The following is a 57,671-nucleotide window of genomic DNA, read 5'->3' as shown; positions in this document are numbered from 1 at the left end:
CCACTTGTCGGCGGCCACGTCCCAGTCGGCGCGGTAGGAGCTGCCGGTGGGGTCGCCGCCGGTGCCCATGTGGTCCATGCCGAGGATGTTGGCGATCTCCAGGTGCTTCTTGAAGGTGTCCTTGTCGGCCTCGGTCAGCGGCCAGGACGACGGGATGAAGCCGTGGTTGCCCTGGGCGCGCAGCCCGTACTCGTCGAGCCAGCGGCGCAGGAGCTTGGCGCCCTCGACCGACTCCAGGCCGGCGCCGCCGGGGGCGTTCGCGTGCTGGTTGTAACCGGCGAACTCGACCTGCCGGTAGCCGTGCCGGGCGAGCTGCTTGAACACCTCGCGGAAGCCGGACGGCAGGTCGCTGGCCAGCGGGTCGCGGGCGGTGGCGTCGCGGACGGTGTAGAGGATGATGCCGCGCTTGTGCGGCGGTACGAGCACCTGGCCGCGGCCGTGGTCATGGCCGTGGTCTCTGCCCCGGTCCTGGGCCAGGGCGGGGGCGGCGCCGAAGACCGGGGCGGCGACGGCGCCGGCGGCCACGGCGGTGCAGGTGCTGAGGAAGCGGCGGCGGCCCACGCCGAGGCTGCGGCGCAGCGCCTCGTCGGGGGTGGCGGTGAGGGGGACGGCTGGGGTGCTGGGGTCGTTGTACGGGGTCACGGGTGCCCTGCCTTCTCGGTCGTGGCCGGTCCCGATGGCGCCGGGACGGGCCGTTGTCAGTGCCGTGTGTTTCACTCTCGGTAGTCGGATCTCGGCGGCCGTGCGTCGTGCGGTGTCAGCCGAGTCCGGCGAGCCGGAGCAGGAGTTGCTTGACGTCGGTGGCCGCGACGCGGTCTCCGACAGCGCGGGGGGTGGAGCAGATGAGGAGCGGACCTTCGTCGTCGCTCGCGGGGAGGCGGCCGTGGCTGCCTCGAATAGGTGACGGATCCAGGGGCACGACCGCCATGCGGTAGCGCATGCCGAGTTTCTTGCGGGCGAGCGCTGTCGCGGCCTTGACCTTGACGTAGGGGTCGAGGGGATCCATGAAGAGTTCGACCGGGTCGTAGCCGGGTTTGCGGTGGATCTCGACGAGCTGCGCGAAGTCGGGCGCGCGGTCGTCGTCGAGCCAGTAGTAGTACGTGAACCAGGCGTCGGGCTCCGCGACGGCGACCAGTTCGCCCGCGCGGGGGTGGTCGAGATGGTGGGTCTTCTTGCCCTCGTCGTCGAGGAGCCGCTCGATGCCGGGCAGGTCCTTCAGGGCCTCCCTGGTCGCGTCGAGGTCCTCGGGCCGGTGGACGTAGACGTGCGCGATCTGGTGGTCGGCGACGGCGAAGGCGCGGGACGCCATCGGGTCCAGGTACTCCATGCCGTCCTGGGTGTGCACCTCGAGGAGTCCGGCGCGGCGCAGGGCCCGGTTGATGTCGACGGGCCGGTCGACGCGGGTGATGCCGTACTCGGAGAGGGCGACGACGGTACGGCCCTGCTCGCGGGCGTCGTCCAGGAGCGGGGCGAGGGCCGTGTCCAGGTCGGTGGCGGCCTGCAGGGAGCGCGGGTCGTCGGGGCCGAAGCGCTGCAGGTCGTAGTCGAGATGAGGGAGGTAGCACAGGGTCAGGTCGGTGTCGCGGGTCCGCATGATGTGCCGGGTGGCGTCGATGATCCAGCGGCTGGACACCAGGTCGGCGCCGGGTCCCCAGAAGTGGAACAGCGGGAAGGTGCCGAGTTTGTCGGTGAGTTCGTCGTGCAGGGCCGGGGGCCGGGTGTAACAGTCGGGTTCCTTGCGGCCGTCGGCGTAGTAGACGGGACGGGGGGTGACGGTGATGTCGGTGTCGGCGCCCATGGCGTACCACCAGCAGATGTTGGCGACCGTGTAGCCGGGGTGGGCGCGGCGGGCGGCGTCCCACAGCTTGTCGCCGGTGACCAGTCCGTTGTGCTGGCGCCACAGCAGGACGTCGCCGAGTTCGCGGAAGTACCAGCCGTTGCCGACGATGCCGTGCTCGGAGGGGTGGGTGCCGGTGAGGAAGGTGGACTGGGCGGCGCAGGTGACGGCGGGCAGGACGGTGCCGAGCGGCGCCTGGGAGCCGGACTGGGCGAGCTTCTTGAGGTGGGGCATGTGGTGCAGCAGACGGGGGGTGAGGCCGACGACGTCGAGGACGAGGAGGGGCGTGGGGCGGCCGGTGGCGCCGGAGGGGTCGCCGTGCCCGGGGGACGGGTCGGGTCGCTCGGTCATGGCAGCTCCTTCAGGCCGAGGTCGGTCAGCAGGTCGCGGGCGAGGGTGAGTTCGGCGGCGATGCCGTCGGCGAGCTGGTTGCGGGCGCGGGGCCGTAGCTCGGGCGGCAGGGCCTGCCAGGTGTAGGTCTCGACCTCGAGGTGGTGGGTGAGCGGCTTGGGTCCGCCGGCCAGCCGGGTCAGTACGGACTTGAGCACGGGGAGGGTGGAGGTGAGGGGCGCCGCGGGCTCGGCGTGCAGCGGTACGTGGAAGTGGGCGCGCCATGGCGCGGCGTCGGGCAGGGCGTCACCGGTGAGGGCCTCGCCGAGGTCGTCGGTGCCGCGCAGGCCGGCGGCGGTGCCGACGCGGGTCTGGTGCAGGAAGCGGGGTTCGTCGAAGGCGGCCAGGGCTTCGCGGACCTCGGGGAGGTGCGGGTGTTCGGCGTGCAGCGCGGCGGACAGCTGGGACTTGACGACGGGGACGCCGGCCGCGGTGAGGGCGTCCAGGGCGGTGTGCGGATCTTCGAAGGAGGTGGCGAGGTGGCAGGTGTCGACGCAGATCCCGATCCGGGGGTGGCCGATCGCGGCGAGCGGGGCGAGAGCGTCACCGGTGGTCTCGACGACACAGCCCGGTTCGGGTTCCAGGCCGACACGGATGTCCCGGCCGGTGAGTTCCTGGAGAGCGTCGAGGCGTTCGCCGAGGGTGGCCAGGGCGGTGCGGGCGGCTTCCGCGCGCCGGTCGTCGTAGGCGGTGCGCCAGGCCAGCGGCAGGGTGGAGATGGTGCCGCGGGTGACGTCGTCGGGCAGCAGGCCGGCGATGACCCGGGCCAGGGCGGTGGTGTGCTCCAGGCGCTCGGGGTCGGCCCAGTCCGGCTTGTAGACGCGGTACTTGACCTCCTCGGCGCCGAAGCCCTCATAGGGGAAGCCGTTGAGGGTGACGACCTCCAGGCCGCGCCGGTCGAGTTCGGTGCGCAGCCCGCGCAGCGCGGACGGGTCGGAGACCAGGGCCCGGGCGGCGTCCTTGGCGAGCCAGAGGCCGATGCCCAGGCGGTCGCGTCCGAGCCGGCGGCGGACGGGCTCGCAGTGGTCGCGCAGCTGGGCGAGGACGCCGTCGAGGGTCTCCGCCGGGTGCACGTTGGTGCAGTAGGCGAGGTGGACGGTGGAGCCGTCGGGGTGGCGGAAGCGCATGTGTCACGCCCCCGGGACGGCGGACGCCTCGGGCCGGCCGGCCGGTGTATCGGAATCCTCCGGTGCGCCGGGGTCCTTGAGTGCGCCGGGGTCCTTCGGTACTCCGCGGAGGATGGAGTTGCCCTCGTGGGTGGCGTCCGTCGTGGTCACGTCGAGGGTGAGGCGGCCGCTCAGCCCGTAGAAGGCGACGGGGTTGCGCCACAGCACCCGGTCCACGTCGTCCTCGTCGAAGCCCTCGGCGAGCATCAGATCGGCGACCTTGCGGGTCTTCAGCGGGTCGCTGCGGCCCCAGTCGGCCGCGGAGTTCACCAGGACCCGCTCGGGGCCGTAGGCGCGCAGGATGGCGACCATCCGTTCCTCGTCCATCTTGGTGTCGGGATAGACGGAGAAGCCGAGCCAGCAGCCGCTGTCCTTGGCCTCCTTGACGGTGGTCTCGTTCAGGTGGTCGATCAGCACATGGTCGACGGGCAGGGCGGACTCGCGGACGACGTCGAGGGTGCGGCGCAGGCCGGCGAGCTTGTCGCGGTGCGGGGTGTGGACCAGGGCGGGCAGTTCGTGGGCGGCGGCGAGTTCGAGCTGGGCGGCGAGAGCCGTGTCCTCGGCGGGGGTCATCGAGTCGTAGCCGATCTCGCCGACGGCGACGACCTGGTCCTTGACGAGATAGCGGGGAAGTTCGTCGAGGACCGGGACACAGCGGGGGTCGTTCGCCTCCTTGGGGTTGAGGGCGAGGGTGCAGTGGTGGGCGATGCCGTGCTGGGCGGCGCGGAAGGGCTCCCAGCCGAGGAGGGCGTCGAAGTAGTCGAGGAAGGAGGCGGGAGAGGTGCGGGGTTGGCCGAGCCAGAAGGAGGGTTCGACGACGGCACGGACACCGGCGGCGTACATGGCCTCGTAGTCGTCGGTGGTGCGCGACGTCATGTGGATGTGGGGGTCGAAGAGGCGCATCGGGACTCCTTGCCGTCGGTTGCGCTCAGCCGTGGTCGGCGGCGGGCGCGGAGGGGGTGGCCGGGGGGTCGGTCAAGGTCAGCACGCGGTGCAGGTCGGCGGGGACGGTACGGCCGGCGGCGGTGCGCTCGGCCGCGTAGTCCGTGAGCATGCGGGCGAGCTCGGTGTCGCCTTCGGCCCTGCGGTCCAGGTCGGCGACGGCGTCCACGGGCACGCCGGTGAACAGGCACTTCAGGACGGCGTGCCGCCACTGGTGGGCGTCGAGGTGCCGGGCGGCGTAGGAGCCCACGGCGGCGGTGAGGAGCCGGGTGTCGTTGGTGCGCAGGGCGTCCTCGACGAGCGGCAGCCCTTCGGGGCCGGGCACCAGATGCGGCAGGGCGTACAGGACGGCGCGGCGTTCGGCGCCGGTGCCCTGGTAGTAGACCCGGCTGAGGGCCTCGGCGTCGGCGCGGGCCGCGTGCAGGATGAGGACGCGGGCGGCGTCGGCGTGCTCGGGACCGCAGCGGCGGCCGGCCTCCGCGATGCGCAGCTCCCACACGGAGATGGGCCCGTGGGTGCCCGGGTGGGCGGCGGCCTCGTCGAGCGCGCGGCGCAGCCAGCCGCGTGCGGGGTCGTCGAGCCCGGCGGTGACGTGGTCGCGCAGCTCGGCGGGGGTGGCAGCGGCGAGGGTCGTGGTGCCGGGGGATGTGGTGCCGGGGGATGTGGTGCCGGGGGATGTGGTGCCGGGGGCCGGGTCGCTCGGGCCGGCCGCGGGTCTGGGTCCGGTGCCGGTGGCGTGGTCCGTGGAGGGGTTGGCGGCGGTGTCCGCGCCCGGGGTCGCCGGGCTGGTGCGGGGGTGGGTCATGAGGTGCTCCCTTCGGGGGTGGCGGAGGGATCGCCGTGAGAGGGGACGGGGACGGATGCGCCGAGGGCGGTGGCCTCGGCTCGGCGGAGGAACGGGAGGGAGAGTTCGGCGTAGTGAGGGCCTGCGTGGGAGTGGCGGGGCAGTTCGACGACCGTCAGGCCCTGGTAGCCGGTCGCGGCGAGGGCCGCGAGGACGGGCGGGAAGTCGATCTCCCCCTCCCCGAACGGGAGGTGCTCGTGGACGCCGCGTCGCATGTCCTCGATCTGCACATGGCGCAGCCAGGGCGCGGCGGCGCGTACGCAGTCGGCGGGAGAGTCGGCTTCCAGGCACTGGCAGTGGCCGATGTCGAGGGTGAGCCCGAGCGGTCCGGGGTCGCCCAGGGTGCGGCGCAGCCGGTGGAAGTCGTCGAGACGGGCCACGAGGTGGCCGGGTTCCGGTTCGACGGCGAGGGGGACGCCGGCGGCAGCGGCGGCGTCCAGGACCGGGGTGAGGTTGTCGGTCAGGCGCTTCCACGCCGTGTCCTCGTCGGTGCCGGGTGGGAGGACGCCGCTGAAGCAGTGCACGGCGTGGGCGCCGAGGTCGGCGGCGACGCGGACGGCCCGCAGCAGCAGGTCCACGCGGCGGGCGCGGTCGGCGGGCTCCGGGTCCAGCAGCGAGGGGCCGTGCTTGCGGCGGGCGTCGAGCACATAGCGGGCACCCGTCTCCACGGTGACGCTCAGGCCGAGTTCGGCCAGCCGGCGGGCGAGGCGGGCGGTGCGCGCGGTCAGGTCCGGGGCGTACGGGTCGAGATGCATGTGATCGAGCGTCAGCCCGAGCCCGTCGTACCCGAGGTCGGCGAGAAGCCCGAGCGCGTCGTCGAGCCGGAGATCGGCGAGCCCGTTGGTGCCGTAACCGAAGCGGAGCGGGCTGGGAGGGACGGTGGCGGCGGCTCGCGCAGGGGGCTGTGCCGGGTCCGGGCCGGCGGCTCCCCGGGCGGGCCGTACCCGGGCCGGGGACGGATCGGGCCAGGAGCTCATGTGATGCTCACCTTCTTCGCGTACCTCCGGCCGAGCGGGGCGAGCGCGGCGATGGCCAGGGCGGTGAGCCCGGCTCCGGCGCGGGCCGCGAGTGCCGCCTGGAGCGGGATGGTGGCCCGGATGCCACCGCCGACCGCCCGCTGGGTGAGGGGCGGTGAGGGGTTGAGCGCGGCGTGCGTGTACGGGCGCCCGGCGGTGACGGCGTAGGTGGCGGCCAGGGCGGTGCGCAGGGCCTGGGCGGGGGTGGGGCCGCCCCACAAGGAGTCCCGCTGGGAGTGACCACCCCGCAGAGAGGGACCACCGCGCGCGGCGGCCTCCTCGCGTCTCCCGCCCGCCGCCACCACTCGCGCCAGCACGGCCGTGGCCCCCAGGGCCGCCAGGGGTGGCAGGGACGTGCCGCCCTGCGTCTCGCGGCGGGAGACGGCCGTCACCGCGAGGGTGTGGGTGCCGAGCAGGGCCGCTGAGGGCAGGGCGGCGCGGGGGCGGCCGGTGGTGGCGGCCGCGCCGAGGAGGTGGTCGAGGCCGCGGGCGGCGGCCATGGCGACGGGCCCGGCGGGAGTGTGCTTCAGGCCGAGGTCGTACGCCCAGACGGTGGCGGCCAGTGGGGTCGCCACGGCCAGGGCGGGACGGCCCGCACCGGCGGCGAGGCCCAGACCGGCGGCGGTCAGGGCGCAGGCCGCCGTGAGGGCGGAGGATGGCGGGATGCGGCCGGAGGGCAGCGGGCGGTGGGGGCGTTCCACGGCGTCCTCGGCGCGGTCCGCCCAGTCGTTGAGGGCCATGCCGGCCTCGTAGAGGCAGAGGGAGGAGCCGATGGCGAGCAGGGTGCGGGGGCCGGGCCGGCCCCCGGAGGCGACGGCACCGCTCAGGGCGTCGCCGGGGACGGTGAACAGGGCCGGAAGGCGCAGCAGTTCGGCCCACGCACGGCGACGGCTCACGAACGCCCCTCCGCGACGGAGTCGGCGGACTCGGAGCCGGCAGAGTCGGAGCCCGCGGATTCGGAGTGCGCGGACTCGGACCCCGAACTGCCGGCGTCGGCCGAGGACAACCGCTCCCCCCACCCCACCAACACCGCAAACTGCTCCCCCAAGCTCGCCGGTCCGTCCCCCTGCGGGTCCTTGAAGTAGAAGCCGAGGGGGGCAAGGGGGCCGGAGAGGCCGGTTTCGTGGGCGCGGGCGGTGAGGCGGGCCAGGTCGAGGACGAGGGGGGCCGCGAGGGCCGAGTCGCAGCCCTGCCAGATGGTCTGCAGGACCATACGGGTGCCGAGGAAGCCGTCGAAGGCGATGTGGTCCCAGGCGGTCTTCCAGTCGCCGAGCGCCGGGACGTCGTCGATGTGGACCTCGCCCTCGGGAACGGTGCCGAGGGTGTCGGCGAGGACGCGTTCCTTGCCGGCGTTCTTCGCGGCGGCGGCGGCCGGGTCGGCGAGGGCGGCGCCGTCCCCGCCGCCGAGCAGGTTGGTGCCGGACCAGGCCCGGACGGTCAGGGCCCGCTGGGCGAACATCGGGCCCAGCACGGCCCGCAGCAGGGTCTGCCCGGTCTTGCCGTCCCGGCCGGCGTACGGCAGGCCGCTGCGTTCGGCCTCGCGGGCGGCGACGGGGTGGTGCATACCCTCGGAGGGGGTGAAGTTGACGTAGGGGCAGCCTGCGCGGAGGGCGGCGAGGGCGTAGAGGGTGCTGGCCGGGAGGGGGGCGTCCGCACGGCCCTCGGAGGCGGGTTCGGTGGAGGCGACGTTCACCACGACCGTCCGTTCCAGGCCGTGGCGGCGGGTGAAGTCGCGGATGTCGGCGGCGAACGTGTCGATCAGTTCGGCCTCGGTGCGGGTGTCCCCGCGGGTGGGGCCGCCGGGCCTGATCTCACGGTCGGCGGCGGCGAGTTCGGAGGCCACGGCGGTGGCGACGCCGGGCGGGAGGACTCCCCCGGCGGTCAGGGTCTCGGCGCGCTTGGGGAGCGGGCAGTCGAGGGTGTCGTGGCCGCCGAAGACGAGGTCGGACAGGGCGGGCAGGCCGCTGTCGGCGAAGGCGGGGGTCTCGGTCACCATGCCGGTCGGCGGGTGCAGTCCGGCGGCGATGGCGGCGCACCCCGTGACGACGGTGGTGGCGACGGAGCCGCGGGCTCCGATCAGCCACACCCCCGTACGCGGGCGGCGCTGGGGCGCGGAAGGGGACGCGGACGCGGACATGGGCAGCCTCCTGGTCGTGCGCGAACACCGGGGGGAGGGCGAGGGACGGCGGGCGGGGGTCCGGCGTCCCCCGCCCGCCGCCGTTCAGTCGCCCTGGACGGGCAGTTCCTTCAGCTGGATGTTGCGGAAGGAGACCTGGTCGTCGGCACCGTGGTTCTGCAGGCCGATGTAGCCGTCGGTCAGGCTCCGCTCGGGGTCCTTGTTGGTGAAGTCGTTGATCTTGACTCCGTTGAGGAACACCTGGAGGCGTTCGCCCTGGACCTTGATCTCGTAGGAGTTCCAATGGCCGGGCGGCCGCAGGACCTGGTCACGGGCCTTGATGTTGGCCGACTTGAACGAGTAGACGGAGCCCGTGGTGCGGTCGGGCGCGTCCGTGGCGTCGATCTGGATCTCGTAGCCCTTGTTCACCGCGGACCAGGGGTCGTCGGAGGCCGGGAAGCCCACGAAGACACCGGAGTTGTCGTCGCCGCTCATCTTCCAGTCGAGCTTGAGCGAGTACGACTTCAGCTCCTTGGCCTGGTACCAGAGCAGGCCCATGCCGCCCTCGGTGTCCATGACCCCGCCGTCCTTGACGACGAACCTGCCGGGGCCGGCCTGCTTCCAGCCGTCCAGGGTCTCGCCGTTGAAGATCTTCCGGTAGCCCTTGTCCGGCTTGCAGTCGGCCTTGACCTGGCCGGTGGCGTACTGGAGGCCGCCGAGCAGATGGGCGCGGAACGCCTCGTCCGCGTAGGACTCCTTGGTGTGGCCGCCGCCGGTGTAGAAGGAGCGTCCGCCGCCGTAGGTCTGGCACCAGGCGATCGGGTGGTCGCCCTTCATGGTGCCGCCCTGGTAGGTGGTCTCGTCCAGGGTGGCGAGGACCTTGGCCTTCTCCCGCGGGTTGGTGCGGTAGTTGTACCACTCGTCGGTGCGCTCCCAGGTGTCGTCCAGGTGCGCGGTGGCCGGGTGGTCGTGGTCCTCGACGCGGACGGTGGCCTTCTGGATGGCCGGGTGGGACTGGAAGTAGGCGCCGACGAGTCCGCCGTAGAACTCCCAGTCGTACTCGGTGTCGGCGGCGGCGTGGATGCCCATGTAGGCGCCACCGCCGGCCACGTAGTCCTCGAACGCCTTCTGCTGCTCGGCGTTGAGGACGTCACCCGTGGTGGAGAGGAACGCCACCGCGTCGTACTTGGCGAGGTTGGTGGTGGTGAACTGGCGGGCCTCCTCGGTCGCGTCGACCGTGATGCCGGCCGGGGCGCCGAGTTCCTTCAGGGCGGCGACGCCGGCCGGGATGGAGTCGTGCCGGAAGCCGGCGGTCTTCGAGAAGACGAGGACCTTCTTGCCGCCCTTGAACGGCTGGGTGGAGAACTCGAAGTCGTCCACGTCGTACAGGGCGCCCTCGCCGCCCTTGAAGACCAGGTAGATCTCGGTGGTCTTCTTCGGCAGGGCCCGCAGCGGCACGTCGACGTCCTGGAACGTGTCCCAGCTGCCGGTCGGCGGGATGTACGCGGAGCCGTGCAGCGGTCCGTCGGGCGAGCCGGTGCGCAGCTCGATGAAGCCGCCGGAGCCGCCGGAGGAGGCGCGTACGGTCATCTTCTTCTGCCCGGCGAAACGGTAGGGGCTGAAGGAGATCCAGTCGCCGTCGTCGATGTCCCCGACCGTCTTGCCTCCGTGGGCCGTCGCCTTGTCGAAGGTGTTGACGCCGGACTGGGCGGTGAAGTGCTCGGCCTGGCGGTGCAGCGGCTGGAGCACGGTGCGGGCGGTGCCGGTCAGGGCCTCCTGGCCGTTGGCCCCGCCGTCCGTGTAACTGGCGCCGACGACGCCGTAGATGTCGGCGTTGGGATCGTGCCCGCCGTCACCGGGGGGCGGGGTCAGGGTGCCCTCGCAGCCCATCTCGCTGGTGAGTTCATGGGCGTGGGAGTCGTGGCCGAGGCTGTAGACGACCTTGACCTTGGAGCAGTCGACGGTCTCCTCGGGGTCGGTGACCGTCACCTTGAACGGGACGGGCTTGCCGAACTCGGCGAGCGCCCCGTTGCCCGGGATGTCGATGCGCACCTTGGGTTCGGTGTTGCCGACGACGATTCGGACGCTGGCATTGCCCGTGTTGCCCTCGGGGTCCTTGGCGGTGAAGGTCGCGCTGTAGGTGCCGACCTTCTTGTACTGGTGGGTGGGGGTCAGGCCCTCGCCCTTGGTGCCGTCGCCGAAGTCCCAGCTGTAGGTGAGGTCGGTGGAGTCGGCGTCCTTCGCGGAGCCGGTGAACTTGACCTTGAGGCCGGCGGCGCCGGACGTCTTGTCGGCGCTGACCTCGGCGATCGGGGAGAAGCCGTCCTCGGCGTTCTCGATCCGGTAGAGCGCGGAGTGCTCGTCGCCCTGGAACCAGGAGACGCCGTAGTCGAGGACGTAGAGCGCGCCGTCGGGGCCGAACTCCATGTCCATGATCTGGGTGCCGGTCCACGGGAAGTCGTTGATCTTCGCGACCGAGCCGTCCTCGTTCTGCTCGATCCGCTTGATCCAGCGGCGGCCGAACTCGCCGGCGAAGAAGTCGCCGTCGTACTCCTCCGGGAACTTCACCTTGGAGTCGAGGTCGGGGTCGTAGCGGTAGACCGGGCCGCCCATCGGGGACTCGGAGCCGCTGCCGAACTCGGGCAGGGAGCCGCCGTCGTACGGGATCCAGGCGGGCTGCGCGGGCGGCAGCTCGGTCAGGCCCGTGTTGTGCGGCGAGGTGTTCTCCGGGGCGTCGCAGTCGAACGTCTCACCGGAGGCGCCGGTCCCGAAGTCGTAGTCGACGTACGGGTCGTTGTCGCCGGTGCAGAACGGCCAGCCGAAGTTGGCGGCCTTGGTGACCTTGGCGAACTCGACCTGGCCGCCCGGGCCGCGGGTGGGGCTGGCGGTGCCGGCGTCGGGGCCGTAGTCACCGACGTAGACGATGCCGGTCTTGTCGTCGACGCTCATCCGGAACGGGTTGCGGAAGCCCATCGCGTAGATCTCGGGGCGGGTCTTCTCGGTGCCCGGCGGGAAGAGGTTGCCCTCGGGGACGGTGTACGAGCCGTCCTCGGCGACCTTGATGCGCAGGATCTTGCCGCGCAGGTCGTTGGTGTTGCCGGAGCTGCGGCGCGCGTCGAAGGCCGGGTTGCGGTTGGCCCGGTCGTCGATGGGCGTGTAGCCGTCGGAGGCGAAGGGGTTGGTGTCGTCGCCGGTGGACAGGTAGAGGTTGCCCTCGGCGTCGAAGTCGATGTCGCCGCCGACGTGGCAGCAGATGCCGCGGGAGGCCGCGACGTCGATGACCTTCTTCTCGCTGGCCAGGTTGAGGGTGCCGTTGGCGTTCAGCGTGAAGCGGGAGAGGCGGTTGACGCCGTCGAACTTCTTGAAGTCGTCGGCGGTGCCGGTCTCGGGGGCGTCGCCGGCGGGGGTGTCCAGCGGCGGGGCGTAGTACAGGTAAATGGCCCGGTTGTTCTTGAAGTCCGGGTCGACGCCGACACCCTGGAGGCCCTCCTCGTCGTGGTTGTAGACGTCGAGGCGGCCGGCGATCTTGGTGACGCCGCCCTGGTCGGTCAGGCGCAGCGTGCCGTCGCGCGAGGTGTGCAGGACGCTGCGGTCGGGGAGCACGGCGAGCGACATCGGCTCGCCCATCTCGGGTTCGCCCTTGGCGAGCGGCACCTGCTGGAACTGGCCCTCGGCGGCGGCCGGTTCATCGTGCTCCGGGTGGCCGGGGTGGGCGCCGGCGACGGTGGCCGGGGTGCCGACGGCCAGGAGCAGGCCGGTGAACAGGGCGACGGTGGTGCGCAGTGTGCGACGCCTGGGGGTGCGGGTGTCTCTGAGTCCGGTTCTGTGCACGAAGTCCCTCCGGGAACGGAATGGGGCCGTACGGGTGGGTGCTGGAGACGTGCGGTGCGGGCGCCGGGGTGCGCCGTCACCCCGGAGATAGGTGTGTCCTGAACACCTCAAGGACGGTAACCGGGTCCGTGCGGGGCGAACACCCCTTGCACCCGATTCGGTTGAACTTTTTCCCATCCGAGGACAAAGCCGTATCCGCGCAGGTCGGAGGGGGGATCGGCGGTGTCGCCGATCCCCGTCCCCGACCTGCGGTCGGTTACTGGCTCAGCTGTTGAACGCGGCGTCGAAGGACGCGCTGGGCGGCTCGAAATCGAAGGCCTTGAGCCGGCTCAGGGCCTCCGGGGCGCCCTGCAGCCGGTCCATGCCGGCGTCCTCCCACTCCACGGAGATCGGCCCCTGGTAGTCGATGGACCGCAGCATCCGGAACACGTCCTCCCATGGGACGTCCCCGTGCCCGGCCGACACGAAGTCCCAGCCGCGGCGCGGATCGCCCCACGGCAGATGGGAGCCGAGCCGGCCGTTGCGCCCGTCGAGCCGCCGGCGGGCCTCCTTGCAGTCGACGTGGTAGATCCGGTCGCGGAAGTCCCACAGGAAGCCGACCGGGTCGAGGTCCTGCCACACGAAGTGCGACGGGTCGAAGTTCAGCCCGAACGCGGGCCGGTGGTCCACCGCCTCCAGGGTGCGTACGGTCGTCCAGTAGTCGTAGGCGATCTCGCTCGGGTGGACCTCGTGGGCGAAGCGCACGCCCTCGGCGTCGAAGACGTCCAGGATCGGGTTCCAGCGCTCGGCGAAGTCCTCGTAGCCCCGCTCGATCATCGACTCGGGGGCGGGCGGGAACATGGCGACCAGATGCCAGATGGCCGAGCCGGTGAACCCGATCACCGTGTCCACGCCGAAGGCCGCGGCGGCGCGCGCGGTGTCCTTGATCCGCTCCGCGGCCCGCCGGCGCACCCCCTCCGCCTCGCCGTCGCCCCAGACGTCGGCGGGCAGGATCGCCTGGTGACGCTCGTCGATGATGGCGTCGCAGACGGCCTGGCCCACCAGGTGGTTGGAGATGGCCCAGCACTTCAGGCCGTACTTGTCGAGGAGCTGGTGCCGGGACTCGACGTACCCGGGGTCGCTCAGCGCCTTGTCGACCTCGAAGTGGTCGCCCCAACAGGCGAGTTCGAGTCCGTCGTAGCCGAAGTCGCGGGCGAGCCGGCAGACCTCCTCCAGCGGCAGGTCGGCCCACTGGCCGGTGAACAGCGTGAACGTGCGCGGCATTCTCGTTGGCCTCCTCAGACGGCTATCGGGGTGAAGACGGAGTTCTTCTCGGCGCTCTCCTCGACCGCCGCGAGGACGCGCTGCACCTGGAGTCCGTCGGCGAACGTGGGCTGCGGCGAGCGGCCCTCGGCGACGGCGTGGACCAGGTCGCGGGCCTGGTGCACGAACGAGTGCTCGTAGCCCAGGCCGTGGCCCGGCGGCCACCAGGCGTCCAGGTAGGGGTGGTCGGGTTCGGTGACGAGGATGCGGCGGAACCCGGCGTGGGTGCCCGGCTCCCGGCCGTCGTGGTACGCGAGTTCGTTGAGCCGCTCCAGGTCGAAGGCGAGCGAGCCGTGCTCGCCGTTCAGCTCGATGCGCAGGGCGTTCTTGCGGCCGGTGGCGTAGCGGGTGGCCTCGAAGGAGGCGAGCGCGCCGGAGGCGAAGCGGCCCGTGAACAGGGCGGCGTCGTCCACGGTGACCGCGCCGGTGGCCTCGCCGGCCTCCACGGCGGACAGTCCGCTCGCCGCGCCGCCGGGCAGCGGGCGTTCCCGGACGAAGGTCTCCGTCATCGCGGACACCCCGGTCAGCCGCTCCCCCGCGAGGTGCTGGGCGAGGTCGACGATGTGCGCGCCGAGGTCGCCGAGCGAGCCGGAGCCGGCCGACTCCCTGCGCAGCCGCCAGGTCAGCGGGAACTGCGGGTCCACCAGCCAGTCCTGGAGGTAGGTGACCCGCACATGGCGGAGCCGGCCCAGCCGTCCCTCCGCGACCATGTCGCGGGCCAGCGCGGTGGCGGGCAGCCGGCGGTAGTTGAAGCCGACCATCGCGACCTGGCCGTCGGCCTGCGCCCGTGCGGCCGCCGCGGCCATCGCCTCGGCCTCCTCGACGGTGTTCGCCAGGGGCTTCTCGCACAGGACGTGCTTGCCGGCGGCCAGCGCCGCGAGCGCGATCTCGGCGTGGCTGTCGCCGGGGGTGCAGATGTCGACGAGGTCGATGTCGTCGCGGGCGATCAGGGTGCGCCAGTCGGTCTCCGCCGACGCCCACCCGTGCCGGTCGGCGGCGGCGCGTACGGCGCCGGCGTCCCGGCCGCAGATCGCGGCGAGCACCGGGGTGCGGGGCAGGTCGAAGACCCGGCCCGCGGTGCGCCAGCCCTGCGAGTGGGCCGCGCCCATGAAGGCGTACCCGACCATGCCGACGCGCAGGGGCGGTGCGCCCGACCCGGCGGCCCCTGCCTCCGCCTCGGCCTGGCCGGGCTGCTGCGGCTGTCCCATGCGATAGTCCTCCTCGTCGTCGTGCCGCGGTGGGGGGTGGGGGGCGTGCCGGGGCCCCGGTCGCCGCGCGTACGGGCCGGGACGCCGGCCCGTGTGCCGTCCGCCGCGCGCCGGCCGGCGGTGTGCCCGCCGGCCGGTGCCCGCCCCGGCCGCCCCCGGCCCTGCCCGACGGACTCCCCGTCCCCGTCGGGCAGGGGGCGCCTCACTTGAAGCCGGTGGACATGTACTGGTCGACGTTGTCCTTGTCGACGACGGCCGAGTAGAGCGTGATCGAGGCGGGGATCTCGAACTCGGCCATGCCGCCGACGCCCTTGCCCTGGCCCAGCGCACGGGCCAGGTCGATGGCGGACGCGGCCATGGTCGGCGGGTACAGCACCGTGGCCTTGAGGACGCCGTCGTCCTTCTTGATGGCCTGGAAGGCGGAGAGCGCTCCGGCGCCGCCGACCATCAGGAAGTCGTCGCGGCCGGCCTGCTCGATGGCGCGCAGGGCGCCGACACCCTGGTCGTCGTCGTGGTTCCACAGCGCGTCGAACTTCGACTGCGCCTGCAGCAGTTGGGCCATCTTGGACTGACCGGACTCGACGGTGAACTCGGCGGCCTGACGGGCCACCTTCTTGATGTTCGGGTAGTTCTTCAGGGCGTCGTCGAAGCCCTGGGTGCGCTGCTTGGTCAGTTCGAGGTTGTCCAGGCCGGCCAGCTCGATGACCTTGGCGTCGGACTTGCCCTTGAGCTTCTCGCCGATGTAGTGGCCGGCGTTGAGGCCCATGCCGTAGTTGTCGCCGCCGATCCAGCAGCGGTACGCCTGCGGGGTGTTGAAGATCCGGTCGAGGTTGATGACCGGGATGCCGGCGCGCATCGCCTTCAGACCGACCTGGGTGAGCGCCTTGCCGTCGGCGGGCAGGATCACCAGGACGTCGACCTTCTTGTTGATGAGGGTCTCGATCTGGCCGATCTGCTGGGCGGTGTCGTTCGAGCCCTCGGTGATCTCCAGCGTCACGTCGGAGTACTTCTTGGCGCGGCTCTTGGCGTTGTCGTTGATCGCGTTGAGCCAGCCGTGGTCGGCCTGGGGTCCGGCGAAGCCGATGGTGACCTGCTTGCCGGGCTTGTCGTCGGCGGCCGGCTGGTCGTTCGCGGCCGGCTCGTCCTTGGACTCGTTGCTCGTGCAGCCCGTGAGGAGGGCTCCGGCGCCCACGGCGGCGGTTCCGAACAGCAGCCCTCTGCGGCTGGTGAACTCTGGCATGGCGGTGAACCCTTTCCTCAGGTCGTGCTCGCGGTACGGCGCTGGACCAGCACGGCGGCGACGATGATCGCGCCCTTGGCGATCTGCTGGACGTCGCTCTGCAGGTTGTTCAGGGCGAAGATGTTGGTGATGGTGGTGAAGATCAGGACGCCGAGCACCGAGCCGACGATGGTGCCGCGGCCTCCGGTGAGCAGCGTGCCGCCGATGATCGCGGCCGCGATGGCGTCGAGTTCGTAGAGGTTGCCGTTGGTGTTCTGACCGGAGCCGGACAGGATGATCAGCAGGAACGCGGCGATGCCGCAGCACAGTCCGGACAGCAGATAGAGGTAGAGGCGCTGGCGGCGGACGTCGATGCCGGCGAGCCGGGCCGCCTCCGGGTTGCCGCCGACGGCGACCGTGCGCCGGCCGAAGGTGGTGCGGTTCAGCACCAGCCAGCCGATGATCGTCACGACCGCGAACACCATGACCAGCGGCGGGATGCCGAGGACGTAGGCGTCGCGCTCACCGAGGTCGAGGACCGAGGGGATGGTGACGATCTGCGTCTTGCCGTCGGTGATCTGCAGCGCCAGGCCGCGCGCGGAGGCCAGCATGGCGAGCGTCGCGATGAACGGCACCATCGCTCCGTAGGCGATCAGCACCCCGTTGACCAGCCCGCATCCCACTCCGACGATGACCGCCGTGAAGAGGATGCCGGCGAAGCCGTACTCCTGGGTGGCGACCGTGGTCGCCCACACCGAGGCCAGCGCGACGATCGCGCCGACGGACAGGTCGATGCCGCCGGAGATGATGACGAAGGTCATGCCGACGGTGACGACACCGATCACGGAGGCCTGGGTGAGTACCAGTTGGAGGTTGCGGGTGTCGAGGAACTCGTCCGGCTTGGTGATGCCGCCGATGAGGATCAGCGCGGCGAGAACGCCGAGCAGGGACAGGGTGCGCACGTCGGCGTGGGCCGTCAGGCCGCGCCAGGCGGGCGCCGCACCGGTCGGGGGCACCTTGTCGGTGCTGTCCCGCGGCGGGGAGGCGTGCTGCGTCATGACGCCGGGCTTCCTTCCATGACGAGGTCGAGTACGCGGTGTTCGTCGAGTTCGAGGGCGGGGGCCGTGTGGACGACACGGCCCTCGCGCAGCACCAGGACGCGGTCGGCGAGCCCCAGCACCTCGGGTACTTCGCTGGAGACCAGCAGCACGCCGAGCCCTTCGTCCGCCAGCCGCCGCACGACCGCGTACAGCTCGGCGCGGGCGCCGACGTCGACGCCCCGGGTGGGTTCGTCGAGCAGCAGGACACGGCAGCCGCGCAGCAGCCAGCGGGCCAGGACGGCCTTCTGCTGGTTGCCGCCGGACAGGGTGCGCACCGGCACCGACGGGTTGTCGGGGCGCAGGGACAGTTCGCGGGTGGCGGCGCGGGCCGCGCCGCGTTCGGCGGCCCGGTCGATCCAGCCGCCGCGTGCGAAGCGGGACATGGACGACACGGACACGTTGCGGGTGACGGACTCCAGCATCAGCAGGGCCTGCGCCTTGCGTTCCTCGGGGGCGAGCCCGAGTCCGGCGCGCACGGCGGCCCGTACGCTGCCGGGCCTGAGCGGGCGCCCGTCGACGAGGACCTGGCCTGCGGTGGGCCGCCGGGCGCCGTAGATCGTCTCCAGGATCTCGGAGCGTCCCGAGCCGACGAGTCCGGCGAGCCCGACGATCTCCCCGGGCCGCACGGTCAGGTCGAGGGCCTCGAACTCGCCGTCGCGGGCGAGCCCGCGGACCTCGAGGAGCGGGTCGCCGCCGGCCGCGTCCCGCACCGGCCGCTCGGGGAAGACGTACTCGACGTTGCGTCCCGTCATCATCGCCACGACGTCACGGGTCGGCGTGGACTTGGCGGGCAGTCCGCCGGCCACGGCCCGGCCGTCCTTGAGGACGGTCACCCGGTCGCCGATCCGGCGGATCTCCTCCAGCCGGTGCGAGATGTAGACGACGGCGACGCCCTCGGCGGTGAGGTCGCCGACGATCCGGAAGAGGTTGTCGACCTCGTCGGGGTCGAGGGCGGCGGACGGCTCGTCCATCACGATGAGCCGGACGTCGTGGGAGAGGGCGCGGGCCATGGAGACGATCTGCTGCTGCGCGGCCGACAGATCGCCGACCAGCCGTCCGGGATCGATCTCGGGGTGCCCGAGCCGCTTGAGGAGCTCGGCCGTCGAGGCCCGCGCCGCCCGGCCGCGCACGATGAAGCCGGCGGTGGTCGGCTCGTGCCCGAGGTGGACGTTCTCGGCGACCGACAGATGCTCCACCAGGTCGAGTTCCTGGTAGATGGTGGCGATGCCGAGGCGCATCGCGGCGATCGGCGAGCGGAGGGTGACCTCCTCGCCGCGCCAGCGGATGGTGCCGGTGTCGGGCTGGTGGGCGCCGGCCAGGACCTTGATGAGCGTGGACTTGCCGGCGCCGTTCTGGCCGAGCAGGCAGTGGACTTCACCGGCCTGGACGTCGAGGTCGACGCCGTCGAGGGCGCGGACTCCGGGGAACGACTTGGTGATGCCGTTCATGGTGAGCAGCGGTGGTTCTGGTGCCATGAGGTCCCCTTGGCGGGCATGCGGGCCGGATTCAGGGCAGGGCGGATCAGGGCAGGGCGGGGCTACGCGGGGTGGTACGGGGGTGGTGCGGCTCTGGTACGGCTCTGTGCGGCGCGGCGGTACGGGTGGTGCGGCTCTGTTACGGCTTCGGTGCGGCGAGGCGGTGCTTGGCGTGCGGGTGGAGCCGCCGCCCGGCGGGTGACCGGGCGGGTGGTGCCGGGGCCGGCCCGGGGGCCGGCGCGTGCCTACGCGGGTGAGAACAGGTGGTCGCTGATGAGGCGGGCCGCGCCGATGACTCCGGCGGTGGGGCCCAACTCCCCCAGGACGATGGGAAGGTTGCCGGTCGCCAGGGGCAGCGACTGGCGGTAGACCTGGGTGCGGATGGCGGCGAGCAGGGTGTGGCCGAGACCGGTCACCCCGCCGCCGATCACCACCAGGCCGGGGTTGAAGAAGCTGACGAGTCCGGCGATGACCTGCCCGACCCGGTTGCCGCCCTCGCGGATCAGGTCGAGCGCGGTGGCGTCACCGGCGGCGGCCGCCGCAGCGACGTCGACGGCGGTGAGGGTGCCGTTCGCCTCCAGACGTGAGGCGAGCTCCACCGACCGTCCCTGCTCGGCCGCCTCGACGGCGTCCCGGGCGAGGGCCGCCCCGCTGAAGTGCGCCTCCAGGCAGCCGCGGTTGCCGCAGGCGCACGGACGTCCGTCGGGCACGGCCTGGATGTGCCCGATGTCGCCCGCGCTGCCGGTGACACCGCGGTGGACGTCACCGCCCGCGACGATGCCGCAGCCGATACCGGTGCCGATCTTGACGCAGAGGAAGTCGCCGACGGAGCGTGCGACGCCCGCGTGCTGCTCCCCCATCGCCATGAGGTTCACGTCGTTGTCGACCATGACCGGGCAGCCGAGCTCCTGGCTGAGCGCCTCCCGTACGGGGAAGCCGTCCCAGCCCGGCATGATCGGCGGCGCCACGGGGACGCCCTCGGGGAAGCGGACGGGTCCGGGGACGCCGATGCCGGCGCCGTCGAACCCCTCGGCGAGCCCCGAGGCCTTGAGCTTGGCGGCCATGGAGAGGACCTGCTCGAAGACCGCGACCGGGCCCTCGCGGACGTCCATGGGCTGGTTGAGGTGACCGAGGATCTCCAGTTCGGCGTTGGTGACGGCGACGTCGACCGAGGTCGCGCCGATGTCGACGCCGAGGAAGCGCAGCCCGGGGTTGAGCCGGATGTTGTGGGAGCGCCGGCCGCCGCGCGAGGCGGCGAGTCCGTCGGCCACGACGAGGTCCGTCTCCAGCAGGCGGTCCACCTCGACGGCCAGCTTGGACCGGGAGAGGTCGATCTGATCGCCGAGCTGGGCCCGGGAGTTGGGCCCTCCGTCACGCAGCAGCTTGAGCAGCCGGGCCTGATGGGCGTTCGCGGGTCGCGCCGTCATGCGTCTCACGTGCCCCTCCCCGCCTCGATCGGCCTGAGTGCCGGAATCCGGCCACCGCGGTGGCCTTGCTTTCGAGGGGAACGTAGCAGTGGCCGCCGGGAGTGGGAAGAACTTGAGCAGAGATTGCCGTCAACTTTTTCCACTCACAGGACAAAGGCGCTCGTGGGAGAAGCCGCCACAGAACGACAGAGAGACCCCCGTGCCGGCCGCGAGGCCGTCACGGGTGTCCGTGAACGCGTGGAACTGTGGAACTCCGGTCGCCGGAGGCCGTCACCGGCCCCGCTGGTGGTACGACCGGCGGGTGTGCTCGGTGTGTTCGCGCATCAGCTGGGTCGCCCGGGCCTCGTCCCGCTCGGTGATGGCGGCGATCAACCCCCGGTGCTCGATCCAGGACTGGTGGCCACGCTGCCGGGCGATCGGGGTGTAGTACCAGCGCACCCGCCGGTCGACCTGGGCGGCGAGCTCGGCGAGGACCGTGTTCCCGGCGAGCTCCATGACTTTCGTGTGGAAGCGGGCGTTGAGCGCGACGGCGGTGTCCACCTCGTCGTCGGCGACGGCCTGCTCGCCCTGGGCGCACAGCTCCTCCAGCGCGGCGATACCGGCGCTGTCCGCGTGGGCGGCGGCGAGCCGGGCGGCCTCGGCCTCCAGGAGCGTACGGACCGTCAGGAGCTGGTCGGCCTCCTCCTCGGTCGGCTCGTGCACGAACGCGCCCTGCGCGGGGCGCAGATCGACCCAGCCCTCGGTGTTCAGCCGCTGCAGCGCCTCCCGCACCGGCTGCCGCGACACCCCGAGATGGCCCGCCAGTTCGCTCTCGACCAGATGCTGCCCTGGCTGGAGAGCGCGGGTGGTGATGAGTTCGAGCAGCGCCTCGTAGACGCGGTCGCGCAGCGGGCCGGGCCGTTCGAGCTTGGGCACCGCGCCCTGCGGCAGTCCTGTCGACAACATCGGTTCCCCTCCTGGGCGAACACCGGGCGACTGCGCCCCCGTGGCCGGCCGTCAGCGCGAGCCCGTATCGATTGTCTTTCGTCTACAGTCTACGGCGCACTCGAGTCCGGAAAACTGAGGAGTCGGCCACATCCGGCCGTCGTCACGGGCAGCGGACGACCTGTCCGCCGTAGGAGAGGTTGCCGCCGAAGCCGAAGAGCAGCACCGGGTCGCCGCTCGAGATCCGGCCCTGTTCCACGAGCTTGGAGAACGCGAGCGGGATGCTCGCCGCCGAGGTGTTGCCGGACTCGGTGACATCGCGCGCGACCACCGCGTTGACGGCGCCCAGCTTCTGCGCGAGGGGTTCGATGATGCGCAGGTTGGCCTGGTGCAGGACGACGGCGGCGAGGTCCTCGGGGGCGTATCCCGCGCGCTCGCAGGCACCGCGGGCGATGGCGGGCAGCTTGGTCGTCGCCCAGCGGTAGACGCTCTGGCCCTCCTGGGCGAACCGGGCGGGCTGGCCCTCGATGCGCACCGCGTGCCCCATCTCGGGCACCGAGCCCCACAGCACCGGGCCGATCCCCTGCTCGCCGGACGCCTCGACGACGGCGGCGCCCGCCCCGTCCCCGACCAGCACACAGGTCGTCCGGTCGGTCCAGTCGGTGACGTCGGACATCTTGTCGGCGCCGATGACCAGCGCGCGGGTGGCCCCGCCCGCCCGCACCGCGTGGTCGGCCGTGGCCAGCGCGTGGGTGAAGCCGGCGCAGACGACGTTGATGTCCATGGCGGCCGGCGAGGGGATGCCGAGCCGGGCCGCGACGCGCGCGGCCATATTGGGCGAGCGGTCGACGGCGGTGGAGGTCGCGACGAGCACGAGGTCGATGTCGGCGGGCGTGAGACCGGCCGCCGCGAGCGCCTTGGCGGCGGCGTGGGCGGCGAGTTCGTCGACCGGCTCGTCCGGTCCGGCGATGTGGCGCGTGCGGATGCCGACCCGCGAGGTGATCCACTCGTCACTGGTGTCGACCATGCCCGCCAGGTCCTCGTTGGTGAGGATGCGCGCGGGCTGATAGTGGCCGACGGCGACGATGCGCGAGCCGTTCATTTGATGGTGATCCCCTCGGACCTCGGGTAGCGGGACACACCAGTCTGATCAGTGACTCACCAGTACGACGGCACGTGATGCCACAGGAAACGGGCGCCCGCGTTGTCCGCTTCTTGCAGGACCACCGGGCGCCCGTCGAGCCTTGCGGGGCCTAGCCCGTGAACAGCTGTGTCGCCTTGCGGACGAGTTCGTAGAGCCCGTACGCGAGCGGTGCGCCCACCCACACCCAGGAGAAGGCGATCAGTCCGCGCCGGGCGGGCGGGGCGTCGTCAGCGGACATCGCTGGCCTCCTTCTCCTGCGGCCGCGCCACCGGTTCGTGGTGGCGGGGGTGGACGGGCCGGACGAGTTCGTTGGCGACGAACCCGACGGCGAGCAGCCCGATCATGATGAACAGGGACAGGGTGTAGAGGGACGAGCCGTCCTTGCCCGCCTCCTCCTGCCGGTCGGCGATCCAGTTGACGATCAGGGGTCCGAGGACGCCGGCCGTGGACCAGGCGGTGAGCAGCCGCCCGTGGATCGCGCCGACCTGGTAGGTGCCGAAGAGGTCCTTCAGATACGCGGGGACGGTGGCGAAGCCGCCGCCGTAGAAGGACAGGATGACCAGCGCGCACAGGATGAACAGCGGCTTGGAGGAGTCGCCGGCCAGCGCGATCAGGGCGTACATCAGGGCGCCGACGCCGAGGTAGACGCGGTAGATGTTCTTGCGCCCGATCAGGTCGGAGGTGGACGACCAGCCGATGCGGCCCGCCATGTTGGCGGCGGACAGCAGCGCGACGAAGCCGGCGGCGGCCGACACCGACACCGGGGTGGAGGTGTCCGCGAAGAAGTCCGTGATCATCGGCGCGGCCTTCTCCAGGATGCCGATGCCGGCGGTGACGTTCATGCAGAGCACGATCCACAGGCACCAGAACTGCGGGGTGCGCACGGCGCTGCGCGCGGACACCTGCGGCCCGTCGAGGACGGCGGGCCCGTCACCGTCCGTCTTCACGGGGCGCGGCACGCGGACCAGCAGGACGCCGAGCAGCATGAAGACCGCGTACGTCAGACCGTGCACCAGGAAGGCCAGGGCGATCCCGGAGCTGTCGGTGCCGAAGGACTCCAGCATCTGGGCCGACCACGGGGAGGCGATGAGGGCGCCGCCGCCGAAGCCCATGATGGCGATGCCGGTGGCCATGCCGGGCCTGTCGGGGAACCACTTGATCAGCGTCGACACCGGCGAGATGTAGCCGATGCCGAGGCCGATCCCGCCGACGAAGCCGTAGCCGAACACGATCAGCCAGTACTGCTCGACGGCCGCGCCCAGCGCGGCGAGCAGAAAGCCGGAGGAGAAGCAGACCAGGGCGACCGTCATCGCCCAGCGGGGCCCTTTGCGCTCCACCAGCGTGCCGCCGAACGCGGCCGACAGGCCGAGCATGACGATGCCGAGCTGGAAGGGCAGCGCGCTCTGGGTGCCGCTCAGGCCGAGGGCCGATTCCAGCGGTGGCTTGAACACGCTCCAGGCGTAGGCCTGGCCGATGGACAGATGGACCGAGAGTGCGGCGGGCGGAACCAGCCAGCGGCTCCATCCCGCGGGTGCCATGGGGGGACTCATGATCCCGCACGGTAGGCAGCACCGGGATGGTTGAGAAGGCAACGGGTCGACCGTATGCGGTGAACGGTATGCCGGGCGCGACGAACGGTCGCCAGCCGACCGCACGTTGGCACGCGAAGGTGTGCGCGGAGTCTTGCTGACCCCCTATCCATACTGTAGACAATATTCAGTCGACGAGCCTTTTTGCCTCGTCCCATCGCGCTTCTTCAGCACAGCCACCTCCGCGGTACTCCCTCGACCGAACGGAGCGTTCCGAAGTGAAAGTTGCAGTCCTCGGCGCCGGTGCCATCGGCGCCTACGTCGGAGCCGCGCTGCACCGCGCGGGCGCCGACGTGCATCTGATCGCCCGTGGACCGCACCTCGCGGCCATGAGGCAGCACGGGGTGCGGGTGCTCAGCCCGCGCGGCGACTTCACCGCCCGCGCCCACGCCACCGACGACCCGGCCGAGGTCGGCCCGGTCGACTTCGTCTTCCTGGGCCTGAAGGCCAACGCGTACGCGGCGTGCGGGCCGCTCATCGCGCCGCTGCTGCACGAGCGCACGGCGGTCGTGGCCGCCCAGAACGGCATCCCCTGGTGGTACTTCCACCGGCACGGCGGCCCCTACGACGGGCACCGTCTGGAGAGCGTGGACCCGGACGGCGCGGTCAGCGCGGTGCTCGCGCCCGAACGGGCCGTCGGCTGTGTCGTGTACGCCGCCACCGAACTCGAAGGGCCGGGCGTCGTACGGCACTTGGAGGGCACCCGATTCTCCGTCGGCGAGCCCGACCGCAGTGTGTCCCGGCGCTGTCTCGCGTTCAGCGAGGCCATGGTCGCCGGCGGGCTGAAGTGCCCGGTCGAACCCGATCTGCGCAACGACATCTGGCTCAAGCTGCTCGGCAACATCTCCTTCAACCCGATCAGCGCGCTCGCCCGCGCCACCATGCGGCAGATGTGCCTGCACGGCGGCACCCGCAAGGTCATAGAGATCATGATGACCGAGACGCTGGCGGTCGCCACGGCGCTGGGCTGCGAGGTCGGCGTCTCCATCGAGCGCCGGCTCGCGGGCGCCGAGAAGGTCGGCGACCACCGCACCTCCACGCTCCAGGACCTGGAGCGCGGCAAGCCGCTCGAACTCGACGTCCTCCTCGCGGCCGTCGTCGAGCTGGCGGAGATCACCGGCGTCCCGGTGCCCACCCTGCGCACCGTGCACGCCATCTCGGACCTGCTCGCGCTGAGGAGCGCCGCATGAACGAACGACGTGATGACGAACGACGCAATGACGAACGCCGTGGTGACGGCCGCCGTGGTGACGGCCGCCGTAAGAAGGACCGTGGCCGCAGGAACTACACCCGGCTGACCCACCCCCTGGTGCGCGACTCCCGCGACGAGCCGTTCCGCCGGGCCACCTGGGACGAGGCCCTGGACCGGGCCGCCCGGGGCATCGAACGCAACCGCGGCGCGTTCGGCATGTTCTCCTGCGCCCGCGCCACCAACGAGATGAACTACGTGGCGCAGAAGTTCGCCCGCGTCGTCATGGGCACCAACAACGTCGACTCCTGCAACCGCACCTGCCACGCGCCCAGCGTGGCGGGCCTGTCGGCGGCCTTCGGATCGGGCGGCGGCACCTCCTCCTACGAGGAGATCGAGCACACCGACGTCATCGTGATGTGGGGCTCCAACGCCCGCTTCGCGCACCCCATCTTCTTCCAGCACGTGCTGAAGGGCATCAGGAACGGCGCCCGGATGTACGCGCTCGACCCGCGCCGCACCTCCACCGCCGAGTGGGCGGAGAGCTGGCTCGGCCTCAACGTCGGCACCGACATCCCGATGGCCCACGCGATCGGCCGCGAGATCATCCACGCGGGCCTCGCCAACGAGGCGTTCATCGAGCGGGCGACGACCGGCTTCGAGGAGTACAAGGCGCTCGTCGAGCCGTGGACCCTCTCCCTCGCCGAGAAGGTGACGGGCGTCCCGGCCGCCGCCATCCGGCAGGTCGCGCACGCCTACGCCCGCGCCGAACGCGCCCAGCTGTGCTGGACCCTCGGCATCACCGAGCACCACAACGGCACCGACAACGTCCGCGCGCTGATCAATCTGTCGCTGCTCACGGGGCACGTCGGCCGGTACGGCAGCGGGTTGCAGCCGCTGCGCGGGCAGAACAACGTCCAGGGCGGCGGCGACATGGGCGCCATCCCCAACCGGCTGCCCGGCTTCCAGGACATCCTCGACCCGGACACCCGCGCCAAGTTCGAGTCCGCCTGGGACACCGTCATCCAGCCGCACTACGGCCTCACCCTCACCGACATGTTCGAGGCGATGGAGGACGGTGACCTGCGGGCCGTCTACTGCATCGGCGAGAACCCGGCGCAGTCCGAGGCCGACAGCGAGCAGGCCGTCCGGCGCCTCGGACAGCTCGACTTCCTCGTCGTCCAGGACATCTTCCTCACGAGGACCGCCGAACTGGCGGACGTCGTCCTGCCCGCCACCGCCGGCTGGGCCGAGACCGAGGGCACCACCACCAACAGCGAACGCCGGGTGCAGCGGGTGCGGCGGGCCGTCACCCCGCCCGGCGAGGCCCGCGAGGACATCGACATCATCTGCGACCTCGCGTCCCGGCTCGGCCACGACTGGAAGTACGCCGACGCCGAGGCCGTGTGGAACGAGCTGAGGTCGGTGTCGCCGGACCACCACGGGATGACGTACGGGCGGCTGGAGGAGCACCAGGGCATCCAGTGGCCCTGCCCCAGCACCGACGCACTCGAACCGCCCTATCTGCACGGCAGGTTGTGGGAGAACGACCCGGACCGGCGCGGCACTCCGGCGCCGTTCGGGATCGTCCAGCACGATCCGCCGGTCGACCTCACCGACGAGCGGTACCCGATCCGGCTCACCACCGGACGGCGGCTCGACTCGTACAACACGGGGGTGCAGAGCGGGAGTTTCGCCTCCCCGCTGCGGCGCGGCGAGTTCGTCGAGATCAGCCCGGAGGACGCCGAGCGGTACGGGGTCGTCGTCGGCGAGAAGGTCCAGGTGACCTCGCGGCGCGGCAGCGTCGTCGCACCGGTGTGGGTGGACCCGGCACTGCGGCCCGGCCTGGCCTTCATGACCATGCACTTTCCCGACGAGGTGGACACCAACCAGCTGACGATCGAGGCGAACTGCCCGATCGCGGGGACCGCGGAGTTCAAGGCGTCGGCGATCCGGATCGAGAAGCTCCCCGTCGCGACCATCGTGAGGTGACGCAAGTGGACCTGCACTTCGGCGACAGCAAACCCACGGACGACGAACGGGCGGCCGTGGACGCCCTCCTCGGCCCTCCGGAGTCCTCGTGGGAGGGCGCCGACCGTTCCGACGCCGACCTGAGGTGGGCGCGTGGCGGCCGGGCCGCCCGTGACCGCCGCGACCTGCTGCTGCCGGGGCTGCACGCCCTCAACGACCGGATCGGCTGGATCAGCGAGGGTGCCCTCGACTATCTGTGCCGGCGGCTGACGGTGCCGCCGGCGGAGGCGTACGGGGTCGCCACCTTCTACGCCCTGTTCTCGGTGCGGCCGCGCCCCGCCACCGTGCTCCACGTGTGCACGGACCTGGCGTGCGCGGCGGCCGGCGCGAGCGAGCTGTGCGCCGGGATCGAGGGGCGCCTCGGCCCGGGCAGCGGGGTGAGCGTGCAGCGCAGCCCCTGCCTGGGCCTGTGCGAACGGGCCCCCGCGACCCTGGCGGTGAAGGCAGGCGACCCGGTGCGTACGGCGGTGTCGGCGCCGGCCACCGTGGAGCGGGCCGTGCTCGCCGCGAGCGCGCCCGACTCGGCGCCCGAGGAGCCGTCCGCGGTGATGGCGGTGCCGCAGGCCGGTGACCCCTCGCTGACGCTGCTGCGGCGCGTCGGCGTCGTCGACCCGGCCTCGCTGGACGACTACCGGGCCCACGGCGGCTACACCGCGCTGCGCCGGGCGTTCGAGCTCGGGCCCGCCGGGGTGATCCGCGAGGTCACCGACTCGGGCCTGGTCGGGCGGGGCGGCGCCGCCTTCCCCACCGGCCGCAAATGGCAGGCCACGGCGTCGCAGCCCGACCATCCGCACTACGTCGTCTGCAACGCCGACGAGTCGGAGCCCGGCACCTTCAAGGACCGGGTGCTCATGGAGGGCGACCCGTACGCGCTGGTCGAGGCGATGACGATCGCCGGGTACGCGACGGGCGCCCACCGGGGCTATCTGTATCTGCGCGGCGAGTACCCGCGCGCCCTGCGCCGCCTGGAGCACGCGATCGCGCAGGCCCGGGCGCGCGGTTTCCTCGGCGACGACGTCCTCGGCCAGGGGTACGCCTTCGACATCGAGATCCGGCGGGGCGCGGGCGCCTACATCTGCGGCGAGGAGACCGCGCTGTTCAACTCCATCGAGGGCTACCGGGGCGAGCCGCGCTCCAAGCCGCCGTTCCCGGTGGAGAAGGGGCTGTTCGGCAAGCCGACGGTGGAGAACAACGTCGAGACGCTGGTCAACGTCCTGCCGATCCTCACCATGGGCGCACCGGCGTACGCGGCCGTCGGCACGGCCGGGTCGACCGGGCCCAAGCTGTACTGCGTGTCCGGCAGCGTGGACCGGCCCGGCGTGTACGAACTCCCCTTCGGGGCGACCCTCGGTGAGCTGCTGGCGCTGGCGGGGGTCCGCGACGGGCTGCGGGCGGTGCTGCTGGGCGGCGCGGCGGGCGGCTTCGTACGGGCCGACGAGATGGACATCCCGCTCACCTTCGAGGGCACCCGCGCGGCCGGCACCACGCTCGGCTCGGGGGTGGTCCTGGCCTTCGACGGCACGGTGCCGCTGCCCCGGCTGCTGCTGCGCATCGCCGAGTTCTTCCGCGACGAGTCGTGCGGGCAGTGCGTGCCCTGCCGGGTCGGGACGGTCCGGCAGGAGGAGGCGCTGCACCGGATCGCCGAGCGCACGGGCGCGGCGGCCGCCGACGACATCGCCCTGCTCCGGGAGGTCGGCCGCGCCATGCGGGACGCCTCCATCTGCGGTCTGGGGCAGACCGCGTGGAACGCCGTGGAATCCGCGATCGACCGACTGGGGGCCTACGCATGACCGCGATACCGCTGGGAGTGCCGCGCCGGCTGGTGGAGTTCACCCTCGACGGGCAGGAGGCACGGGTGCCGGAGGGCTCCACGATCCTCGACGCCTGCCGGGCCGCCGGGAAGGACATCCCCACCCTGTGCGAGGGCGACACGCTGCGGCCCAAGAACGCCTGCCGGGTGTGCGTCGTGGAGGTCGAGGGATCCAGGACCCTGGTGCCGGCCTGCTCCCGCAAGGCCGAGCCGGGCATGGAGGTCAGCACCGGCACCGAACGCGCCCGGCACAGCCGCAAGGTCGTCCTGGAGCTGCTCGCCTCGTCCGTGGACCTGTCGACGACGCCGCGCGTCGCCGGATGGCTCAAGGAGTACGAGGCGAAACCGGACCGCTTCGGGCCGGACGCCGCCCGGCTGAACGAGGAGCCGAAGGTCGACAACGAGCTCTATGTCCGCGACTACGACAAATGCATCCTCTGCTACAAGTGCGTGGACGCCTGCGGCGACCAGTGGCAGAACACCTTCGCGATCTCCGTCGCCGGACGGGGCTTCGACGCGCGGATCGCCGTCGAGCACGACGCCCCGCTGACCGACTCGGCGTGCGTGTACTGCGGCAACTGCATCGAGGTGTGCCCGACGGGAGCCCTGTCGTTCAAGTCGGAGTTCGACATGCGCGCGGCGGGTACCTGGGACGAGTCGGCTCAGACCGAGACGACCACCGTGTGCGCGTACTGCGGTGTGGGCTGCAACCTCACGCTCCATGTGCAGGACAATGAGATCGTGAAGGTCACCTCGCCGCACGACAACCCGGTGACCCACGGCAACCTGTGCATCAAGGGCCGCTTCGGCTACCAGCACGTCCAGAACCGGGACTGACGGGACTGATCGAGACATGGGACGAGTCACGGAACGACGCAAGGTGATCCGGATCCGGGACGGAGCGGTCTCCACCCGGCCGGACACCCTCGTCGCGGAGGAACCCCTGGAGATCCGGCTCAACGGCAAGCCGCTCGCCATCACCATGCGCACCCCGGGCGACGACTTCGCGCTCGCCGCCGGGTTCCTGGTGAGCGAGGGCGTCCTCGCCGAGCAGGCGGACCTGCAGAACATCGTCTACTGCGCGGGCGCGACCGCCGACGGGTCCAACACGTACAACGTGGTGGACGTGAAGACCGCGCCGGGCGTGACCGTCCCCGACATCACCCTCGAACGCAACGTCTACACCACCTCGTCCTGCGGGCTGTGCGGCAAGGCCAGCCTGGACGCGGTCCGGACGACGGCCCGCTGGCCGATCGCCGACACTCCCCCGGTCCGGGTCGACCCCGATCTGCTCGCGAGCCTCCCCGACCGGCTCCGAGCGGCCCAGCGGGTCTTCGACCGGACCGGGGGCCTGCACGCGGCGGCCCTGTTCTCCGAGGACGGCGAACTGCTCGACATCCGCGAGGACGTGGGCCGGCACAACGCGGTCGACAAACTCGTCGGCCGGGCCCTGCAGAACGGCGACCTGCCGCTGTCCCGGGCGATCCTGCTGGTCTCCGGGCGGGCCAGCTTCGAGCTGGCGCAGAAGGCCGTGATGGCGGGCATCCCCGTCCTCGCGGCGGTCTCCGCGCCGTCGTCGCTCGCGGTCGACCTGGCCGCGGAGACCGGGCTGACCCTGGTGGGCTTCCTGCGGGGCAACTCCATGAACGTGTACGCGGGAGACCACCGGCTCGCCCTGCGGGCCGCGGCCGCCCAAGGGTGACCGGCCCCCGCGACACGGCGGAGGGGCCCCGGCCGGCGGGGAGCGCCCCCTGCGCCGTTCCCGGGGCCCCACTGTTCGCTCCTTTTGTCCCCATGGACCCGGGCCGCCCCCGGCCACTACCGTCACGGGGGTGCCCGACGACATCCGAGCACGGCGGCGCGCGGGGACCGGACTCGGTGTCCTGCTGGCCCTGGTCCTCGGGGCCGTGCTGCTCACCGCCCTCCCGGACGACGGCGAACGGGAGGGCGGTGCCGCGTGCGGGCCGCGCACGGTCGGGTCCTGGTCGGCCGAGCGGGGCCTGACGGCCGAGTTCGCCCGCTACGGCGACGACCCCTCACGCGCCGACGACTGGACCGGCGGCGACGGCACCCATTCGGTGCGGCTCCCGGACGGACGGCTGCTGTGGCTGTTCTCGGACACCTATCTCGGGCAGGTGCATCCGCCGCCCAATCCGTTCGGCGAGTCCTCCACCTGGCGCGAGGGCGCCGCCCCGCTGGTCCGCAACTCCGCCGTCGTCATGCGCGACGGACGGCTGGAGAGCACGCTGCCCGCCCCGCTCTTCCCCGACCCGGCGCCGGGCCAGTGGCGCTGGCCGGTCGCCGCCCACGTCGAACCCCGCTCCTCCGGCGCGCCGGAGCGGGTGCTGCGGGTGCTGCTGTGGGTGCGCGCGGCCGGCCCGTCGCCCTGGATCTACGGGGTGCCGGTCGCCACCGAGGTCGCCACGCTCTCCCTGCCGGACCTGCGGGTCGAGTCCGTCGTACGGGTCGCCGACCAGCAGGGCGTGCCGGACCCGTCCCGGCGGGTCCTGTACGGGACGACGCTGGTCGAGGAGGACGGCTGGACGTACGTCTTCGGGGGCGACGACCGCCGGGCCGCCTCCCGCCCGGTCTCACGGGCGTATCTCGCGCGGGTGCCGCGGGGCCGGCTGGGCGAGCCGGACGCCTGGCGGTACTGGGACGGCTCGGGGTGGGGCGGGCCGGGCGGGCGGCCCCGGCCGGTGCTGGGGGACGGCCGGCGCACCGGGGTGGGCAGCGCGTTCTCGGTGGCGCGGGCGGACGGGACGTACGTGCTGTTCACGATGGCGGCGGGGACGGCGGGGCTGACGACGGTGACGTCGTACTGGGCGTGCTCCCCGGCCGGCCCCTGGCACGGGCCCGGCCGGTCCTTCACCCCGGCGCTGCCGCCGGGGGGCGGCCTCGCCGCCTACAACCCGCAGACGCATCCCGGGCTGAGCGGCGAGGGCCGTCTGGTGCTGAGCTACGACGTCAACTGGCTGGAGCCCGCCGACGCCGCAGCCCAGCTCAGCCGCGACGTGTCGCGGTACCGACCGCGGTTCGTGTCGCTGCGGCTGACTCCCGCCCGCTGACCGGGCCGGTGCCGTCGGAGCCGTCCTCGGCCTCCGGGTCGAGGGAGCGTCGTTTGGCGATGACCGCGCACACCATCAGCTGCATCTGGTGGAAGAGCATCAGCGGCAGCACGGCCAGCGAGGCGTGCGCGCCGAACAGGACGCTCGCCATGGGCAGCCCGGCGGCCAGCGACTTCTTGGAGCCGGCGAACTGGATGGCGATACGGTCCGCGCGGCCGAACCGCAGCGCCTTGGCGCCGTACCAGGTCAGGGCGAGCATCACGGCGAGCAGTACGGCCTCGACGGCGAGCAGCCCGGCGAGCCGGACGGGCTGGACCTGGTGCCAGATGCCCTGGACCATGCCCGCGCTGAACGCGGTGTAGACGACGAGCAGGATCGAGCCGCGGTCGACGAGCCCGAGGACCTTGCGGTGCCGGGTGACGAAGCCGCCGATCCAGCGGCGCAGCAGCTGCCCGGCGACGAAGGGCACCAGCAGCTGCAGCACGATCTTCACCACGGAGTCGGCGGAGAAGCCGGCGCTGCCGCCGAGCACGGCCGCCGCGAGCAGCGGGGTGACGACGATGCCGACGAGCGAGGAGAAGGAGCCCGCGCAGATCGCCGCCGGGACGTTGCCGCGGGCCATCGAGGTGAACGCGATCGACGACTGGATGGTCGAGGGGACCAGGGTGAGGAAGAGCAGGCCCTGGTAGAGCGGGTCCGTCAGGATCACCGGGACGAGCCCGCGGGCCGCGAGACCGAGCAGCGGGAAGACGACGAACGTGCAGGCGAGGACGGTGACATGGAGCCGCCAGTGCCGGAGCCCGTCGAGCGCCTCACGGGTGGACAGCCGGGCGCCGTAGAGGAAGAACAGGAAGGCGATGGCGGCCGTGGAGGCGCCCGAGGCCACGTCCGCGGCCGTCCCGCGCGCCGGGAGCAGGGCGGCGATGCCGACCGTCCCGAGCAGCAGCAGGATGTACGGGTCGATCGGCATCCACCGCGGCCAGTGCAGGCGTTTCACTGTGCTCCACTACTTCGCTCGTCGCTTCGCCGTACGTCGTGTACGTCGGGTTCCCGGCACGGACGTGCCCTCTCCATCGTCCTCCGGCGCGCTGCGATCGGGAATCCGGTATACCACTCTGACTGTCATCACGTTTCGCGATGACAGCCCTTAGGCTCGATCCATGTACGACCCCTCCCAGCTGCGTACTTTTCTCGCGGTGGCGCAGACGTTGAGTTTCACGCGGGCGGCCCGCCGGCTGGGCCTGCGCCAGTCGACCGTCAGCCAGCATGTGCGGCGGCTGGAGGACGCGACCGGGCGGCCGCTGTTCGCGCGGGACACGCACTCGGTGGAGCTGACCGAGGACGGCGAGGCGATGCTCGGCTTCGCGCGCCGCATCCTCGCGGTCCACGAGCAGGCGACGGCGTTCTTCACCGGGACCCGGCTGCGCGGGCGGCTGCGCTTCGGCGCCTCCGAGGACTTCGTCCTGACCCGGCTGCCGGAGATCCTGGAGGGCTTCCGCTACGAGCATCCCGAGGTCGATCTGGAGCTGACGGTCGAGCTGTCCGGCACCCTGCACGAGCAGCTGGCCGCCGGGAAGCTGGATCTGGTGCTGGCCAAACGGCGGCCCGAGGACCCTCGGGGCGAGCCGGTCTGGCACGACCGGCTGGTGTGGATCGGCGCGGAGCGGCTGCGCCTCGAACCGGACCGGCCGGTGCCGCTGATCGTGTATCCGCCGCCCGGGATCAGCCGGGCGATGGCGCTGGAGGCCCTGGAGCGGCAGGGCCGGCAGTGGCGGATCGTCTGCACGAGCGGCAGCCTCAACGGCCTGATCGCGGCGGCCCGGGCGGGGCTCGGTGTGATGGCGCACTCACGGGGCCTGATCCCGCCCGGTCTGGTGCGGGTGCCGGAGCGGGCCGGGCTGCCCGCGCTGGGCGGGGTCGACTTCGTGCTGATGCACGGGCCGCGGCGCACGGCGGCCCAGTCGGCGGCCGACGCCCTGGCGGGCGCGATCCTGGCGGGCGGGGACCGGCTGCACCGGCGCTGAGCCGCGCCGCCGGGGGTGACACGTCAGGGCCCCTGTGCGCTGGAGGAGGAGAGGGCGGTCCGGCCGGGCGCCGTCCCAAGATCGACCGGGCCTCCGTCCGGTAAGTGAGTCGGTCGGATTTGGTGGAGATTACGGGCCCGGAACTTACTCAACCGTCAGTTTTGTGTCCGACGCTGTCCGATGTGAGCGCATTTTCCTTCGCTGACCTGTGCAAACCTGAGGACCCGTCGATTTTCGGCCCCCTCCCGCCCGCATGACGGGTGGGGTAGCTTTCACGCCCTGTACTGAGCGTCAGCCGATGCATTCGGAGCGGGGAGCGGGGTTTGCGCGAGTTCACCAACCCTCCGTTGGCGTTGGCACCGCCCGTGGGCGGCCTGGCCGACGTCGTCTTCGAGCATGCCCAGGAGGATCCCCACTACGTGGTCCTCGGCCGCAAGGACGAGAACGACCAGTGGCAGGACGTCACCGCCGCCGAGTTCCGCGACGAGGTGCTGGCCCTCGCCAAGGGCATGCTCACCCGGGGCATCCGCTTCGGCGACCGGGTCGCGATCATGGCCCGCACCCGCTACGAGTGGACCCTGTTCGACTTCGCCCTGTGGACCATCGGCGCCCAGGTCGTCCCGATCTACCCGACGTCCTCGGCCGAGCAGTGCTTCTGGATGCTGTACGACGCCGAGTGCACGGCGGCGATCGTCGAGCACGAGGACCACGCGATGACGATCGCCACCGTCATCGACCGGCTCCCCCGGCTGCACGAGATGTGGCAGCTGGACGCGGGCGCCGTGCAGGAGCTGTACGACGCGGGCGCCCACCTGGACGACGAGGTCGTCCACCGGCACCGGCAGGCGGTCACCCCCGAGTCGATCGCCACGGTGATCTACACGTCCGGCACGACCGGCCGCCCCAAGGGCTGTGTCATCTCGCACGGCAACCTGATGTACGAGGCGGACACCGTCATCGAGCGCTGGGAGCCGGTGTTCCACTCGAAGAAGGGCGACGAGGCGGCGACCCTGCTGTTCCTGCCGCTCGCGCATGTCTTCGGGCGGATGGTGGAGGTCGCCGCGATCCGCGGCCGGGTGCGCTTCGGCCATCAGCCGCAGATGCACGCGGCGGCGCTGCTCCCGGACCTCGCCGCGTTCCGGCCCACGTTCTTCCTCGCCGTGCCGTACATCTTCGAGAAGGTCTTCAACGCCGCCCGCCGCAAGGCCGAGAAGGAGGGCCGGGCCGGCGCCTTCGAGAAGGCCGTCGACGTGGCCGTGAAGTACGCCGACGCCGTCGAGGCCAAAGCGTGGGGCATCGGGCCCGGCCCCTCGGCGGGCCTGCGCATGCAGCACCAGCTCTTCGACAAGCTCGTGTACTCCAAGCTGCGCGCCGCCATGGGCGGCAGGATCCGGCACGCGATGTCGGGCGGCTCGGCCATGGACCGGCGGCTCGGGCTGTTCTTCGCGGGCGCGGGCGTGCAGATCTACGAGGGCTACGGCCTCACCGAGTCCACAGCGGCCGCCACGGCCAACCCGCCCGGCCGCACCCGGTACGGCACGGTCGGCCAGCCCATCCCGGGTGTCACCGTCCACATCGCCGACGACGGGGAGATCTGGCTGCACGGCGGCAACGTCTTCATGGGCTATCTGAACAACCAGAAGGCCACCGACCAGACGCTGCACGACGGCTGGCTCGCCACCGGCGACCTGGGCTCCCTCGACGAGGACGGCTTCCTCACCATCACGGGCCGCAAGAAGGAGATCCTGGTGACCTCCGGCGGCAAGAGCGTCTCGCCGGGCGTCCTGGAGGAGCGCGTGCGCGACCACCCGCTGGTCGCCCAGTGCATCGTCGTCGGCAACGACCGCCCGTACATCGCCGCCCTGGTCACCCTTGACCAGGAGGCCGTCGAGCACTGGCTGACGATGCGCGGCAAGCGCCCGATGACTCCGGCGGACCTCGTGCGCGACCCGGATCTGGAGACCGAGGTGCGGCGCGCGGTCGTCGCCGCGAACACGCTGGTGTCGCAGGCCGAGTCCATCCGCACGTTCCGGATACTGGCCCAGCCGTTCACCGAGGAGCACGGGCTGCTCACCCCGTCGCTGAAGCTGAAGCGCAAGGCGATCGAGGGCGCGTACGCCAACGAGGTCGAGGCCCTGTACCGGGCCTGAGCCCCGCTTTTTTGCCGGTCAGGAATGCGTGACGGCCCGTGATCGTTGACGATGGGAGTCCAACCTGTCGGCAACCGTAAGGATCAAGAGCTCGTGAGCAGCAAGGTCCCCCCGATCATCCTCAACAACGGCGTCGAGATGCCCCAGCTGGGCTTCGGCGTCTGGCAGGTGCCGGACGACGAGGCCGAGCGTGCGGTCGCGACCGCCCTGGAGGCCGGGTACCGCAGCATCGACACAGCGGCGATCTACGGCAACGAAACGGGCACCGGCAAGGCCGTCGCCGCGTCCGGCGTCCCCCGCGAGGACGTCTTCGTCACCACCAAGGTCTGGAACAGCGACCACGGCTACGACTCCACCCTGCGCGCCTTCGACACCTCGGTGGAGAAGCTGGGCCTGGAGTACGTCGACCTCTACCTCATCCACTGGCCCACGCCGGCGCGCGGGACCTATGTGGACACCTACAAGGCGCTCGAGAAGCTACTCGCCGACGGGCGGGTCCGCGCCATCGGCGTGTCCAACTTCCTGCCGGAGCACCTGGAGCGGCTGATCGAGGAGACCTCGGTCGTACCGGCGGTCAACCAGATCGAGCTGCACCCGCACCTCCAGCAGCACGCCTCGCGCGACTTCCACGCCGCGCACGGCATCGCGACCGAGGCGTGGTCGCCGCTCGGCTCGGGCAAGGGCCTGCTGGAGGTCCCGGCGATCGTCGCGATCGCCCAGAAGCACGGCCGGACCCCGGCCCAGGTCGTGCTGCGCTGGCATCTGCAGATCGGCAACGTCGTCATCCCGAAGTCCGTGACCCCGTCGCGGATCAAGGAGAACATCGACGTGTTCGACTTCAGCCTCGACGACGAGGACCTCGCCGCGATCAGCGCGCTGAACGAGGACCGCCGACTCGGCCCGGACCCGGCGGAGTTCAACGGCTGACACGTTCCCGCACCAGAACGGCCCGGCCGCCACTCGCACGAGGCGAGCGGCGGCCGGGCCGCTTTCTGCTTCCTGACGTGGTCAGTTGGGCTGCCCGATCGGCCGTACGACGACGGTGTTGACGTCCACCCCGGCGGGCTGCCGTACGGCCCACACCACCGAGTCCGCGATCTGGTCGGCGGTCAGCAGGTGTCCCTCGGGCAGGCCGCCGAGGCCGTCCCAGAACGGCGTCTCGACCCGGCCCGGCGCGACGAGCGTGACGCCGACCCCCCACTCGGTGACCTCGCGCCGGGTGTTCTCGGCGAGCCCGGTCACCGCCCACTTCGTGGCGCCGTAGAGGTTGCCGGGCGTCGGCACGAAGCCGGCGACGCTCCCGACCAGCACGATCCGGCCGCGGCTCTCCTTGAGGGCGTCGATCGAGGCGCGGATCAGCAGGGCGGGGCCGAGGACGTTGGTCAGCACCATCTCGGGCCAGCCGGCCGGGTCGCCCTGGGCGACGGAGTCGTGCGTGGCGAACCCGGCGTTGGCGACGACCGTGTCCAGCCGGCCGAACGCCTTGAGCGTGGCGTCCACCGCGGCCTGGACGTCCTCGTACCGGGCGGCGTCGCCCGCGAGGGTCAGCAGCCCTTCGGGACGCCCGAGTTCGTCGGCGAACCGCCGCAGGCGCTCCTCGCCCCGGCCGGTGACGGCGACACGGTGTCCGGCGTCCAGCAGGCGCCGTGCGACGGCGGCGCCGATACCGCTGCCGCCGCCGGTGATCAGTGCGGCCGGAGAGTCGGTCATGGTGGTCCCCCTGTGTCTCGTTGCGAACGACGGGGAGTCCATCACTTGAAGCGCTCTCGAAGTCAAGTAGCCGCGTTCTATGGGGCCTTCACCGTGCGCGAACGGCCGTGAACACGGTCTGCGCGGCCAGCACGAACACGTCCGGGCGGTGGTGGACGCTCGCCTCGTCGCCGGGGTCGAGGAGCCGGTCGAGGGTGGCCCGGTCGTCGGCGTCCAGCCGGTCGCCGAGGACCTCGCGGGTGCGGGCGAGGGTGGCGGCGACGTGGGCGCGGGCGCGGTCCGTGGTCGGGGCGGGCAGGTCCAGGAGGAAGGTGCGGGTGCCGCTGGGACGCAGGCCCGCCGCGGCGAGCAGCGCGGGCCAGTCCTCGGTCTCGGCGACGGAGCCGGGCAGCTCGGCCCGCATCCGCGCGAACCACTCCGCCTCCACCACGTCGAGCCGCGCCTGGAGCCCCGGCCGCCCGAACCCGATGTCGCGCGGCAGGAACCGCGACGGCAGACCGCCCTCCTGGAGGGCGAGGGTGCCACCGAAGGAGAGCCGCTCGGCGAAGGCGGCCAGCGCCGCCCGCTGGTCCCCCAGATGGTGCAGGCTGCGCCCGGCCCACAGCAGGTCGGCCGGGTAGTCCAGGTCGCCCAGGACGCCGGGCAGTTCACCGGTCAGCGTGTCGAACCGGTCGGCGACCCCGAGCCGCTCGGCCCGCGTCCGGGCCCGGTCCAGCAGCGGCCCCGAGGCGTCGACGGCGACGATCCGGGCGCCCGGGAAGGTGTCGGCCAGCAGACAGGTCACGACACCCGGCCCACTGCCCGCGTCGACGACCAGCCCCGGCTCGGTCTGCCGCTTGGCGAGCCACGCCAGCGCGTGCTCGTACAACGGCGTGAACAACTCGGCCTGCGCCTCGAGCCGCGGCCCCATCTCGTCCCAGTCGACATCGGTGTGATCGTGGTGATGATGCGCCATACCCCTCAGCCTCCCTTGCGAAATGCCACCAGCGTGAAGACCGGGTCCGGGCGGGGGCGGTCCTGGTCGGGGAGGATTGACAGGCGGGCGGCGAACTCCTCGGAGAGGGGGGCGCCGGGGGGCAGGGTGCCGAACCAGCCGCGGCGCAGGTCGGCCACCGTGCGCCGGGGGCTGCGGCCCTGGCCGTGCCCGGTGAAACGGGTGCGGCCGACGGGCAGGAGGCCGTGGTCGTGGGCGTAGGACCGTACCCGCGCGGCCTCGTCCATGGCGGGGCTGCGGGGGCGGGCCGCGAGGACGGCGTCGATGTCGGAGCCGACGTTGTGCGCGGCGGCCTTGTCGACGGTGGTGACGTACACCCCGCCGGGCCGCAGCACGCGGGCGCACTCGCCGACGAGTGTGCGCACGCCCTCGGGGGTCGCCGCCAGGTGGAGCAGCCACACACTGCTGACGGCGTCGAAGCAGCCGTCCCGGAACGGGAGTCTGCGGGCGTCGCCGAGGAGTATCGAGCCGGGCAGCCGGGCCGCGGCCCGCCGGGCCATGGCGAGCGTCAGGTCGACGCCGGTCACCGAGAGCCCGTCCGCGGCCGCGAGCCGCCGGGTCACGATGCCGGTGCCGCAGGCCACGTCGAGCAGCCGCCGGGTGCCCGGGGGCAGGAAGCCCAGCACGGCCTCGGCCGCTGCCGCCGCCCTGGCCTCGCCGCCGCGCGAGGCGTCGTAGCGCTCCGCTTCCTTGTCGTAGTCCAGCACGGGCGTCACTGCGCGCCGTGGACGGGGGCCAGGGCCTCGATCCGCCGGGCGAGCGCGAAGTCCTTCTCGGTCACCCCGCCCACGGTGTGGGTGTGCACGGTGAGCGACACCGTGTTGTAGCCGAGGGTGAGGTCGGAGTGGTGGTCGAGCTCCTCCTGGACCTGGGCGATGTGCACGACCATCGCGGTGGCCGCGAAGTGCGAGGCCAGCCGGTAGGACCGGGCGATGCGGTCGCCGTCCGGGGACCAGCCGGGCAGCTCGGAGAGGCGGTCCTCGATCTCCTTCTGCGACAGCGGTTCGACAGCCATGGGCCTCGCTCCTTCCAGCACACGGGAGGGTTCGTCCTCAGCCTGCCACAGGCCTGGTCCCATGGTCCTGATCGGTGAGGCGCACGGCGGGGCCGTCTCCTCGGCTACGGTCGCTTCCATGACCAGCCATCCGTCCGGCACGGCCGCACCCGCGCACCGGGGCGTGGGCCCTCTGCTGCGGGCCTGGCGCGAGCAGCGCCGGGTCAGTCAGCTGGAGTTGGCGCTGCGCGCCGGCTCCTCGGCACGGCACATCAGCTTCGTCGAGACGGGCCGCTCCCGGCCCAGCGAGGAGATGGTGCTGCGGCTCGCCGAGCACCTGGACGTGCCGGTGCGTGAGCGCAACGCGCTGCTGCTCGCCGCGGGCCACGCCCCCCGCTATCCGCAGACCCCGCTGGACGACCCGGCGCTGGACGCGCTGCGCGCGGGCATGGAGCGCCTGATCCAGGGCTACGAGCCCTACCCGGCGCTCGTGGTCGACGCGCTGTACGACGTCCAGGCGGCCAACCGGGGGGTGCTGATGCTCCTCGACGGCATCCCGGACCATCTGCTCCGGCCGCCGCTCAACGCGATGCGGCTGACCCTGCACCCGGAGGGTCTGGCGCCGCGCATCGTCAATCTGCCCGAGTGGCGGGGCCATCTCCTCGCGCAGCTGGAGCGGCAGGTCGCGCTGCGCCGCTCCGAGCCGCTGCGCCGGCTCCACGAGGAGGTGTCCGCCTATCCGGTGCCCGAGCGGGCCGGACGGGCCGAGGAGCCGGCGGACCCGGTCGCGTACTTCGCGCTGCCGATGCGGATCGAGCACGAGGGCCGTGTGCTGTCGTTCACCTCGTCCATCTCCACGTTCAACACCCCGATGGACGTGACCGTCGCCGAGCTGGCCATCGAGACACTGCTCCCGGCCGACCCCGCGACGGTCAAGTACCTTCAGTCGCTGGACTCCTGACGCATCCTCAGGGCCATGTGCTGCAGCACGGCGAAGGCGGCGACAGCGGCGGCCTGGAGGAGGATCCACACGGTGCCCGTGACGGTCGGCGTCAGCCACAGCGCGAGCGCGGCGACGCTGAGCACCGCCCAGGCGAGGTTCGCCTCCACGACGGCCCGGACCCCGGTGGCCGCCGGGCGGGCCCGCGCGGCGAGCAGCGCCACACCACCGGCGTACACCGTGAGGAGGGCGCCGAGCGTGAGCAGCAGCCCCTGGCCCACGCCGAGGAGACGGCCGAGCGGGCCGGAGGCCACGAGGTAGGCGAGCCCGTTCGCCCCGGTGACCACGGCGTCCAGGGCGAGGAAGCGGCGCAGCGCGGTCTCCGGGTGGGAGGTCCGGGCGAGTGCGGTGAACGAGGTGGCGGACATGACGAATCACCCTCCGTCGGGTCGAGTGGCGTGCGGGGGCCGGATCCCGGGCCGGAGTGCGCCGGCCCGGAACCCGGTGCCCCCACGGTCCCGCGCGGCGGCCCGCCGGTCGATTACCTGCCGGGTCATGACGGCCGTACGGGGCGCGGGGTGGGCCCTGTGAGGCGGCCCGGGCGCCCGTGCCCCACCGTGCGCCGGCTCGTGGCAGACTGCCTCCGTGACTTCCGGCGCGTGGGGAGGCGTGGCGTGAGTGAGCGGCGTCCCGCGCCGACCGTGGGCCAGGTGGTGCTCGGCAAGCGCCTCCAGGAGCTCCGCGAGGCGGCCGGGCTGACCCGCGACGAGGCGGCGCGGGCCCTGCGGGTGGCGGCGGCGACCGTCCGGCGGATGGAGACGGCCGAGGTCGCGCTGAAGATCCCGTACGTGCAGGTGCTGCTGGAGACGTACGGCGTCCCGGACGACGAGACGGCCGCGTTCCTGTCGCTGGCCGAGGAGGCCAACGAGCCCGGCTGGTGGCAGCGGTTCCACGACGTGCTGCCCGACTGGTTCAGCCTGTACGTGAGCCTGGAGGGCGCCGCCCGCATCATCCGCTCCTACGAGCCGCACTTCGTGCCCGGCCTGCTGCAGACCGAGGCGTACGCACGCGACGTGATGATGAACGGCACCCTCGCCCAGAAGGGTCCGGAGGCCGTCGAGCGGCATGTGTCGCTGCGGATGGAGCGGCAGCGGCTGCTGGAGCGCCCCGACCCGCCCCACCTGTGGGTGATCATGGACGAGACGGTGCTGCGCCGCCCGGTCGGCGACACCTCCGAGGTGATGCGCGACCAGGTCGACAAGCTGCTGGAGTTCGCCGAACGCGACCGGGTGACCCTGCAGATCGCCGAGTTCGCCTCGGGCCCGCACCCGGGGACGTACGCGCCCTTCTCGCTGTTCCGCTTCGCCGAGCCGGAGCTGCCCGACATGGTCACCACCGAGTATCTGTCCGGCGCGCTGTACCTGGACTCGCGGGAGGAGGTCGCCGCGCACCTGGAGGTGCTGGACCACATGTCCACGGCCGCCGCCTCGGCGGAGCGCACGAAGAAGCTTCTGCGGGAGTTCCGCGAGGAGTACTGAGCCACCCCCGTCCGTCGAGCGTCCGAGGAGTGCACCGCATGTCCGGTACCGAGTCCGCGCCCACCCGGGTCGACACCAGCCGGCCGCATCCGGCCCGCGTCTACGACTGGTGGCTGGGCGGCAAGGACAACTACCCCGTCGACGAGGAGCTGGCCCGCCGCATCCTCGCCGTGGACGGCACGGTCGTCCGGGGCGCCCGCGCCAACCGCCGCTTCATGCACCGGGCCGTGCGCACGGTCGCCGAGGCCGGGGCGCGGCAGTTCCTGGACATCGGCACCGGCATACCCACCGAACCGAACCTGCACCAGGTCGCGCAGGGCGTCGCCCCCGAGTCCCGGGTGGTGTACGCGGACAACGACCCGATCGTGCTGCGGCACGCCGAGGCACTGCTGCACGGCTCGCCGCAGGGCACCACCGCCTACGTCCACGCGGACGTCCGGGACGTCGACACCCTGCTGTCCCGAGCGGCCGAGACCCTGGACCTCACGGCGCCGGTCGCGCTGTCGCTGGTCGCGCTCACGCACTATCTGGACGACGACCCGGCGGGCGACGACGTGTACGGGCTGCTGAAACGGTACGTGGCCGCGCTCGCCCCCGGCAGCCATCTGATCCTGTCGCAGGTCACCGCGGACCTCAGCCCGGCGGCCGTGGAGCAGGCTGCGGAGAACTTCCGGCGCGGCGGCCAGCCCTTCCATCCGCGCCCCCTCCCCGCGTTCCTCCGCTTCTTCGACGGTCTGGAGCTGCTCGGCCCCGGTGTCATCCCCGTCCACGGCTGGCGTCCCGAGCCGCAGGACGTGGCCGCGCAGGCCGAGGGCATCGTGCCGGTGTACGCGGGGGTCGCCCGCAAGCCCTGACCCGTACGGGCGCCGTGAACAGGTGCGCTCCCCCGCCCCGCCCTAGGTTCGTACACCAGGGCAAGCAAGGGAGCGCCTGTGACCGACACCCGGATATCGCCCGCGCCGCCCGAGGCGCCGGGCCCGGCACCGCCGACGGCGGACCGGCTCCGGCACCCGCGGGTGCGCGCGGCGCTCCTGGAGAGGTACCGGGAGGCCAGGCGGCGGCTCGGCGATCCGGTGCAGGCCTGGGCGGAGATCCAGGGCGACCCGGAGCTCCGCCGCCGCTACCGGCGGACGCGCGGCTCGGGCGGGCTGGTGCGGGTGCGGGAGGACGAGGCCGTCGAACTGGTCGCGGCGGCGTACGTCCACACCCTCGGGGCGTACGGCCCCGACCGGATCGCCTGTCTGTCCCCGCCCGGCGCGCCGGGCGCCCGCTTCCACGCCCTGCTCGGCGCCCCGGTGCTCGAGTCCCCGGAGTCCACCCCGGGGGACGACTGGGCGGACGCGGCGTATCTGCTGCTGTGGGGTGGGGACGTCCCCGTGACCCGCGCCCCGGACGCGCTCCGGCTGGCGCGGGCCCGCTACCGGGGCCAGAAGGTTGTCGCCGTCAGCCCGGCCCCCGCGGACGGCACCCGGCTGGCCGACGAGGTGCTGCATCCGCACCCCGGCACGGACGGGGCGCTGGCCCTGGCGATGGGGCATGTGATCCTCCGCGAGTTCCTCGTCGACCGGGAGACACCGTTCTTCACCGAGCACGCGCGCCGGGCCACGGACCTCCCCTTCCTGGTCACCCTGGAGGAGCGCGGCGACGGCACGTACGCGCCGGTCACGTTCCTGCGCGCGGCCGACCTGGGGCGCCGGGGCGAGAACGCCGCGTGCCGCGCGGTCGTGCTGGACGAGGACACCGGCCGCGCGGCCGTCCCCGAACCCGGGCGCATACGCCCGGTGTTGAGCCTGTACGGCCGTGAGGTGTCGGCCGGGGTCGAGGTCCTCCTCCCCGACTTCGGCGCCGACGGCCGCCCGGGTGCCGTACGCCGGGGTGTCCCGGCGACCCGGCTCGGCGGTGCGGGCGGGACGCTGGTGACGACCGTGTTCGACCTGCTGCTGGCCCGGTACGGGGTGGACCGGCCGGGACTCCCGGGCCACTGGCCCGCCTCCTACGCCGACGCCGACACCCCGGGCACACCCGCCTGGCAGGAGGCACACACCTCCGTCCCGGCCGCCGTGTGCATACGGATCGCCCGCGAGTTCGCACGGACGGCGGAACGGTCGAAGGGGCGTTGCGCGATCGTCATGGGCGCCGACATCGGCCGTCACCTCCACGGGGACACTCTGCGTCGCGCGGTCCTCGCGCTGCTCCGGCTGACCGGCTGCCCCGACCCCGACGACCAGGACCTCCCCGGTGCCCCGGATGACATCGCACGCCGGATGGACCCGGCGGTGTACTGGTACCTGCACACCGGCCGCCGGCGGTCCGAGCGCTCCACAGCCGACGTCCTCGCCTCCCCGCTCGGCCGAGGGCGCCTCGCGGGCCTGACGGGGGCGGACTGCCTCGCGCTGGCGGCGCGTACGGGCTGGACGGCCGTGTATCCGGCCTTCGACCGCAACCCCTTGGACCTGGGCGACACCTTCGGCGATCCGGTGGCCCGAGTGGTCGCCGATCTGCGCGCCGGTGACCTGGGCGTGGCCTGCGAGGACCCGGACGCGCCGGAGAACTGGCCCCGGGTGCTGACGCTGGGTGGCGGTGACGCGCTCGACGAACACGGCCTGCGGTGCCTGGTCGGCACCGCCTCCCCGGCGCAGGCGCCCGAGGGTGTACGGCCGCGCGACGTGACCTGGCGCGAGCCCACCCCGGAGGGCCGGCTCGACCTGCTGGTGTCCCTGGACGGCACGGACTCGGCGGCCGCCCGCCTCGCCGATGTCGTCCTGCCGACCGCCACCGCGGACGGGGAACCGGGCCCGGCCCGCACCGAGTTCGAGACGTTCGCGGCGCTGGCCGAGCGGATCGGCGCCCTGGCCGCCCGGCACCTCGGCGTCCGCAAGGACCTGGTGGCGACGCCGCTCCGGCACGGCTCCTCCGGCGACACCGCACCCCCGGGGGCCGTCCTGGACTGGCGGCACGGCGACTGCACCCCGGTGCCGGGGCGGAGCCTGCCCCACCTGACCGTCGTCGAGCGCAACTACCCGGCGCTCGGCACCGACTTCGCGGCGCTCGGCACACCGGCCCCGGACGACACGCGGCCCCGCACCGGACGCCGGTACTTCTTCCTGGACCACGACTGGGCGCACGAACTCGGCGAGTCCCTGCCGGTGTACCGGCCGCCTTCGGACGTACGGGCGCTGCTCGGGCCCTCCGGACAGCCGCATGTGACGGTCCGGCGGCTCACCCCGCACGAGCAGTGGTCCGTCCACTGCGCGTACCCGGACGCCCTGTTCCTGCCGGCCCTCGCGAGCGGCGGCCGGTATCTGTGGCTGTCCCCCGAGGACGCCGGGGCGATCGGCGTCGCCGAGGGCGACCGGGTGGAGGCCGTCTCCGGCGACGGCGTGCTCGTCGCGCGGGCGGTCGTCTCCGACCGAATGCCGGCCGGAACCATGTACACGCGCCGCGAACCCGAGGCCACCCCCGCCGAGACCCCCGGGATCCTCAAGCCGACCCGTCTCCTCGGCCACCACGGCGGGCTGTTCACGGGTGGACCCGGTGACGAGGTGACCGTGGTCCGCCGCCACGGCGGGGAGGTGGACTAGCGATGCGCCCCATGGCCCGGATCGCGACGGTGATCAACCTCGACACCTGCGTCGGCTGCCCCGCCTGCTCGGACGCCTCCCCGGCGGCGGCGACCGGGCCACGCGGCGGCTGGGAGCTGGCCTGGCGCGGCCGGCTACGGCCGAGGGACGGCGGACGGCTGCGCAGACTCAGCGACATGCTCGCCCGCCCGAGGGAGCTCCCGTCCGTCCGGGCCCCGGACGAGCCGCGGTCGTACGGCGGATACGCCCCGGCGGCCACCGCCCGCCTCTCGTTCGAGCAGGCCTTCCGCCTGCCTCTCCTGCCGTCCTGCGCGCAGTGCCTCAACCCGTCCTGTGGGTCGGCGCCGCCCTGCCTGGCCGGATGCCCGTACCCCCGGAGTGAGACACCTGAGACATGCGCGGGCGGGACGCCCTACCGCGGGGTGATGCTGTACGACGCCGACAAGGTGCGGGCCGCCGCGTCGGCCGCCCGGGAACAGGACCTGTACGAGGCGCAGTTGGGCGTCTTCCTCGATCCCGAGGACGCCCGGGTGCGGCTGGCCTGTGAGCGGGCGGGGATGGCGGATGACTGGCTGGACGCGGCCCGCCGCTCCCCCGTACGCGCGCTGATCAGCACGTACCGGGTGGCGCTGCCGCCGCACCCGGAGTACCGGACGCTGCCGATGGTCTGGTACGTCCCGCCGCTGTCGCCCCTCGTGCAGGCGCTCGCGGAGCAACGTCACGACGGCGACGTCCTGTTCGGTGCCGTCGACACGCTGCGCATCCCGCTGGAGCGGCTGGCGGACGTGTTCACGGCGGGTGACGTCGGTTCCGTCCGGTCGGCGCTGGAGCGGCTCGCCGCCATGCGGTCCCATATGCGCGCGGTCGACCTCGGGGAGGAACCCGACCCGTCGGTGCCCGCCGCCGTGGGCCTGGGCGCCTACGCGCTGGAGGAGCTGTACCGGCTGCTGGCGACCGCCCCGGACGAGGAACGGACCGTGGTACCCGCGACGGCGGAGCCCTCCGCCGTCCTTCGTACGACCCGCACACCCGAGGCCGAGGAGAAGTGATGTCCTCCTACGAGGTGCTGTACCAGGCGGCCGCGCTCTGCCTGACCTACCCGGACGACGACTTCCGGGCACGGCTGCCCCTGTTGCGTGAGGCCGCCCCGCAGTTGCGCGCCTTCACCGACCATGCGGCGGTGACCCCGCCCCGCGAACTGGCCGCGCACTACGTCGAGGTGTTCGACCTGGCGCACGGGCACAGCCTGTATCTGACGTGGTGGCGCGAGGGGGACGCCCGGCGGCGAGGGATCTCGCTGGAGCGGCTGAAGGAGCTGTACCACGCCAACGGTCTGGAGTTCACCGGCGAGGAGCTGCCCGACTTCCTGCCCGCCGTCCTGGAGTTCTCGTCCCGCACCGGCACCGACGACCTGCTGCGGGAGCACCGGGACTGTCTGGAGCGGCTGCGGGCGCGCCTCACCGAGGCCGGCACGCCGTACGCGTCCGTCCTGGACGCGGTCTGCGCCACCCTGCCGACCGCGCCCAGTCACCTTTAGGGCGTGTCCTTGGCGTCCTTGTCGTCGTCGACGATCTCGGCGTCCACCACGTCGTCGTCCTGCGGCGGGTTCTGTTCCGTGCCCGGTCCCGGGCCGCCGCCGTCGGTGGGGGTCTGCGCGGTCTGGGCGTACATGGCCTGGCCCATCTTCTGGCTGACGGTGGCGAGTTTCTCGACGCCGGTGCGCAGGTCGTTCGTGTCGGCGTCGCGCTCCAGCAGCTCCTTGAGCTCGGTGACCGCCGGTTCGACCTCGGCGCGGATCTCGGCGGGGATGCGGTCCTGGTTGTCGCGGAGGAACTTCTCGGTCTGGTAGACGAGTTGCTCGGCCTGGTTGCGGGTCTCCGCGGCCTCCCGGCGTTTGCGGTCCTCCTCGGCGTACTGCTCGGCCTCCCGCATCATGCGGTCGATGTCGTCCTTGGGCAGGGCCGAGCCGCCGGTCACGGTCATCTTCTGCTCGCGGCCGGTCGCCAGGTCCTTCGCGGAGACGTGCATGATCCCGTTGGCGTCGATGTCGAAGGCGACCTCGATCTGCGGCACTCCGCGCGGGGCCGGGGGCAGCCCGGTGAGGTCGAAGACGCCGAGCTTCTTGTTGTAGGCGGCGATCTCGCGTTCGCCCTGGTAGACCTGGATGCCGACGGAGGGCTGGTTGTCGGCGGCGGTGGTGAAGATCTCCGAACGCCGGGTCGGGATCGTCGTGTTGCGTTCGATGAGCTTCGTCATGATGCCGCCCTTGGTCTCGATGCCCAGGGACAGCGGGGTGACGTCGAGCAGCAGGACGTCCTTGACGTCGCCGCGGATGACGCCGGCCTGGAGGGCGGCGCCGAGGGCCACGACCTCGTCGGGGTTGACGCCCTTGTGCGGCTCCTTGCCGGTGAGTTCCTTGACCAGGTCGGTGACGGCCGGCATCCGGGTGGAGCCGCCGACGAGGATGACGTGGTCGACGGCGGACAGCTTGATGCCGGCGTCCTTGACCGCCTGGTGGAAGGGGGCCTTGCAGCGGTCGAGGAGGTCCGCGGTGAGCTCCTGGAACTGGGCGCGGGTCAGCTTCTCGTCGAGGTGCAGGGGGCCGGCGGCGGAGGCGGTGACATACGGAAGGTTGATCGTCGTCTCGGTGGAGCTGGACAGTTCGATCTTGGCCTTCTCGGCGCCCTCGCGCAGCCGCTGCAGGGCCATCTTGTCGGTGCCGAGGTCGATGCCGTTCTCGGCCTTGAACTTCTTCACCAGGTACTCGACGATCCGCTGGTCCCAGTCGTCGCCGCCGAGATGGGTGTCGCCGTTGGTGGCCTTGACCTCGATGACGCCGTCGCCGATCTCCAGCAGCGACACGTCGAAGGTGCCGCCGCCGAGGTCGAAGACCAGGACGGTCTGCTCCTCGCCCCGGTCGAGGCCGTAGGCGAGGGCGGCGGCCGTCGGCTCGTTGATGATCCGGAGGACCTTCAGGCCGGCGATCTCCCCGGCCTCCTTGGTGGCCTGGCGCTGGGAGTCGTCGAAGTAGGCGGGCACGGTGATCACCGCGTCGGTGACGTCCTCGCCGAGGTAGGACTCGGCGTCCCGCTTCAGTTTCTGCAGGACGCGGGCGGACAGCTCCTGCGCCCGGTACCGGGTGCCGTCGATGTCGCCCTTCTCGGGGAAGCGCCAGGACGTGTCGCCCATGTGGCGCTTCACGGAGCGGGCGGTGCGGTCGACGTTGGTCACCGCCTGCCGTTTGGCGACCTCGCCGACGAGCACCTCGCCGTTCTTGGCGAAGGCCACGACCGAGGGGGTGGTCCTGGCCCCCTCGGCGTTGGCGACGACCGTGGGTTCGCCGCCCTCCAGGACGGCGACCACCGAGTTCGTGGTCCCGAGATCGATCCCGACCGCGCGTGCCATCGCTGTCCCCTTCCGCCCGGGAGCCCCCTGAACTCCAGCACAAGACGCGAGCGGGTCCTTGTCAATGGGACGGGGCCCGGGCGGAAGAGCGCCGCACGGCACTGAGCGGGCGCTCAGCGCGGTGTCAGGCCAGCTTCGCCGACAGCGTGATCGTGGTGCCGGTCAGCGCCTGGCTCACCGGGCAGTTGGCCTTGGCGTCCTCGGCGGCCGCGACGAAGGCGTCGTTGTCGATGCCCGGCACGGTGCCCTCGACGGTGAGGTGGATGCCGGTGATGCCCTCGCCCGGCTGGAAGCTGACGTCCGCCGAGGTGACGAGCTTGGTGGGCGGGGTCCCGGCACCGTTCAGGGCGTGCGAGAGCGCCATCGAGAAGCAGCTGGAGTGCGCGGCGGCGATCAGCTCCTCGGGGCTGGTCTTGCCGTTCGCGTCCTGGGAGCGGGAGGCCCACGTCACCGGCTGCGCCGCGATGGCACCGGACGAGTCGAAGTCGACGACACCGCTGCCCTCGGTCAGGCTGCCTTCCCAGACGGTGTGTGCGGAGCGCGTGGTAGCCACGGTTCTTCCTTTCGCGTTTGGGCCCGCGTTCTTCCGGGGCCCGTGGCCCCCATCCGATCACACTCCGGCTCAACTCACCCGGAAGACCGGTCCACGGGGGGTGAACGGCAGCCGCCGCCCCGGCGGGATCAAGTACGCGTGCTCGCGCCGCACCCGCAGCACATCGCAGTCGGCGTCGGTGATGACGAGCACGGGCGCGCCGGGCGGGAAGTCGTCCGCGCGCTGCAGCAGATCGATCCCGGGCTGCAGGACCGTGCCGCCCCGGCCGCGCACCCGGACCCGGCCCGCGATCTCGGTCACCGCCAGATACCCGGCGTCGTACGGCCCGGCGTCGCAGAAGACGACCCGCGCCGCCGGGACGTCCCGGGCCTCGGCGTACGAGGCGATCGCGCCCAGCGCCTTGCCGAGCAGGCCCGCGCTCATGGAACCCGAGGTGTCCAGGACGACACCGAACGTGCAGCGGGCGACCTCCTCGGGCGGGAACCAGCGTCCGGCGCGTGGGATGTCCGGGGTGGACGCCTGCCGGCGCGCGGGGCGGGCGTAGCTGCGCAGCGGCTCGGGGCGGGGCACGAACTCGTCGAACCAGCGGGCGAGCCGCGCGTCCCAGGGCAGCGGCGGATGGCTGAGCGCGCGGATCTCCTGGACCAGGTCGCCGGGGAGGAAGCCGCGTTCCTGGCGCTGGTGCAGGTCGAGGCCCTGCGCGAGGCCGCGCCGGTAGAACTCGTCGAGGTCGCAGTACGCGCCGGGCGGGCCGAGCGGGGCGCCGAGCACATCGCCGGCGCCCTTGCCGCGCAGGGTGGCCATCCGGCGCATCCGGCGCGGGTCGCCGGCGATCCGGTCGTACACCTCCTCGGCGGACCGGCCGGCGAACCGGGCGTCGTACAGCAGCCCTTCGGGCATCCGCCCGACCCGCATGTCCCGCAGCCAGCCGTTGACGACGTAGTCGCAGGCGACGTTGAACAGGTAGGGGTCGCGGGGGCCGCAGCGGTCGCCGTGGCGCAGGGCGGCGTGCAGCATCTCGTGGGCGAGGATGAACCGCCACTCCTCGTCCTCGAACGTCCGCAGCGGGTTGACGTAGATCTCGCCGGCCTCGGCGTTGACGGCGGCGACGGAGATGCCGTGCGCGCGGGCGAGTTCGGCGTCGGCGACCAGCTTGATGCCGGCCGCGAGGCCGCCGAGCAGCGGATAGGAGCTGATGAACCACTCCAGGGCGCTCTGCCAGGGCCGCTTGACGGCCGGTTCGCCGTCCATGGAGTCGCGGCGGCCGCCCGCCACGTCCATCGCGGTGGCGACGGTCCGGGTCAGGGCGGTGGCGAAGGCGAGCTGGTGGTCCGGGGGTGAGCCGAACCAGCCGGTCCACTCCAGCAGCAGCAGGTCGGGTTCGGGGCCGGCCGTGCCGCAGCGCTCGTAGGCGGGCGGGACGCCGTCGCGGCGCCAGCGGGCGGCCAGCTGCTCCTCGTCGCCGTCGGGGTAGGCCGCCGGCAGCTCGTCGGGGGCGGTGCCGACGGGGAAGCTGAGCAGGAACCGGTTGACGACGGCGCAGCGGGCGGCCAGGTCGGCGCGGTCCGGCTGCACGGGCCTGCCCTTCCTGGACGGGACGTGCCCGAAGCCGAGGTGCAGGACGGCGTGCGCGATCGCCCAGGCCCAGGCGGCGGGTTCGGCGAGCCGGTCGGGGTGGGCGTGCAGAGCGCCGTCGGAGTCGATCCGGACGAGGCCGTCGCGGGGTGCCAGGTCGCAGTTCTCCAGGCGGCAGACGGCGAACTCGACGGCGGCGAGCGCCGGGTTGGCCCGCACCAGGCGCAGGCCCTCGGTGAACGCCTCCGCCGCGAGGTCCCGTTTCTTCTTGGCCTTCGCCTTCTGCCGGTCCTGGGGGCGGCTCACCGGCGCGCATCCACCAGCCGGGGCATGTCCCGGGCCGCCTCGACGAGGAACCAGGACGGCAGGACGGGGTTGCCGTCGGCGTCGGAGGCGATGACGGTCTGGGCGACCTCGACGGAGATCTCCGCGAGCTGCACCAGGAGCGCCTTGGCGCGGTACGCGGTCTGGCGGCCGGCGGCCGACATGTGGTCCTTGCCGGCCGGCAGTTCCTTGATCAGCCGGCCGCGGAAGGAGTCGGCGAGGTAGTAGAGCAGATCGCGGTCCTGCATACGGTGCGGCCAGCGGGCGTCGCCCTTGATGATGGCCTCGATGCCGTGGCGGCTGCGCACGATCTTGACGTAGCCGCAGAACGCGGTGGCGTGCGTCGGGGTCAGGGTGCCGTGCGCCAGGACCTTCAGGGTCTCCTCGTCGAGGTCCTGGCCGAAGGAGTGCAGCGCGTCGGAGAGCATGTGCCAGGAGCGCGGCGTGGAGAACGGCTCCTCCGTCTTCGGCGGCTTGGACCACAGGTGGTCGGGGCGGTCGGTGAGGTGGTCGAGGATCCACGGGTGGATGCCGTTGCCCGCGGCCCAGGCCAGCCAGTCCTTCGCGGACGCCTCCAGATGGACGTGGGTGAGGCGGTTGACCAGGGCGGAGGCGATGGGCCGGGCGAGCGCGTTGTCCGTGGCGCGGTTCCCGGCGCCGATGACGATGGAGCCCGCGGGCAGCTCGTAGTCGCCGATGCGGCGGTCCAGGATCAGCGAGTAGAACGCCTTCTGCACATCGGGGGTGGCCGCGTTCAGCTCGTCCAGGAACAGGCAGTACGGCTCGTCGCGGGCGATCGCCTCGGGCGGGCAGAACACCGAGCGCCCGTCCCGGATCTGCGGCACGCCGATCAGGTCCTCGGGGGCGAGCTGGGTGCCCAGCAGACTCACGCACTCCAGTCCGAGGGACTCGGCGAACTCCCTGACCAGGGACGACTTTCCGATGCCGGGGGCGCCCCAGAGGAAGACGGGCCGCACGGTGGCGAGGCCGAGGAGGAGGTCCGGGATACGGGAGGGCGTGACGGTGACGGCTGCCTGCAAGGCAGAGGCTCCTTGGGGATGTTCGAGGGAGGCGACCCGAACAGTGTGTGGCCCGGCGCCCTCGTACGCAGCCGGTTTTTCAGGCGGCCCGCTCCTCCGGCGCGGTCGTGAGCGGCACCTGGGGGCCGTCCGACTCCCGCAGCCAGCGCCGCAGTACGCGGTGGACCTCCTCGGCGCCGACCAGCTCCTCCCCGTCGCCGGCCGCCGGGGAGAAGGCCAGCGGGGACAGCAGGAACGGCTCACTCTGCGCGCCGCCGAGCCCGCCGTGCGAGCCGATCTGCTCCTCGAAGGCGAGAACCTCGCCGTCGGCCGGGTCGTACGCGGAGTTGACCATGATGTCGGCGGTGTTCGGGAAGGAGTGCGTACGGCGGACGGCGCCGGCGGCGTGCGGCCCGAACACCTCCAGCGGACCGGGGTCCTCGTCCAGCCGGTCCAGCGGGATCTGCGCGCCGTACGCGCCGAGCACGACCCCGCCGTGCCGCTCGCTGCGGACCAGGAGGAAGCCGACGCCCGGATGGTTGGCCAGGGTGGTCAGCAGGGCCGGGTGGCGGGCGTCGATCTCCTCCTTGGTCATACGGTGCGGCACGTCCGGGAAGGAGACCAGGCCGAGGTTGCCGGAGGCCAGCACGATCGGCTCGGAGCGGCGCGGCGGGCGGTGCTGCCCGGCGCCCTCCTCGACGGGCCGGCGCAGCGCGGCGCGCACCGCGGCGCGGGCCTCGGCGCCGCTGTGGGTGCGCCGGGCGCGGCGCGGCACGGGCAGCCCGCAGCCCGCCCGCGCCAGGTCGCCGAGGCCGAGGCCGTAGCGGGAGCGGAACGTCTCGCCGGGGCTCTGGCCGTGGTCGGACAGCACGACGATCCGGTACGGCCGCGGGGCGTGCTCGGCGACGTTCTCGATGAGGGCGAGGGACCGGTCGAGGCGGGCCAGGACCTTCTCGGCGTCGCCGCTGTGCGGTCCGGAGTGGTGCGCCACCTCGTCGTAGGCCACGAGGTCGGCGTAGACGGCGGTGCGCCCGGCGAGCATGTCGCCCATGACGGCGGCGACGACGACGTCCCGCTCGACGACGGTCGCGAAGGCGCGGATCAGCGGGTAGAGGCCACCGCGGCCCACCCTGGGGCGGACCTTGCGGGCGCGGGCGCGGGTCGACTGGCCGATCTCGCGGCCGACCTCGGCGACGAACGACAGGGCGGTGCGCACGGCGTTCGCCGGGTCGGAGAAGTAGGCGAAGTAACCGGCGCGGGAGCGGTTCTCGCGGCTGCGGCGCCGGGTCGCGATGGACAGCACCAGGGCCTGTTCGTCCGCGCCTCCGCTGAAGAGGTTCCCGCGGCTGGCGCCGTCGGCGGCGAGCAGGCCGGGGTCGCCGGTGCGGTCGACGGCGCGGCGCTGGAGCTCGGCGGCGCTGGTGGGGCGGTTGCAGACCATGACCTCGCGGCCGGCCTTCTCGTACCAGCGGAACGCGGGGACGTCGAAATTGCTGCCGTGCAGGATGCCGAGCTGGCTGGCGCCGGTCTGGCTGGACCAGTCGGTGTGCCAGCGGGTGAGCCGGTGGGAGGCGCGGGGGCCGCCCAGCCAGCGGGCGACGGTCGGCATCAGGCCCTTGTCGACGGCGGCGAGGAGGACGTCGTGGCCGACGCCGTCGAGCTGCACGAAGACGGTGCCGGGGCTGGACGGGCCGGGCGGCAGGGTGCGTCTGCGGCGGTCGGCCAGCCGGTACAGGCGCCGCCGGTAGGCGTCGTCGTCCCGGACGGCGAGGGCGGCGCCGGTCGCGGAGGCCACGGCGGACATGACGGCGGCGACGATGACGGCCGTCTCGGGGGCGGCCTCGCTGTCGCCGGAGGGCACCAGGCGCAGGGCGACGCTCAGCAGGACGCCGTTGAGCACGAAGACCAGCAGGCCGAGGACGAGGGCGGGCACGAGCAGCAGCAGACGGACGAGGAGCGGCCAGAAGACGGCGGAGAGCACACCGAAGGCGCCGGCGCCGAGCGCCGCGGTGACCGCGATGTCGGTGGCGCTGTCGCCGTCGGGCGACTGGAGCTGGAAGTCGGGCAGGATGCCGGCGAGCACGAGCATGGTGACGGTGGAGACCGCCCATACGGCGACGCTCCGCCCGATCTGACGGGCGATCCGCCGCCAGCGCCCACCACGCACGTCCTGTTCACCTCACGTCCGGCCCACCCTGGCCCCCAGCCTGACACAACGGACGTACCGCCCCGCGGGTTCCCAGGTCAGCGCGGGTGCGCGGGCTCAGCGTCCGTCGTAGCCGGCCGTCGGCATGGAGAGTCTGCGGTGCACCCGGGCCTTCATCTGGGCGTCGTACGACGGCTCCGCGCCGCCCACGGTCTCCACCCGGACGCCGCGCCGGGCGCACTCGGCGGTGAACTCCTCGACGGAGGACAGGGCGCTCTCCAGGACGCGTCGGCTGGGCGCGACGAACAGGTCGAGGCCGGGGCGCACGCCCTCCCACAGGACGGTGTGGTCGGTCCGCAGCCGGCGCACCAGCAGCTCGCGCGCGACGACGTATCCGTGCTGGGCGGCCCAGTGGGCGCACATGGCGTGCTGGCTGCGGGAGTCCACCAGGAAGGGGTCGGCGTCCAGCTCCTCGAGCGGCGTCAGACTGGCGATCGCCGTGACCCGCACCGCGGTCGGCCCCATGGGCGTCCCCCCTCACCTCCGGATTTCGCCGCCGACCCTACTCCAGCCCGTACGCTTCGGGGAGGCGCACGAAGGAGGCAAAGAGGTGCCGGTGGAGATCACGTGGTGGGGGCACGCCACCTGCACGGTCGAGGATGCGAACACACGCGTCCTGACCGACCCCCTGTTCGCACGCCGGCTCGCGCATCTGCGCCGGCGCCGGGGCGCGCCGCCACCGCCGGACGCCTGGCGCGCGGACGTCGTCCTGGTCTCCCATCTGCACGCCGACCACCTCCATCTGCCGTCGCTGGCCCGGCTCGCGCCCGGCACCCGGCTGCTCGTGCCCCGGGGTGCGCCCCGGTCGGTGCCGGGACTGCGCCGGCTCCGGCATCTGCGGCTCACCGAGATGGCGCCCGGGGATGTGACGGGCCTCGGTGACCTGGCCGTACGGGCGGTGTCCGCACGGCACGACGGACGGCGGCTGCCGGTCGGGCCGCATCGCTCACCCGCCCTCGGCTATGTGATCGAGGGCGACGCCCGCACCTACTTCGCCGGGGACACCGGGCTGTTCGACACGATGGCGAAGGAGGCCGGCCCGGTCGACGTGGCGCTGCTGCCGGTCGGCGGCTGGGGGCCGTATCTGGGGGACGGGCATCTGGACGCCGGGCGGGCGGCCGAGGCGCTGGCCCTGCTCGGGCCGCGCAGCGCGGTGCCGGTGCACTACGGCACGTACTGGCCGATCGGGATGGACGCCGTGCGCCCCCATGAGTTCCATGCGCCGGGCGCGGAGTTCGAGCGGCTCGCGGCGGAGCGCGCGCCCGGAGTGTCGGTGCATCGCCCGGCGCACGGCGAGAGCGTGCGCCCGGAGGTGTTCCGGTGACGTTCCTCGCCGCTGTCACGACGACCGTGACACCCGGCTCCACGCAGCAGGCGCTCGGCTATCCCTCGCTGTTCCTGCTGGTGCTGGTCGGGGCGCTGGTGCCGGTCGTGCCGACGGGGGCGCTGGTCAGTTCGGCCGCGGTGGTGGCGTTCCACCAGGGGTCGCCGCTGTCGCTGGCCCTGGTGTTCCTGACGGCGTCGACGGCCGCGTTCCTCGGCGACGCGACGCTGTACTGGCTGGGGCGGCGCGGCATGGGCTCGAAGAACGGCTCGCGCTGGCTGGAGGCGATCCGCTCGCGCGCCCCGGAGGACCGCCTGGAGCAGTCGCAGCGCAAGCTCGCCGAGCACGATGTGGCGGTGCTGGTGCTGTCCCGGCTGGTCCCGGCGGGCCGGCTGCCGGTGATGCTGGCGTGCCTGCTCGCCGAGTGGCCGATCCGGAGGTTCGCCCGCGGCAACCTCCCGGCGTGTGTGGCCTGGGCGGTGACGTACCAGCTCATCGGCATCCTCGGGGGTTCGCTGTTCCCCGAGCCGTGGGAGGGCGTCGTCGCGGCGGTCGCGCTGACGGTGCTGATCAGCGCGGCGCCGAGCGTGTGGAAGCGGCTGCGGTCGGCGGGCTGACGTCAGCCCTGGGGCTCCCGTACGGCGGGCTCCCGCTCCAGCACCCGTGAGCCGCCCACCGGGAGGTCCCACAGGTCGGCCCGGTCGCGGCCCGCGCGCTCCCACGCGGCACGCACGCGCGTGAGCGGTTCCAGGACGGGCTCGGCCGACAGCACGAACGTGCCCCAGTGCATCGGCGCCATCCTGCGGGCGCCCAGGTCGCCGGCGGCGCGGACGGCCTCCTCCGGATCGCAGTGGACGTCGCTGAGCCACCAGCGGGGCTCGTAGGCGCCGATCGGGAGCAGCGCGAGGTCGATGCCGGGGTAGCGCTCGCCGATACGGCGGAACCAGTGGCCGTAGCCGGTGTCGCCCGCGAAGTACACGCGCCGCCCGTCGGGTGCGGTGAGCACCCAGCCGCCCCACAGGCTGCGGCAGGTGTCGAGCAGGGTCCGCTTGGACCAGTGGTGCGCCGGTACGAAGTCGATGCGGACGCCGGACAGTTCGGCGGCCTCCCACCAGTCCAGCTCGGTGACCCGGGTGAACCGGCGGCGCCGGAACCAGGGGCCGAGGCCGGCCGGCACGAACACGGGGGTGTCGCGCGCGAGCCGGCGCAGGGTGGGGGCGTCCAGGTGGTCGTAGTGGTTGTGGCTGATGACGACCGCGTCCACGCGCGGGAGCGCGTCCCAGGGGATGCCTACGGGGGTGACGCGGGCCGGGGTGCCGAGGATGCGGCGCGACCAGACGGGGTCGGTCAGGACGGTGAGCCCGCCGATCCGTACGACCCAACTGGCGTGCCCGGCCCAGGAGACGGCGACCGTGCGGGCGTCGACACGGGGCAGCGGGGCCGGTGCGAAGGGCAGCCGCGGGATGTCGGCGAGGCCCTCCCGGCCGGGCCGGATCGCGCCCTCGCGGGCGAAGCGGGCGAAGGCGCGCAGGCCGGGCAGCGGGGCGGTGAGCCGGTCGTGGAAGGTGCGGGGCCACACCCGGCGCTGGGCGAGCGGGCGGGGCGCGGCCAGCCGCGGAAAAGGGGAAGGGGTGGGCGCTGCGGCTTCCGTCAGGGGGGTGCGCGAGGGGGTGGGCGACGGGACGCCGGTGCTGGTGGCGGGCCCG

General features: G+C 72.8%; 49 protein-coding genes (1 of these 49 running past the window's edge). 17 read left to right on the top strand and 32 right to left on the bottom strand.

All coding sequences use genetic code 11. The features are described 5' to 3' along the window. The 19 genes from KBY32_RS00240 to KBY32_RS00155 form a co-directional block, all read right to left on the bottom strand. A protein-coding gene (locus KBY32_RS00240; RefSeq protein ID WP_210978355.1) for a sugar phosphate isomerase/epimerase crosses the window boundary here: on the bottom strand, nucleotides 1-642 show its 5' portion. It extends 552 nt beyond the left edge of the window; 642 of the gene's 1,194 nt are visible here — the first part of the coding sequence; the start codon lies at nucleotides 640-642; its stop codon lies off the left edge, out of view. Nucleotides 643-757: 115 nt separating this feature from the next. Next, nucleotides 758-2,188, bottom strand: a complete 1,431-nt coding sequence (locus KBY32_RS00235) for a nucleotide pyrophosphatase/phosphodiesterase family protein (protein WP_210978354.1) — start codon at nucleotides 2,186-2,188, stop codon at nucleotides 758-760. Next, entirely contained in the window at nucleotides 2,185-3,354 is a 1,170-nt protein-coding gene (eboE, locus tag KBY32_RS00230; RefSeq protein ID WP_210978353.1) for a metabolite traffic protein EboE, read from the bottom strand. The genes KBY32_RS00235 and eboE overlap by 4 nt, the downstream gene beginning before the upstream one ends. 3 nt (nucleotides 3,355-3,357) lie before the next feature. Beyond that, nucleotides 3,358-4,296 carry a TatD family hydrolase gene (locus KBY32_RS00225; protein ID WP_210978352.1) on the bottom strand — a complete coding sequence of 313 codons (939 nt, stop codon included), beginning with the start codon at nucleotides 4,294-4,296 and terminating at the stop codon, nucleotides 3,358-3,360. A gap of 25 nt (nucleotides 4,297-4,321) precedes the next feature. Next, entirely contained in the window at nucleotides 4,322-5,140 is an 819-nt protein-coding gene (locus KBY32_RS00220; RefSeq protein WP_210978351.1) for an EboA domain-containing protein, read from the bottom strand. Next, nucleotides 5,137-6,156, bottom strand: a complete 1,020-nt coding sequence (locus tag KBY32_RS00215; protein ID WP_210978350.1) for a sugar phosphate isomerase/epimerase — start codon at nucleotides 6,154-6,156, stop codon at nucleotides 5,137-5,139. The genes KBY32_RS00220 and KBY32_RS00215 overlap by 4 nt, the downstream gene beginning before the upstream one ends. Further along, nucleotides 6,153-7,091, bottom strand: coding sequence for an SCO3242 family prenyltransferase (locus tag KBY32_RS00210; RefSeq protein ID WP_210978349.1), 939 nt, complete (start codon nucleotides 7,089-7,091; stop codon nucleotides 6,153-6,155). Before KBY32_RS00210 ends, KBY32_RS00215 begins: the two co-directional genes overlap by 4 nt. Continuing rightward, nucleotides 7,088-8,332, bottom strand: coding sequence for an inositol-3-phosphate synthase (locus tag KBY32_RS00205; RefSeq protein ID WP_210978348.1), 1,245 nt, complete (start codon nucleotides 8,330-8,332; stop codon nucleotides 7,088-7,090). Before KBY32_RS00205 ends, KBY32_RS00210 begins: the two co-directional genes overlap by 4 nt. Nucleotides 8,333-8,416: 84 nt before the next feature. Next, nucleotides 8,417-12,142, bottom strand: coding sequence for a ThuA domain-containing protein (locus KBY32_RS00200; protein ID WP_210978347.1), 3,726 nt, complete (start codon nucleotides 12,140-12,142; stop codon nucleotides 8,417-8,419). A gap of 264 nt (nucleotides 12,143-12,406) precedes the next feature. After that, the gene (locus KBY32_RS00195; protein ID WP_210978346.1) at nucleotides 12,407-13,405 is read right to left on the bottom strand and encodes a sugar phosphate isomerase/epimerase; all 999 of its coding nucleotides are present in this window, start codon (nucleotides 13,403-13,405) and stop codon (nucleotides 12,407-12,409) included. A 14-nt stretch (nucleotides 13,406-13,419) separates the two neighbouring features. Continuing rightward, nucleotides 13,420-14,652 carry a Gfo/Idh/MocA family protein gene (locus KBY32_RS00190; RefSeq protein ID WP_210978345.1) on the bottom strand — a complete coding sequence of 411 codons (1,233 nt, stop codon included), beginning with the start codon at nucleotides 14,650-14,652 and terminating at the stop codon, nucleotides 13,420-13,422. 202 nt (nucleotides 14,653-14,854) lie between these two features. Next, a complete protein-coding gene (locus tag KBY32_RS00185; protein ID WP_055619295.1) occupies nucleotides 14,855-15,892 on the bottom strand; it encodes a substrate-binding domain-containing protein in 1,038 nt (345 codons plus the stop codon). Nucleotides 15,893-15,909: 17 nt separating this feature from the next. Next, a complete protein-coding gene (locus KBY32_RS00180; protein ID WP_055619296.1) occupies nucleotides 15,910-16,929 on the bottom strand; it encodes an ABC transporter permease in 1,020 nt (339 codons plus the stop codon). Next, a complete protein-coding gene (locus tag KBY32_RS00175; protein WP_210978344.1) occupies nucleotides 16,926-18,446 on the bottom strand; it encodes a sugar ABC transporter ATP-binding protein in 1,521 nt (506 codons plus the stop codon). The genes KBY32_RS00180 and KBY32_RS00175 overlap by 4 nt, the downstream gene beginning before the upstream one ends. A 245-nt stretch (nucleotides 18,447-18,691) precedes the next feature. Next, nucleotides 18,692-19,873, bottom strand: a complete 1,182-nt coding sequence (locus KBY32_RS00170) for an ROK family protein (RefSeq protein WP_055619298.1) — start codon at nucleotides 19,871-19,873, stop codon at nucleotides 18,692-18,694. A 270-nt stretch (nucleotides 19,874-20,143) separates the two neighbouring features. Next, nucleotides 20,144-20,818 (bottom strand): GntR family transcriptional regulator, encoded by a 675-nt coding sequence (locus KBY32_RS00165; protein ID WP_055619299.1) that lies wholly within the window; start codon nucleotides 20,816-20,818, stop codon nucleotides 20,144-20,146. 142 nt (nucleotides 20,819-20,960) lie between these two features. After that, a complete protein-coding gene (locus KBY32_RS00160) occupies nucleotides 20,961-21,899 on the bottom strand; it encodes a beta-ketoacyl-ACP synthase III (RefSeq protein WP_055619300.1) in 939 nt (312 codons plus the stop codon). Between the two features lie 151 nt (nucleotides 21,900-22,050). After that, nucleotides 22,051-22,179 (bottom strand): hypothetical protein, encoded by a 129-nt coding sequence (locus KBY32_RS35615; protein WP_258873026.1) that lies wholly within the window; start codon nucleotides 22,177-22,179, stop codon nucleotides 22,051-22,053. Further along, the gene (locus KBY32_RS00155; protein ID WP_210978343.1) at nucleotides 22,169-23,491 is read right to left on the bottom strand and encodes an OFA family MFS transporter; all 1,323 of its coding nucleotides are present in this window, start codon (nucleotides 23,489-23,491) and stop codon (nucleotides 22,169-22,171) included. Before KBY32_RS00155 ends, KBY32_RS35615 begins: the two co-directional genes overlap by 11 nt. A 257-nt stretch (nucleotides 23,492-23,748) precedes the next feature. On the opposite strand from KBY32_RS00155, the gene KBY32_RS00150 reads away from it, so the two are divergent. The 6 genes from KBY32_RS00150 to KBY32_RS00125 all read left to right on the top strand — a co-directional run bounded on the left by KBY32_RS00150 (nucleotide 23,749) and on the right by KBY32_RS00125 (nucleotide 31,628). Then, nucleotides 23,749-24,720, top strand: a complete 972-nt coding sequence (locus KBY32_RS00150) for a 2-dehydropantoate 2-reductase (protein ID WP_210978342.1) — start codon at nucleotides 23,749-23,751, stop codon at nucleotides 24,718-24,720. Continuing rightward, nucleotides 24,717-26,711 carry a molybdopterin oxidoreductase family protein gene (locus KBY32_RS00145; protein WP_247688861.1) on the top strand — a complete coding sequence of 665 codons (1,995 nt, stop codon included), beginning with the start codon at nucleotides 24,717-24,719 and terminating at the stop codon, nucleotides 26,709-26,711. The genes KBY32_RS00150 and KBY32_RS00145 overlap by 4 nt, the downstream gene beginning before the upstream one ends. Before the next feature lie 5 nt (nucleotides 26,712-26,716). Continuing rightward, the gene (locus tag KBY32_RS00140) at nucleotides 26,717-28,540 is read left to right on the top strand and encodes an NADH-ubiquinone oxidoreductase-F iron-sulfur binding region domain-containing protein (protein ID WP_210978850.1); all 1,824 of its coding nucleotides are present in this window, start codon (nucleotides 26,717-26,719) and stop codon (nucleotides 28,538-28,540) included. After that, nucleotides 28,537-29,397 (top strand): 2Fe-2S iron-sulfur cluster-binding protein, encoded by an 861-nt coding sequence (locus KBY32_RS00135; protein ID WP_055619304.1) that lies wholly within the window; start codon nucleotides 28,537-28,539, stop codon nucleotides 29,395-29,397. The genes KBY32_RS00140 and KBY32_RS00135 overlap by 4 nt, the downstream gene beginning before the upstream one ends. Nucleotides 29,398-29,413: 16 nt before the next feature. Next, a complete protein-coding gene (gene fdhD, locus KBY32_RS00130; protein WP_055619305.1) occupies nucleotides 29,414-30,262 on the top strand; it encodes a formate dehydrogenase accessory sulfurtransferase FdhD in 849 nt (282 codons plus the stop codon). Between the two features lie 130 nt (nucleotides 30,263-30,392). Beyond that, entirely contained in the window at nucleotides 30,393-31,628 is a 1,236-nt protein-coding gene (locus KBY32_RS00125; protein ID WP_210978341.1) for a DUF4185 domain-containing protein, read from the top strand. Here the strand turns inward: KBY32_RS00125 and KBY32_RS00120 are convergent. After that, complete coding sequence (locus KBY32_RS00120; protein WP_210978340.1) at nucleotides 31,564-32,625, bottom strand: bile acid:sodium symporter family protein; 1,062 nt, start codon at nucleotides 32,623-32,625, stop codon at nucleotides 31,564-31,566. The two genes, KBY32_RS00125 and KBY32_RS00120, sit on opposite strands and share 65 nt — an antisense overlap. A 163-nt stretch (nucleotides 32,626-32,788) precedes the next feature. Here KBY32_RS00120 and KBY32_RS00115 point away from each other — a divergent pair, with 163 nt between their 5' ends. The 3 genes from KBY32_RS00115 (at nucleotide 32,789) to KBY32_RS00105 (ending at nucleotide 36,729) form a co-directional block, all read left to right on the top strand. After that, nucleotides 32,789-33,652 (top strand): LysR substrate-binding domain-containing protein, encoded by an 864-nt coding sequence (locus KBY32_RS00115; protein ID WP_108709445.1) that lies wholly within the window; start codon nucleotides 32,789-32,791, stop codon nucleotides 33,650-33,652. A 323-nt stretch (nucleotides 33,653-33,975) separates the two neighbouring features. Then, nucleotides 33,976-35,802, top strand: a complete 1,827-nt coding sequence (locus KBY32_RS00110; RefSeq protein WP_210978339.1) for a long-chain fatty acid--CoA ligase — start codon at nucleotides 33,976-33,978, stop codon at nucleotides 35,800-35,802. 93 nt (nucleotides 35,803-35,895) lie between these two features. Next, entirely contained in the window at nucleotides 35,896-36,729 is an 834-nt protein-coding gene (locus KBY32_RS00105) for an aldo/keto reductase (protein WP_308293635.1), read from the top strand. 81 nt (nucleotides 36,730-36,810) lie between these two features. Here KBY32_RS00105 and KBY32_RS00100 read toward each other — a convergent pair whose 3' ends face one another. From KBY32_RS00100 to KBY32_RS00085, 4 genes are all read right to left on the bottom strand, one after another. Beyond that, a complete protein-coding gene (locus KBY32_RS00100; protein ID WP_055619311.1) occupies nucleotides 36,811-37,512 on the bottom strand; it encodes an SDR family oxidoreductase in 702 nt (233 codons plus the stop codon). A gap of 88 nt (nucleotides 37,513-37,600) precedes the next feature. Continuing rightward, a complete protein-coding gene (locus KBY32_RS00095; protein ID WP_210978338.1) occupies nucleotides 37,601-38,467 on the bottom strand; it encodes a trans-aconitate 2-methyltransferase in 867 nt (288 codons plus the stop codon). A 5-nt stretch (nucleotides 38,468-38,472) separates the two neighbouring features. Then, on the bottom strand, nucleotides 38,473-39,213 hold the full coding sequence (locus tag KBY32_RS00090) for a class I SAM-dependent methyltransferase (protein WP_115506043.1): 741 nt from the start codon (nucleotides 39,211-39,213) through the stop codon (nucleotides 38,473-38,475). Nucleotides 39,214-39,218: 5 nt separating this feature from the next. Beyond that, entirely contained in the window at nucleotides 39,219-39,521 is a 303-nt protein-coding gene (locus tag KBY32_RS00085) for a 4a-hydroxytetrahydrobiopterin dehydratase (protein ID WP_210978337.1), read from the bottom strand. 118 nt (nucleotides 39,522-39,639) lie between these two features. On the opposite strand from KBY32_RS00085, the gene KBY32_RS00080 reads away from it, so the two are divergent. Then, complete coding sequence (locus tag KBY32_RS00080; RefSeq protein WP_210978336.1) at nucleotides 39,640-40,461, top strand: helix-turn-helix domain-containing protein; 822 nt, start codon at nucleotides 39,640-39,642, stop codon at nucleotides 40,459-40,461. On the opposite strand, the gene KBY32_RS00075 is transcribed toward KBY32_RS00080, so the two are convergent. Next, nucleotides 40,443-40,868, bottom strand: coding sequence for a hypothetical protein (locus tag KBY32_RS00075; protein WP_055619314.1), 426 nt, complete (start codon nucleotides 40,866-40,868; stop codon nucleotides 40,443-40,445). The two genes, KBY32_RS00080 and KBY32_RS00075, sit on opposite strands and share 19 nt — an antisense overlap. A 246-nt stretch (nucleotides 40,869-41,114) precedes the next feature. Between KBY32_RS00075 and KBY32_RS00070 the strand changes: the two genes are divergently transcribed. The 5 genes from KBY32_RS00070 to narJ all read left to right on the top strand — a co-directional run bounded on the left by KBY32_RS00070 (nucleotide 41,115) and on the right by narJ (nucleotide 47,096). Continuing rightward, the gene (locus KBY32_RS00070) at nucleotides 41,115-41,978 is read left to right on the top strand and encodes a helix-turn-helix transcriptional regulator (RefSeq protein ID WP_108709439.1); all 864 of its coding nucleotides are present in this window, start codon (nucleotides 41,115-41,117) and stop codon (nucleotides 41,976-41,978) included. 38 nt (nucleotides 41,979-42,016) lie between these two features. Further along, nucleotides 42,017-42,832: an SAM-dependent methyltransferase gene (locus tag KBY32_RS00065; RefSeq protein ID WP_210978335.1), complete on the top strand. Its 816-nt coding sequence runs from the start codon at nucleotides 42,017-42,019 to the stop codon at nucleotides 42,830-42,832. Between the two features lie 93 nt (nucleotides 42,833-42,925). Continuing rightward, a complete protein-coding gene (locus KBY32_RS00060; protein ID WP_374224897.1) occupies nucleotides 42,926-45,559 on the top strand; it encodes a molybdopterin-dependent oxidoreductase in 2,634 nt (877 codons plus the stop codon). Nucleotides 45,560-45,561: 2 nt separating this feature from the next. Continuing rightward, entirely contained in the window at nucleotides 45,562-46,608 is a 1,047-nt protein-coding gene (locus tag KBY32_RS00055) for a hypothetical protein (protein WP_210978333.1), read from the top strand. Then, entirely contained in the window at nucleotides 46,608-47,096 is a 489-nt protein-coding gene (narJ, locus tag KBY32_RS00050) for a nitrate reductase molybdenum cofactor assembly chaperone (RefSeq protein ID WP_055619319.1), read from the top strand. The genes KBY32_RS00055 and narJ overlap by 1 nt, the downstream gene beginning before the upstream one ends. On the opposite strand, the gene dnaK is transcribed toward narJ, so the two are convergent. The 6 genes from dnaK to KBY32_RS00020 form a co-directional block, all read right to left on the bottom strand. Continuing rightward, nucleotides 47,093-48,964 carry a molecular chaperone DnaK gene (gene dnaK / locus KBY32_RS00045; RefSeq protein WP_210978332.1) on the bottom strand — a complete coding sequence of 624 codons (1,872 nt, stop codon included), beginning with the start codon at nucleotides 48,962-48,964 and terminating at the stop codon, nucleotides 47,093-47,095. The genes narJ and dnaK overlap by 4 nt on opposite strands. A 124-nt stretch (nucleotides 48,965-49,088) precedes the next feature. Continuing rightward, a complete protein-coding gene (locus KBY32_RS00040) occupies nucleotides 49,089-49,517 on the bottom strand; it encodes an OsmC family protein (RefSeq protein WP_210978331.1) in 429 nt (142 codons plus the stop codon). 69 nt (nucleotides 49,518-49,586) lie between these two features. Next, nucleotides 49,587-51,398, bottom strand: coding sequence for a hypothetical protein (locus tag KBY32_RS00035; protein WP_210978330.1), 1,812 nt, complete (start codon nucleotides 51,396-51,398; stop codon nucleotides 49,587-49,589). Next, entirely contained in the window at nucleotides 51,395-52,456 is a 1,062-nt protein-coding gene (locus tag KBY32_RS00030; RefSeq protein ID WP_210978329.1) for an ATP-binding protein, read from the bottom strand. The genes KBY32_RS00035 and KBY32_RS00030 overlap by 4 nt, the downstream gene beginning before the upstream one ends. A 79-nt stretch (nucleotides 52,457-52,535) precedes the next feature. Then, the gene (locus KBY32_RS00025) at nucleotides 52,536-54,602 is read right to left on the bottom strand and encodes a phage holin family protein (RefSeq protein ID WP_210978328.1); all 2,067 of its coding nucleotides are present in this window, start codon (nucleotides 54,600-54,602) and stop codon (nucleotides 52,536-52,538) included. A gap of 96 nt (nucleotides 54,603-54,698) precedes the next feature. Next, nucleotides 54,699-55,106, bottom strand: coding sequence for a hypothetical protein (locus tag KBY32_RS00020; protein WP_055619325.1), 408 nt, complete (start codon nucleotides 55,104-55,106; stop codon nucleotides 54,699-54,701). An 85-nt stretch (nucleotides 55,107-55,191) separates the two neighbouring features. On the opposite strand from KBY32_RS00020, the gene KBY32_RS00015 reads away from it, so the two are divergent. Together KBY32_RS00015 and KBY32_RS00010 are read left to right on the top strand one after the other, a co-directional pair. Then, nucleotides 55,192-55,965: an MBL fold metallo-hydrolase gene (locus KBY32_RS00015; protein ID WP_210978327.1), complete on the top strand. Its 774-nt coding sequence runs from the start codon at nucleotides 55,192-55,194 to the stop codon at nucleotides 55,963-55,965. Next, entirely contained in the window at nucleotides 55,962-56,582 is a 621-nt protein-coding gene (locus KBY32_RS00010) for a DedA family protein (protein ID WP_210978326.1), read from the top strand. Before KBY32_RS00015 ends, KBY32_RS00010 begins: the two co-directional genes overlap by 4 nt. Before the next feature lie 2 nt (nucleotides 56,583-56,584). Here KBY32_RS00010 and KBY32_RS00005 read toward each other — a convergent pair whose 3' ends face one another. Beyond that, on the bottom strand, nucleotides 56,585-57,619 hold the full coding sequence (locus KBY32_RS00005) for an MBL fold metallo-hydrolase (RefSeq protein WP_210978848.1): 1,035 nt from the start codon (nucleotides 57,617-57,619) through the stop codon (nucleotides 56,585-56,587). Nucleotides 57,620-57,671 lie beyond the last annotated feature (52 nt).

Source organism: Streptomyces sp. RK62 (assembly GCF_018070255.1).
Classification (GTDB): Bacteria; Actinomycetota; Actinomycetes; order Streptomycetales; family Streptomycetaceae; genus Streptomyces; species Streptomyces nigra.
Note: the sequence above shows the minus strand (reverse complement) of the source record. Positions and strands in the feature narration are given on the sequence as shown.

Coding starts and splice junctions, on each gene's coding strand:
- KBY32_RS00235 (WP_210978354.1), bottom strand. CDS start 2,188: ATGACCGAGCGACCCGACCCGTCCCCCGGGCACGGCGACCCCTCCGGC.
- eboE (WP_210978353.1), bottom strand. CDS start 3,354: ATGCGCTTCCGCCACCCCGACGGCTCCACCGTCCACCTCGCCTACTGC.
- KBY32_RS00225 (WP_210978352.1), bottom strand. CDS start 4,296: ATGCGCCTCTTCGACCCCCACATCCACATGACGTCGCGCACCACCGAC.
- KBY32_RS00220 (WP_210978351.1), bottom strand. CDS start 5,140: ATGACCCACCCCCGCACCAGCCCGGCGACCCCGGGCGCGGACACCGCC.
- KBY32_RS00215 (WP_210978350.1), bottom strand. CDS start 6,156: ATGAGCTCCTGGCCCGATCCGTCCCCGGCCCGGGTACGGCCCGCCCGG.
- KBY32_RS00205 (WP_210978348.1), bottom strand. CDS start 8,332: ATGTCCGCGTCCGCGTCCCCTTCCGCGCCCCAGCGCCGCCCGCGTACG.
- KBY32_RS00195 (WP_210978346.1), bottom strand. CDS start 13,405: ATGCCGCGCACGTTCACGCTGTTCACCGGCCAGTGGGCCGACCTGCCG.
- KBY32_RS00190 (WP_210978345.1), bottom strand. CDS start 14,652: ATGGGACAGCCGCAGCAGCCCGGCCAGGCCGAGGCGGAGGCAGGGGCC.
- KBY32_RS00185 (WP_055619295.1), bottom strand. CDS start 15,892: ATGCCAGAGTTCACCAGCCGCAGAGGGCTGCTGTTCGGAACCGCCGCC.
- KBY32_RS00180 (WP_055619296.1), bottom strand. CDS start 16,929: ATGACGCAGCACGCCTCCCCGCCGCGGGACAGCACCGACAAGGTGCCC.
- KBY32_RS00175 (WP_210978344.1), bottom strand. CDS start 18,446: ATGGCACCAGAACCACCGCTGCTCACCATGAACGGCATCACCAAGTCG.
- KBY32_RS00170 (WP_055619298.1), bottom strand. CDS start 19,873: ATGACGGCGCGACCCGCGAACGCCCATCAGGCCCGGCTGCTCAAGCTG.
- KBY32_RS00165 (WP_055619299.1), bottom strand. CDS start 20,818: ATGTTGTCGACAGGACTGCCGCAGGGCGCGGTGCCCAAGCTCGAACGG.
- KBY32_RS00160 (WP_055619300.1), bottom strand. CDS start 21,899: ATGAACGGCTCGCGCATCGTCGCCGTCGGCCACTATCAGCCCGCGCGC.
- KBY32_RS35615 (WP_258873026.1), bottom strand. CDS start 22,179: ATGTCCGCTGACGACGCCCCGCCCGCCCGGCGCGGACTGATCGCCTTC.
- KBY32_RS00155 (WP_210978343.1), bottom strand. CDS start 23,491: ATGAGTCCCCCCATGGCACCCGCGGGATGGAGCCGCTGGCTGGTTCCG.
- KBY32_RS00145 (WP_247688861.1), top strand. CDS start 24,717: ATGAACGAACGACGTGATGACGAACGACGCAATGACGAACGCCGTGGT.
- KBY32_RS00135 (WP_055619304.1), top strand. CDS start 28,537: ATGACCGCGATACCGCTGGGAGTGCCGCGCCGGCTGGTGGAGTTCACC.
- fdhD (WP_055619305.1), top strand. CDS start 29,414: ATGGGACGAGTCACGGAACGACGCAAGGTGATCCGGATCCGGGACGGA.
- KBY32_RS00115 (WP_108709445.1), top strand. CDS start 32,789: ATGTACGACCCCTCCCAGCTGCGTACTTTTCTCGCGGTGGCGCAGACG.
- KBY32_RS00100 (WP_055619311.1), bottom strand. CDS start 37,512: ATGACCGACTCTCCGGCCGCACTGATCACCGGCGGCGGCAGCGGTATC.
- KBY32_RS00095 (WP_210978338.1), bottom strand. CDS start 38,467: ATGGCGCATCATCACCACGATCACACCGATGTCGACTGGGACGAGATG.
- KBY32_RS00085 (WP_210978337.1), bottom strand. CDS start 39,521: ATGGCTGTCGAACCGCTGTCGCAGAAGGAGATCGAGGACCGCCTCTCC.
- KBY32_RS00080 (WP_210978336.1), top strand. CDS start 39,640: ATGACCAGCCATCCGTCCGGCACGGCCGCACCCGCGCACCGGGGCGTG.
- KBY32_RS00075 (WP_055619314.1), bottom strand. CDS start 40,868: ATGTCCGCCACCTCGTTCACCGCACTCGCCCGGACCTCCCACCCGGAG.
- KBY32_RS00065 (WP_210978335.1), top strand. CDS start 42,017: ATGTCCGGTACCGAGTCCGCGCCCACCCGGGTCGACACCAGCCGGCCG.
- KBY32_RS00055 (WP_210978333.1), top strand. CDS start 45,562: ATGCGCCCCATGGCCCGGATCGCGACGGTGATCAACCTCGACACCTGC.
- narJ (WP_055619319.1), top strand. CDS start 46,608: ATGTCCTCCTACGAGGTGCTGTACCAGGCGGCCGCGCTCTGCCTGACC.
- dnaK (WP_210978332.1), bottom strand. CDS start 48,964: ATGGCACGCGCGGTCGGGATCGATCTCGGGACCACGAACTCGGTGGTC.
- KBY32_RS00020 (WP_055619325.1), bottom strand. CDS start 55,106: ATGGGGCCGACCGCGGTGCGGGTCACGGCGATCGCCAGTCTGACGCCG.